General features: G+C 67.9%; 55 protein-coding genes, 3 tRNA genes and 1 pseudogene (2 of these 59 only partly in view). 30 read left to right on the top strand and 29 right to left on the bottom strand.

All coding sequences use genetic code 11. The features are described 5' to 3' along the window. The 4 genes and pseudogenes from AADH62_RS03765 to AADH62_RS03780 all read left to right on the top strand — a co-directional run. A pseudogene (locus AADH62_RS03765) lies at window positions 1–292 on the top strand (glycoside hydrolase family 3 N-terminal domain-containing protein); its annotated part reaches 1075 nt to the left of the window's first position; the annotation flags it as partial. A gap of 4 nt (window positions 293–296) precedes the next feature. Further along, window positions 297–848 carry a gluconokinase gene (locus AADH62_RS03770; protein WP_331790865.1) on the top strand — a complete coding sequence of 184 codons (552 nt, stop codon included), beginning with the start codon at window positions 297–299 and terminating at the stop codon, window positions 846–848. A 169-nt stretch (window positions 849–1017) separates the two neighbouring features. After that, window positions 1018–3069 (top strand): acyl-CoA dehydrogenase, encoded by a 2052-nt coding sequence (locus AADH62_RS03775; RefSeq protein WP_331790864.1) that lies wholly within the window; start codon window positions 1018–1020, stop codon window positions 3067–3069. A gap of 54 nt (window positions 3070–3123) precedes the next feature. Continuing rightward, window positions 3124–3717: a DNA-3-methyladenine glycosylase I gene (locus AADH62_RS03780; RefSeq protein ID WP_331790863.1), complete on the top strand. Its 594-nt coding sequence runs from the start codon at window positions 3124–3126 to the stop codon at window positions 3715–3717. Between the two features lie 25 nt (window positions 3718–3742). Here the strand turns inward: AADH62_RS03780 and AADH62_RS03785 are convergent, their stop codons facing one another. The 6 genes from AADH62_RS03785 to AADH62_RS03810 all read right to left on the bottom strand — a co-directional run bounded on the left by AADH62_RS03785 (window position 3743) and on the right by AADH62_RS03810 (window position 10889). After that, window positions 3743–4231 (bottom strand): recombinase family protein, encoded by a 489-nt coding sequence (locus tag AADH62_RS03785; protein WP_331790862.1) that lies wholly within the window; start codon window positions 4229–4231, stop codon window positions 3743–3745. Between the two features lie 58 nt (window positions 4232–4289). After that, entirely contained in the window at window positions 4290–6044 is a 1755-nt protein-coding gene (locus AADH62_RS03790; RefSeq protein WP_331790861.1) for a sodium:proton antiporter, read from the bottom strand. Next, window positions 6041–7051 (bottom strand): malate dehydrogenase, encoded by a 1011-nt coding sequence (locus AADH62_RS03795; RefSeq protein WP_331790860.1) that lies wholly within the window; start codon window positions 7049–7051, stop codon window positions 6041–6043. Before AADH62_RS03795 ends, AADH62_RS03790 begins: the two co-directional genes overlap by 4 nt. Before the next feature lie 52 nt (window positions 7052–7103). Beyond that, window positions 7104–8789 carry a GMC family oxidoreductase gene (locus AADH62_RS03800; RefSeq protein ID WP_341578336.1) on the bottom strand — a complete coding sequence of 562 codons (1686 nt, stop codon included), beginning with the start codon at window positions 8787–8789 and terminating at the stop codon, window positions 7104–7106. Continuing rightward, complete coding sequence (locus AADH62_RS03805; protein ID WP_341578337.1) at window positions 8786–10531, bottom strand: aldehyde dehydrogenase family protein; 1746 nt, start codon at window positions 10529–10531, stop codon at window positions 8786–8788. The genes AADH62_RS03800 and AADH62_RS03805 overlap by 4 nt, the downstream gene beginning before the upstream one ends. Window positions 10532–10622: 91 nt before the next feature. Beyond that, a complete protein-coding gene (locus AADH62_RS03810; protein WP_341578338.1) occupies window positions 10623–10889 on the bottom strand; it encodes a glutaredoxin family protein in 267 nt (88 codons plus the stop codon). Window positions 10890–10999: 110 nt separating this feature from the next. Between AADH62_RS03810 and AADH62_RS03815 the strand changes: the two genes are divergently transcribed. Continuing rightward, complete coding sequence (locus AADH62_RS03815) at window positions 11000–12151, top strand: glycosyltransferase (RefSeq protein ID WP_341578339.1); 1152 nt, start codon at window positions 11000–11002, stop codon at window positions 12149–12151. A 24-nt stretch (window positions 12152–12175) separates the two neighbouring features. Here the strand turns inward: AADH62_RS03815 and AADH62_RS03820 are convergent, their stop codons facing one another. After that, a complete protein-coding gene (locus AADH62_RS03820; protein ID WP_341578340.1) occupies window positions 12176–13240 on the bottom strand; it encodes a xylanase in 1065 nt (354 codons plus the stop codon). 183 nt (window positions 13241–13423) lie between these two features. Between AADH62_RS03820 and AADH62_RS03825 the strand changes: the two genes are divergently transcribed. Next, window positions 13424–13822: a (deoxy)nucleoside triphosphate pyrophosphohydrolase gene (locus AADH62_RS03825; protein WP_341578341.1), complete on the top strand. Its 399-nt coding sequence runs from the start codon at window positions 13424–13426 to the stop codon at window positions 13820–13822. A 9-nt stretch (window positions 13823–13831) separates the two neighbouring features. Next, a complete protein-coding gene (locus tag AADH62_RS03830) occupies window positions 13832–14344 on the top strand; it encodes a glycine cleavage system protein R (protein ID WP_341578342.1) in 513 nt (170 codons plus the stop codon). A gap of 20 nt (window positions 14345–14364) precedes the next feature. On the opposite strand, the gene AADH62_RS03835 is transcribed toward AADH62_RS03830, so the two are convergent. The 3 genes from AADH62_RS03835 to nrdI form a co-directional block, all read right to left on the bottom strand. After that, on the bottom strand, window positions 14365–14673 hold the full coding sequence (locus AADH62_RS03835) for a hypothetical protein (RefSeq protein ID WP_341578343.1): 309 nt from the start codon (window positions 14671–14673) through the stop codon (window positions 14365–14367). A 48-nt stretch (window positions 14674–14721) separates the two neighbouring features. Next, window positions 14722–15573 (bottom strand): oxygenase MpaB family protein, encoded by an 852-nt coding sequence (locus AADH62_RS03840; RefSeq protein WP_425355644.1) that lies wholly within the window; start codon window positions 15571–15573, stop codon window positions 14722–14724. Window positions 15574–15675: 102 nt separating this feature from the next. After that, complete coding sequence (nrdI, locus tag AADH62_RS03845) at window positions 15676–16119, bottom strand: class Ib ribonucleoside-diphosphate reductase assembly flavoprotein NrdI (protein ID WP_341578345.1); 444 nt, start codon at window positions 16117–16119, stop codon at window positions 15676–15678. A gap of 131 nt (window positions 16120–16250) precedes the next feature. Between nrdI and AADH62_RS03850 the strand changes: the two genes are divergently transcribed. Then, a complete protein-coding gene (locus tag AADH62_RS03850; protein ID WP_341578346.1) occupies window positions 16251–16910 on the top strand; it encodes an alpha/beta hydrolase in 660 nt (219 codons plus the stop codon). Here AADH62_RS03850 and AADH62_RS03855 read toward each other — a convergent pair. The 5 genes from AADH62_RS03855 to AADH62_RS03875 form a co-directional block, all read right to left on the bottom strand. Next, window positions 16881–17420, bottom strand: a complete 540-nt coding sequence (locus AADH62_RS03855; protein WP_341578347.1) for a YaeQ family protein — start codon at window positions 17418–17420, stop codon at window positions 16881–16883. The genes AADH62_RS03850 and AADH62_RS03855 overlap by 30 nt on opposite strands. Before the next feature lie 20 nt (window positions 17421–17440). After that, window positions 17441–18613: a Fic family protein gene (locus AADH62_RS03860; protein WP_341578348.1), complete on the bottom strand. Its 1173-nt coding sequence runs from the start codon at window positions 18611–18613 to the stop codon at window positions 17441–17443. Between the two features lie 202 nt (window positions 18614–18815). Then, window positions 18816–18888: transfer RNA gene (locus tag AADH62_RS03865), tRNA-Phe, on the bottom strand. Window positions 18889–18959: 71 nt separating this feature from the next. After that, window positions 18960–19033: transfer RNA gene (locus tag AADH62_RS03870), tRNA-Asp, on the bottom strand. A gap of 20 nt (window positions 19034–19053) precedes the next feature. Next, window positions 19054–19126, bottom strand: a tRNA-Glu gene (locus tag AADH62_RS03875). A gap of 175 nt (window positions 19127–19301) precedes the next feature. On the opposite strand from AADH62_RS03875, the gene AADH62_RS03880 reads away from it, so the two are divergent. Then, window positions 19302–21053 carry a CocE/NonD family hydrolase gene (locus AADH62_RS03880; RefSeq protein ID WP_341578349.1) on the top strand — a complete coding sequence of 584 codons (1752 nt, stop codon included), beginning with the start codon at window positions 19302–19304 and terminating at the stop codon, window positions 21051–21053. Between the two features lie 93 nt (window positions 21054–21146). After that, window positions 21147–22481: a peptidoglycan DD-metalloendopeptidase family protein gene (locus AADH62_RS03885; RefSeq protein ID WP_425355639.1), complete on the top strand. Its 1335-nt coding sequence runs from the start codon at window positions 21147–21149 to the stop codon at window positions 22479–22481. A gap of 69 nt (window positions 22482–22550) precedes the next feature. On the opposite strand, the gene ppa is transcribed toward AADH62_RS03885, so the two are convergent. Further along, window positions 22551–23369, bottom strand: a complete 819-nt coding sequence (ppa, locus tag AADH62_RS03890; RefSeq protein ID WP_341578350.1) for an inorganic diphosphatase — start codon at window positions 23367–23369, stop codon at window positions 22551–22553. Here ppa and tilS point away from each other — a divergent pair. The 12 genes from tilS (at window position 23275) to lysS (ending at window position 34550) form a co-directional block, all read left to right on the top strand. After that, complete coding sequence (gene tilS / locus AADH62_RS03895; protein WP_341578351.1) at window positions 23275–24270, top strand: tRNA lysidine(34) synthetase TilS; 996 nt, start codon at window positions 23275–23277, stop codon at window positions 24268–24270. The genes ppa and tilS overlap by 95 nt on opposite strands. 22 nt (window positions 24271–24292) lie before the next feature. After that, window positions 24293–24844 (top strand): hypoxanthine phosphoribosyltransferase, encoded by a 552-nt coding sequence (gene hpt, locus AADH62_RS03900; protein WP_292713024.1) that lies wholly within the window; start codon window positions 24293–24295, stop codon window positions 24842–24844. A 337-nt stretch (window positions 24845–25181) separates the two neighbouring features. Next, a complete protein-coding gene (gene ftsH / locus AADH62_RS03905; protein WP_341578352.1) occupies window positions 25182–27188 on the top strand; it encodes an ATP-dependent zinc metalloprotease FtsH in 2007 nt (668 codons plus the stop codon). A gap of 9 nt (window positions 27189–27197) precedes the next feature. Further along, entirely contained in the window at window positions 27198–27782 is a 585-nt protein-coding gene (folE, locus tag AADH62_RS03910) for a GTP cyclohydrolase I (RefSeq protein WP_195692798.1), read from the top strand. 1 nt (window position 27783) lies between these two features. Beyond that, window positions 27784–28689 carry a dihydropteroate synthase gene (gene folP / locus AADH62_RS03915; protein ID WP_341578353.1) on the top strand — a complete coding sequence of 302 codons (906 nt, stop codon included), beginning with the start codon at window positions 27784–27786 and terminating at the stop codon, window positions 28687–28689. Continuing rightward, window positions 28673–29053 (top strand): dihydroneopterin aldolase, encoded by a 381-nt coding sequence (folB, locus tag AADH62_RS03920; protein WP_341578354.1) that lies wholly within the window; start codon window positions 28673–28675, stop codon window positions 29051–29053. Before folP ends, folB begins: the two co-directional genes overlap by 17 nt. After that, window positions 29050–29583 (top strand): 2-amino-4-hydroxy-6-hydroxymethyldihydropteridine diphosphokinase, encoded by a 534-nt coding sequence (gene folK / locus AADH62_RS03925; protein WP_341578355.1) that lies wholly within the window; start codon window positions 29050–29052, stop codon window positions 29581–29583. The genes folB and folK overlap by 4 nt, the downstream gene beginning before the upstream one ends. Beyond that, the gene (locus AADH62_RS03930) at window positions 29580–30071 is read left to right on the top strand and encodes a DUF3180 domain-containing protein (protein WP_341578356.1); all 492 of its coding nucleotides are present in this window, start codon (window positions 29580–29582) and stop codon (window positions 30069–30071) included. Before folK ends, AADH62_RS03930 begins: the two co-directional genes overlap by 4 nt. After that, window positions 30019–30660: a PH domain-containing protein gene (locus AADH62_RS03935; RefSeq protein ID WP_425355640.1), complete on the top strand. Its 642-nt coding sequence runs from the start codon at window positions 30019–30021 to the stop codon at window positions 30658–30660. The genes AADH62_RS03930 and AADH62_RS03935 overlap by 53 nt, the downstream gene beginning before the upstream one ends. Beyond that, window positions 30657–32225 (top strand): PH domain-containing protein, encoded by a 1569-nt coding sequence (locus tag AADH62_RS03940; protein WP_341578357.1) that lies wholly within the window; start codon window positions 30657–30659, stop codon window positions 32223–32225. Before AADH62_RS03935 ends, AADH62_RS03940 begins: the two co-directional genes overlap by 4 nt. Further along, a complete protein-coding gene (locus AADH62_RS03945; RefSeq protein WP_425355641.1) occupies window positions 32222–32917 on the top strand; it encodes a DUF2520 domain-containing protein in 696 nt (231 codons plus the stop codon). Before AADH62_RS03940 ends, AADH62_RS03945 begins: the two co-directional genes overlap by 4 nt. A 73-nt stretch (window positions 32918–32990) precedes the next feature. Further along, on the top strand, window positions 32991–34550 hold the full coding sequence (lysS, locus tag AADH62_RS03950; protein WP_341578358.1) for a lysine--tRNA ligase: 1560 nt from the start codon (window positions 32991–32993) through the stop codon (window positions 34548–34550). 12 nt (window positions 34551–34562) lie between these two features. Here the strand turns inward: lysS and AADH62_RS03955 are convergent, their stop codons facing one another. After that, entirely contained in the window at window positions 34563–35672 is a 1110-nt protein-coding gene (locus tag AADH62_RS03955; protein ID WP_341578359.1) for a DUF4192 domain-containing protein, read from the bottom strand. Window positions 35673–35781: 109 nt separating this feature from the next. Between AADH62_RS03955 and AADH62_RS03960 the strand changes: the two genes are divergently transcribed. The 4 genes from AADH62_RS03960 to AADH62_RS03975 all read left to right on the top strand — a co-directional run bounded on the left by AADH62_RS03960 (window position 35782) and on the right by AADH62_RS03975 (window position 39656). After that, on the top strand, window positions 35782–35970 hold the full coding sequence (locus AADH62_RS03960; RefSeq protein ID WP_300591526.1) for a hypothetical protein: 189 nt from the start codon (window positions 35782–35784) through the stop codon (window positions 35968–35970). Between the two features lie 61 nt (window positions 35971–36031). Then, entirely contained in the window at window positions 36032–37549 is a 1518-nt protein-coding gene (gene cls, locus AADH62_RS03965; RefSeq protein WP_341578360.1) for a cardiolipin synthase, read from the top strand. Window positions 37550–37571: 22 nt separating this feature from the next. Further along, window positions 37572–38267, top strand: a complete 696-nt coding sequence (locus tag AADH62_RS03970) for a hypothetical protein (protein WP_341578361.1) — start codon at window positions 37572–37574, stop codon at window positions 38265–38267. Between the two features lie 426 nt (window positions 38268–38693). Continuing rightward, window positions 38694–39656, top strand: coding sequence for a hypothetical protein (locus AADH62_RS03975; protein ID WP_341578362.1), 963 nt, complete (start codon window positions 38694–38696; stop codon window positions 39654–39656). A 130-nt stretch (window positions 39657–39786) separates the two neighbouring features. Here the strand turns inward: AADH62_RS03975 and AADH62_RS03980 are convergent, their stop codons facing one another. From AADH62_RS03980 to AADH62_RS03990, 3 genes are read right to left on the bottom strand one after another with little or no spacing between them, the layout of a single operon-like run. After that, window positions 39787–40035: a helix-turn-helix transcriptional regulator gene (locus AADH62_RS03980; protein ID WP_341578363.1), complete on the bottom strand. Its 249-nt coding sequence runs from the start codon at window positions 40033–40035 to the stop codon at window positions 39787–39789. Further along, a complete protein-coding gene (locus tag AADH62_RS03985; RefSeq protein WP_341578364.1) occupies window positions 40032–40649 on the bottom strand; it encodes a hypothetical protein in 618 nt (205 codons plus the stop codon). Before AADH62_RS03985 ends, AADH62_RS03980 begins: the two co-directional genes overlap by 4 nt. Window positions 40650–40688: 39 nt before the next feature. Beyond that, window positions 40689–41312: a hypothetical protein gene (locus AADH62_RS03990; protein ID WP_341578365.1), complete on the bottom strand. Its 624-nt coding sequence runs from the start codon at window positions 41310–41312 to the stop codon at window positions 40689–40691. 399 nt (window positions 41313–41711) lie between these two features. Here AADH62_RS03990 and AADH62_RS03995 point away from each other — a divergent pair, with 399 nt between their 5' ends. Continuing rightward, on the top strand, window positions 41712–44240 hold the full coding sequence (locus AADH62_RS03995) for an ATP-dependent Clp protease ATP-binding subunit (protein WP_341578366.1): 2529 nt from the start codon (window positions 41712–41714) through the stop codon (window positions 44238–44240). A 59-nt stretch (window positions 44241–44299) separates the two neighbouring features. Here AADH62_RS03995 and AADH62_RS04000 read toward each other — a convergent pair whose 3' ends face one another. Continuing rightward, window positions 44300–44557, bottom strand: coding sequence for a hypothetical protein (locus AADH62_RS04000; protein ID WP_341578367.1), 258 nt, complete (start codon window positions 44555–44557; stop codon window positions 44300–44302). 182 nt (window positions 44558–44739) lie between these two features. On the opposite strand from AADH62_RS04000, the gene AADH62_RS04005 reads away from it, so the two are divergent. Genes AADH62_RS04005 through AADH62_RS04015 form a run of 3 tightly spaced genes read left to right on the top strand, consistent with a single transcriptional unit; the run spans window position 44740 to window position 46437 of the window. Beyond that, window positions 44740–45246, top strand: coding sequence for an amino-acid N-acetyltransferase (locus tag AADH62_RS04005; RefSeq protein WP_341578368.1), 507 nt, complete (start codon window positions 44740–44742; stop codon window positions 45244–45246). A 46-nt stretch (window positions 45247–45292) separates the two neighbouring features. Beyond that, on the top strand, window positions 45293–45976 hold the full coding sequence (locus tag AADH62_RS04010; RefSeq protein WP_341578369.1) for a hypothetical protein: 684 nt from the start codon (window positions 45293–45295) through the stop codon (window positions 45974–45976). A 50-nt stretch (window positions 45977–46026) separates the two neighbouring features. After that, complete coding sequence (locus AADH62_RS04015; RefSeq protein WP_341578370.1) at window positions 46027–46437, top strand: dehydrogenase; 411 nt, start codon at window positions 46027–46029, stop codon at window positions 46435–46437. Window positions 46438–46449: 12 nt separating this feature from the next. Here AADH62_RS04015 and radA read toward each other — a convergent pair whose 3' ends face one another. The 8 genes from radA to AADH62_RS04055 all read right to left on the bottom strand — a co-directional run. Continuing rightward, on the bottom strand, window positions 46450–47835 hold the full coding sequence (radA, locus tag AADH62_RS04020; protein ID WP_341578371.1) for a DNA repair protein RadA: 1386 nt from the start codon (window positions 47833–47835) through the stop codon (window positions 46450–46452). 164 nt (window positions 47836–47999) lie between these two features. Then, on the bottom strand, window positions 48000–49118 hold the full coding sequence (locus AADH62_RS04025) for an acyl-CoA dehydrogenase family protein (RefSeq protein ID WP_341578372.1): 1119 nt from the start codon (window positions 49116–49118) through the stop codon (window positions 48000–48002). A gap of 24 nt (window positions 49119–49142) precedes the next feature. Then, window positions 49143–50090: an ABC transporter permease gene (locus AADH62_RS04030; protein WP_292713127.1), complete on the bottom strand. Its 948-nt coding sequence runs from the start codon at window positions 50088–50090 to the stop codon at window positions 49143–49145. Continuing rightward, window positions 50087–51232 (bottom strand): ABC transporter permease, encoded by a 1146-nt coding sequence (locus tag AADH62_RS04035; protein WP_331790826.1) that lies wholly within the window; start codon window positions 51230–51232, stop codon window positions 50087–50089. Before AADH62_RS04035 ends, AADH62_RS04030 begins: the two co-directional genes overlap by 4 nt. Then, window positions 51229–53049, bottom strand: a complete 1821-nt coding sequence (locus AADH62_RS04040) for an adenine deaminase C-terminal domain-containing protein (protein ID WP_341578373.1) — start codon at window positions 53047–53049, stop codon at window positions 51229–51231. Before AADH62_RS04040 ends, AADH62_RS04035 begins: the two co-directional genes overlap by 4 nt. Continuing rightward, complete coding sequence (locus tag AADH62_RS04045; RefSeq protein WP_341578374.1) at window positions 53046–54587, bottom strand: ABC transporter ATP-binding protein; 1542 nt, start codon at window positions 54585–54587, stop codon at window positions 53046–53048. The genes AADH62_RS04040 and AADH62_RS04045 overlap by 4 nt, the downstream gene beginning before the upstream one ends. Further along, window positions 54584–55597 (bottom strand): BMP family lipoprotein, encoded by a 1014-nt coding sequence (locus AADH62_RS04050; RefSeq protein WP_341578375.1) that lies wholly within the window; start codon window positions 55595–55597, stop codon window positions 54584–54586. The genes AADH62_RS04045 and AADH62_RS04050 overlap by 4 nt, the downstream gene beginning before the upstream one ends. Window positions 55598–55617: 20 nt before the next feature. Then, a protein-coding gene (locus AADH62_RS04055; protein WP_341578376.1) for a hypothetical protein crosses the window boundary here: on the bottom strand, window positions 55618–56190 show its 3' portion. It continues 39 nt past the right edge of the window; 573 of the gene's 612 nt are visible here — the last part of the coding sequence; the start codon falls outside the window, past its right edge — the gene reads right to left on this strand; it ends in the stop codon at window positions 55618–55620.

A 56190-nucleotide genomic window follows, 5' to 3' on the forward strand; every position in this document is an offset into this window, starting at 1 on the left:
ACCCGCAATCCTCGCGCCGATCGTCGAGGCCGCGCACGCGGTCGTCGTCACCTGGGGCGCGAGCGCCGACGCGCTGCTGTCGGTCCTCTCGGGGAAGGTTGCTGCCCGCGGAAAGTTGCCGTTCGACGTCCCGCGCAGCATGGCCGCGGTTGAGGCATCGAGGCCCGATGTGCCATTCGACACCGCCGATCCGATGTTCCGGTTCGGTCACGGTCTCACGGTCTCACGCTCTGAGCGGCGATCCGGGTGCCACGTTGCTCGACGAGCTCGAACGAGGCGCCCCGTAGGCTGACACCATGACCCGACCCGGCCCCGCGATCGTCGTCATGGGGGTCAGCGCGAGCGGCAAGTCGGTGGTCGGGATCGAGATCGCCCGGCGCCTTCACTTCCCCTTCGTCGACGCAGATGACCTGCATCCGGCTGAGAACGTCGCGAAGATGTCGCAGGGCATTCCGCTGACGGATGCCGACAGGATGCCGTGGCTCGACCTCGTCGGCGAGCGCTTGGCGCTGCGCTCTGCAGACGGAGCGGTGCCAGACAGCGCGGCAGCAGCGGCATCCGGTGTCGTTGTCGCGTGCTCCGCGCTGAAGCGGTCGTATCGTGATCGCCTGCGTGCACGCGCTCCGCACACGGTTTTCGTGCACCTCACCGGCGATCCGGAGCTCCTCAGCAACCGGGCGCTCGCCCGCACCGGACACTTCATGCCCCCCGCGCTGCTTGCCTCGCAGCTGGCCACGCTCGAACCCCTCGGCGACGACGAGCCGGGTCTGGTGATCGATGTCGCCGAGGACGTGGCCACCGTCGCCGAGCGCGCAGTGGAGTGGGCGCAGCGCACTGACGAGGGCTGAGGCGGCCTCCGCGCTGAAGGCTCCCTGAGTGCCCTGTCGCAACGCCACAACCGGCCCGACCGGCGGGGTCGACCCTCGTTGTAGGCATCGTGAAGCGATTTGAGCCGTCTTTGTGGGATGCCTACCGTGGGTCCTGACGTTCCCTTCCCCCTCATCGAGAGGTGATCCCATGGTCGACGCTGCCGTCCGTCCGTCCGAAACGCCCACCGCCGAACCGCACATCGACACCGAACTAGTCACACGGATGCTGCTTGGTACATGGGCAGATACGCGCCGCGAAGCCCGCGAGATGATCAAGGACCCCGCGTTCTGGCAGATCAACGGACTGCCCATGGATGAGCACCGCGAGCGTGTCCTCGGCCAGCTGCATCTGCTGGTCGACGCCGGGGGCTCCCGCCGCGCGTTCCCGAAGAAGTACGGCGGCCTCGAAGACAACGGCGCGAACCTCGCCGGCTTCGAGGAGATCGTGCTCGCCGACCCGAGCCTGCAGATCAAGTCGGGCGTCCAGTGGGGCCTGTTCGGCTCGGCGATCTACCAGCTCGGCACCGAGAAGCACCACGACCGCTGGCTTCCCGACGTGATCTCCCTCGCCCTGCCGGGCGCCTTCGCGATGACCGAAACGGGGCACGGGTCGGACGTCTCGGCGATCGGCACGACGGCGACCTACGACCCCGACACCGAAGAGTTCGTCATCCACACGCCCTTCCGGGGAGCGTGGAAGGACTACCTCGGCAACGCCGCGCTGCACGGCAAGGCCGCGACGGTGTTCGCTCAGCTCATCACCGGCGGCGTGAACTACGGCGTGCACTGCTTCTTCGTGCCCATCCGTGATGACGAGGGCGCCTTCCTGCCCGGCGTCGGCGGTGAGGATGACGGCGTCAAGGGCGGCCTCAACGGCATCGACAACGGTCGCCTGCACTTCGACCAGGTTCGTATTCCGCTTGAGAACCTGCTGAACCGCTACGGCGATGTCGCGCCCGACGGCACCTACTCGAGCCCGATCGACAGCCCCGGCCGGCGCTTCTTCACGATGCTCGGCGCTCTCGTGCAGGGCCGCGTCTCGCTCGACGGCGCCTCGACGTGGGCATCCGCGCTCGCCCTCACGATCGCGGTGACCTACGGCAACCAGCGCCGCCAGTTCGACAGCGGCGCAGGAACTCCCGAGGTGACCCTGCTCGACTACGGCAAGCACCAGCGTCGGCTGCTTCCCCGGCTCGCACAGGTCTACGCGCAGGCCTTCGCGCACGACGAGCTGCTGCAGATGTTCGACGGTGTCTTCAGTGGTCGCACCGACACCCCCGAGGAGCGCGAGGACCTCGAGACCCTCGCTGCCGCGCTGAAGGCGCTGTCGACGTGGAACGCGCTCGACACGATCCAGGAGGCCCGCGAAGCGTGCGGCGGTCAGGGCTTCCTCGCCGAGAATCGCCTCACGGCCTTGCGCGCCGACCTCGACATCTACGTCACCTTCGAGGGTGACAACAACGTCTTGCTGCAGCTGGTCGGCAAGCGGTTGCTCTCGGACTACGCCAAGCAGTTCAAGGGCAAGGATGCAGCATCCCTCGCCCGTTTCGCCGTCGGGCAGACTGCCGGCAACGTGGTGCACGGCGCGGGGCTTCGCCAGTTCGGACAGGTCGTCACCGACTTCGGCTCCACCGCTCGCGCCGTCGAGCGCGGACTTCGCGGTGACCAGCAGCATGAGCTGCTCGGCGACCGCGTGCAGCAGATGGTGGCCGACATCGCCGGGCGGCTGCGTCCGGCATCCAAGATGTCGAAGACGGATGCCGCAGCACTGTTCAACGAAAATCAGGCAGAGCTCATCGAAGCTGGTCGCGCCCACGGCGAGCTGCTGCAGTGGGAGGCATTCACGGATGCCGTGAACCGCATCGAGGATGCCGACACCAAGCAGGTCCTGACCTGGCTGCGCGACCTGTTCGGCCTGACCCTCATCGAGAAGCACCTCTCGTGGTACCTCATCAACGGGCGTCTCTCGACCCAGCGGGCCGCTGCGGTAACGCGCTACATCGACCGGCTGCTGCGCAGACTGCGCCCGCACGCACAGGACCTCGTCGACGCGTTCGGCTACGAGCCCGAGCACGTGCGTGCCCCCATCGCTTCCGGCGCAGAGCAGGCCCGTCAGGAGGAGGCCGCCGACTACTACGCGGGCCAGGCGGCCGACGGTTCCGCGCCGATTCCCGAGAAGGTAGCCAAGTCCGGTCGGTGAGGCCGCTCACACCGGCGCACTGTCGATGTCGGCGGCGGGGCCTAGCGTGTGAGCATGAGTCCTGAGGTGGTTCGCTCCGATCTGGTCGTCGAGGCTGACGGTCTCGCCCGCTGCGGCTGGGTCGGCGCCGATCCGGATTACATCCGCTATCACGACGAGGAGTGGGGACAGCCGCTGCACGGTGACCGTGCCCTGTTCGAGAAGATGAGTCTCGAAGGGTTTCAGGCTGGGTTGTCGTGGATCACGATTCTGCGCAAGCGTCCGCGCTTCCGCGAGGTGTTCGAGGGCTTCGAGCCCGAGGTCGTCGCAACGTTCGGCGGCGACGATATCGAGCGCCTCATGGCGGATGCCGGAATCGTGCGCAACCGGGCCAAGATCGAGGCGACGATCTCCAACGCGAGGCTCGTGGCCGACATGGCAGCCGGGGAGCTCGACGCGCTGCTGTGGTCGTTCGCCGTGTCGGGCGGGGAACGGCCCCGTCCCAGGGCGCTGAGTGAGCTGCCGGCGACCACGGCGGCATCCGATGCCCTGAGCCGTGACCTCCGTCGCCGCGGGTTCCGATTCGTCGGGCCGACCACGATGTACGCCCTCATGCAGTCGGCCGGGATGGTCGACGATCACCTCGAAGGGTGCTGGCGAGCCGCCTGAATCGAGTCCTCGCGCGCTCGGATGCCTACCGCGACGCGTCGGTGTCCGGATCTGTCAGCTCGGGTGCGGCAAGCGCGACCCCGGTCTCGATCAGATGCGGGGCGTCATGGTCGACGACCTTCACGATCACCCCGCGGCGACGCAGTTCAGCGACGGTGCGGAGTTCTTCCCTGACGTCGCGCCCGAGAGCATGCACCGTCGCGACGACGACGACATCGCCGTGGCGCAGGCGCCCGAACAGGCGCGCGAGCCTGTCTTCCCAGGACTCGAGGGTCTCGGGAGACGGATGCCGAAAGCCATCGATCGGCACCCCGAACCGTGTCAGGGCGTCGCGCTGAGTCGCCACCGGCGGCATCCCCTCGCGGGACACGACGACACCGACCAGCCGAGCGTCCGAGGGGCGCGCCCGCCACCAGGCGCTGTCGGCGCGTTGCGGCGCGAAGCACGTCGGGCACTCCGCCGCCTGGTGCGCGCCGGGGGATGCCTCGACGGGCCCGCCGTGATCGTCAGTCATGGAGGCCTCCACGGCTATTGTGCCTGACGGTGTCGACACCGGCGTCGCGGCGACCGAATCAGTCTGCGCTCTCCAGTCGCAGTTCGACGTTGAGCTGCGAGGCGTCGAGTTCGGCGAGGGCCCGTCGCAGCGCCGCGCTGCCGAACTGGCCGCCGCCGCTGAGTTCGATCAGCCGCTCCCGGCGCACCCTGATGAGGGCGAGCCGCAGCTCGAGGATGTCGCGCGCCTCGTCGTCTTCTGCTTCACCGGCCTGGAGGAACAGGGGGCCGACGCGCTCGGTGAACTCCGGTGCGAAGGACGAGCCGTCGCGTCGGGTGAGCGAGCCGTCCTCCGCAGCCAGGAGGGCGGCCTGGTGCATTTCGCGCACGATCCGTTGCTGCTCGGATCGCACCAGGTTCTCGTCGTCGTCGTTCGAGACGCGCAGGAGGCGAACCAGAGCGGGGAGCGTGAAGCCCTGCAGCATGAGGCTCGTCAGGGCCACGGTGAAGGCGACGAAGATGAGGAAGTGCCGTGAGGGGGCATCCGCCGGCAGGGTTTGGGCTGCGGCGAGCGTGACGACGCCGCGCATACCCGACCAGACGATGATCGTCCCGTGCTTCCAGCCGAGGGGGGCGGTGCGGTAGTAGTTCAGGTCCGACATCGCGCGAGAGATCCGACGACGGAAGATCGCGAGGCGACGGTTCCAGCCGGCCTCGGTGATACGGCGACCGCGGTCACCGAGCTGTTGTGGGCCGCCCGCTTCGATCTCATCGATCCGGTCGGAAATGGCGTTCAGCCGCTCGGCGCGCCGGGGGTGCAGACGCCGGCCCTGACCCCACACCAGCAGCGTGACGTACCCGGCTCGGACCGCGAGCAGGATGCCGAAGGCTGCCCCCGCGATCCATAGGCCATGGGCGATGCCGTGGATGCCGTTGGCGGTGCCCGTGACGATCTCGCTCATCTCGAGGCCCATGATGAGGAAGACCCCGCCCTCCAGGATGAGCTCGACCGTGCGCCACGTGACGTGGTCGGACATGCGCTGTTCGGGCGTGAACCAGCGCGCAGCGCCCTGGCCCGTGACGATTCCCGCGACGACAGCGGCTACGAGGCCCGATCCGCCCAGCTCCTCGGTGGGCAGGTAAGCGACGAACGGCACGATGAATCCGGCGGCCGTCGTGGCTGCCGAGCTGCGCAACCACGACCTCAGGCGGAGGTTGGCGTAGCCCACGATCGCACCGATGACGATCGCGATGAACACCGCCCAGAAGAAGCCGCCGACAGCGTCGATGAGGGGCGGTGGCTGTCCCGTCGACGCGATCAACACGAAGGCGGCGACCGCCGAGTTCAGGATCACGAGCGCGCTCGCGTCGTTGAGGAGGCTCTCGCCCTCGAGCATCGTCACGACCCGTCGAGACACGCCGAGTCGTTTGGCGACCGCCGTCGCGACGGCATCCGTAGGGCTCAGGATCGCGCCGAGCGCGAGCGCGAGCGGGTAACCGAGGTCGGGGATCGCGACGTAGAAGAACGTGCCCAGCACGAACGAGCTCACGAACACGAGCACGACAGCGAGCCCCGCGATCGGGAGGAGGTCGCGACGGAACTCGACGGCGGGTAGTGACACCGCGGCCGAGTAGAGCAGTGGGGGCAGCACCCCCACCAGGATCCATTCCGGGTTGACGGTGATGTCGGGGAGGAACGGAAGGTAGCTCGCGACGATCCCGATGAGAACGAGAAGCAGCGGACCCGCGACTCTGATGCGCGGAGCCACTCTCGCCGTCATCGCGACGACGAGGACGCCGCCGATGACGAAGAGGAAGGCTTCCGTTGTGGTCACAGCAGTCCTCGTGCGGCCACCGCGTCCCGCTCGGCGACGAGCTCTGCCACCGACGCGTCGATGCGCGCCCGCGCGCGGGCGTCGACTTCGAGTCCCTCGATCACCCGGTAGCCGGTACCGTCCGAAGAGACCGGGAACGAGCAGATGAGTCCCTCCGGAACTCCGTACTCGCCGTGGGAGACGACTGCCGCGGAGGTCCACGCGACCCCTGCGGTCTCATCGCGGACGTGGTCGATCGCCGCCGCGGCAGCCGAGCCCACCGATGAGGATCCGCGGACCTCGATGATCTCGGCCCCGCGTTTGGCCACCCGGGGGATGAAGGTCTCATCGAGCCACGTCAGCGCCGCTTGCTTGCCGCCGAGTCGTGCCGCCAGCGCCGCGCGCGCCGGCATCCCGTCGACGACGGCATGGTCGACGTCGGGGAACTGCGTCGCCGAGTGGTTACCCCAGATCGTCATCCGGGCGATGCTCGCCGCCGGTCGCTCCAGGGCGCCCGCCACCTGTGCGAGCGCACGGTTGTGGTCCAGGCGCGTGAGCGCGGCGAACCGCTCGGCAGGCACGTCGGGAGCTGACGCCGACGCGATGAGGGCGTTCGTGTTGGCGGGGTTTCCGACCACCAGCACACGCACGTCAGGTGCTGCCGCGTGCGCGATGGCTGCCCCCTGCGGGCCGAAGATCCCGGCGTTGGCCTCGAGCAGATCGGCGCGTTCCATGCCTGCCGTGCGGGGTCGGGCTCCGACCAGAAGCGCGACGTTGCACCCGTCGAAGCCGGTGCGGGCGTCGTCGGTGACCTCGACGTCTGACAGCAGGGGAAACGCGCCGTCCATGAGTTCGAGTGCGGCGCCCTCAGCCGCTCGCATGCCCTGCGGTATCTCCAGCAACCTCAGCCGCACGGGCCGGTCGGGTCCGAGCATGTCGCCTGCCGCGATGCGGAACAGCAGCGCGTAGCCGATCTGCCCGCCTGCGCCGGTGATGGTGACTGTCGTGGGCGTCGCGTCGGGGGCCATGATCCAGAGCGTAGCCTTCGACCGCGTTGCGGGGTGGCCCGATGGTCCTGCCTCAGCGGCTGCCCGTGGGCGCACCAGGGTCGCCGGCGCGCAGGAGGTCCGCTGCGATCTCCCCGATCACGATCGCCGGAGCGTGGGTGTGCCCGCGGATGATCGTCGGCATGACCGATGCATCGGCCACGCGCAGGCCCGAAACGCCGCGGACACGCAGTTCGGGATCCACCACGGATGCGGCGTCTGTCCCCATGCGAGCCGTGCCGACGGGGTGGTAGAGCGTGTGTGAGTACCGGCGCAGCGACAGCTCGATGCGCTCGGCGCTTCTCATCTGCTCCCCGCCCTCTGGCTGAACCCACCCGCCGGTCGTCATGGCGCTCAGGGACGATGTTGCGATGAGCTTCTCGCACACCTCGAGACCGGCGCGCAGGGTCGCGGCATCCGTGCCCTCGGGGTCGCTGAGATAGGCGGGGTCGATGAGGGGGTGGACGTGGGGATCGGTGGAGGCAAGACGGATGCTGCCGCGACTGCGCGGGCGCAACAGGATCGCGCCGACAGTGATGCCCTCGCCCGGGAGAGGAACGAGGCCCTCGCCGACATAGGGGGCTGCAGCGAAGATGATCTCGATGTCGGGGAGGCCTTCGGGCATACCGACACGGTCGGCCAGTTCGGTGCGGACGAAGCCGTGAGCCTCGGCGACGTTCGAGGTGAGCATTCCGCGCCGCGCGGTGAGGTAGCGAAGCAGCTCGGCCGGCCGTTCGGCGCCGTACAGCGTGCCACCCGACGCGGCAGGGGCAAGCCCCGCGACGAGGTGGTCCTGCAGGTTCTTGCCAACCTCGGGGGAGTCCACGAGTGGACGGATGCCGACCTCGGCGAGCTCGTCTGCCGGCCCGATGCCCGAGAGCATCAGGATCTGGGGCGTGTTGATCGCGCCGCCGCACAGGATCACCTCGCGCCGGGCGCGAGCGTGTCGCGTCGTGCCAGCGATGTCGACGTAGACCCCGGTGGCCCGCGGCTCGCTGTCGCCGTTAGCGGTGACCGTCACGCGGCGCACATGGGCATTGGTCACCACGCGGAGGTTCGGCCGTGAGGCGGCGGGCCGCAGGTACGTGTCGGCGGTCGACGCGCGGGCGCCGCGCCGCTGCGTCACCATCGTCTGCGAGAAACCCTGACCGGCAGGGAGGTTCGCTTCGGTGATGGCGTATCCGAGCTCCCGTGCTGCACCGAGAAACGCCGTGGTGTGGGGCCGCGGGTCGCGCTGCCGTTCGACATCCTGTGGGCCCGACCGTCCAAGCGATGGGTCCACGGCATCCTGCACGTTCTCGATTCGGCGCAGCACGGGCAGTACGCCATCCCACGACCAGCGCGCGCCCGCAGCCGCACCCCACTCGTCATAGTCGGCCGCAAACCCGCGTACCCACATCATGGCGTTCAGTGACGACGAGCCGCCAAGCGTCTTGCCGCGCGGCCAGTAGACCTGGCGACCCTCGAGCTCGGGCTGGGGCACGGTGTCGTATCCCCAGTCGTATGGACTGCGGAACAGCTTCTTGAAGGCGGCCGGGACGTGCAGTTCCAGGGCGCGGTCGGGGCCTCCCGCTTCCAGCAGCAGCACCGTGACGCTCGGATCCTCGCTCAATCGTGCGGCCAGCGTTGCACCGGACGATCCCGCACCGACGATGACGTAGTCGGCCTCGAGCTCCCCGCGACGTCGCCGCGTGCTTCGGGGGCGTCCGCTGTTGGTCACGACCGGAACGCCGATTCGAGAATGCCGAGCAGCGTCGTCAGGCGCGGGCGAATGCGGAACCGTGTGAGCAGTCGCCCGCCGTCGGCGGCGCCGGGACTGGTGACGAACCAGGGTGGGCGCGGAAGGGCCGAGAACGTGCCCGCGCCGACCAGAGAGCCGGCCGAGCGGGGGAAGGGACGGAAGGGACCGCGCATGACCCCCCGCTCGATGTCATCGAGCAGCAGCGCATTGTGGACCACACCGATGCCGCTCTGGACGTCATCGAGCGTCCCGCCGGGGTAGGCACCCCACGGCATCGTCGGGATGCCGAACGCGACACCGGTCCAGGTGTTGATCGCCACCGTGCCATAGCGCAGCTCCGCGATCGCGTTCTCGAAACCGTCGCCGAGTGCTGCCTCAGTGACGGGATCGATAAGGAGGTTGGCGCCGAGGGTTCCGGTGAGTCGGTCGTTCGCGTACTCGACAGCCGCGTCGAGGAACTCCTGGCCATTGCCGGGGAGTGTCACCACGCCCAGCGCCGGCGCGAAATACTCCGTGGTCTCGATCGGCGTCGGGTCGGCATCCGTGCCAACCGCGATGACCGCGCGGGTGTGGCCCGACGACCAGTGTGCGCTCGGGTAGGTGTCGGCAACCTCGGCCAGACGCACCTGGGCCCCCGGATACCAGACCGGCCGTTGCGGTGCGCGGGCCATCGCCGATTCCACCTCCGCGAGGAACTGCTCGCGCTGGGCCCACTCGGCACTCAGGATCACGACCTGTCCGGCTACGCAGTTGTGGCCGCTGTTGTGCAGGCGCATCGTTGCGACGTGTTCGGCCTGGAAGCGCAGGTCGGCATCGGACCAGGGGCCCGGAACGACGATGATCGGCGATACACCGCCGAGTTCGGCGGTGATCGGCACCGACAAGCGCGGGCGGGCGCGGCGCTTGCCCGTCGTGGTGCGGCCGAACACGATCGTCTCGAACGTGCGGGCGGCTCCCGTGATGTGCACGTGGTCGATGCCGGCGTGCTCGGTGAGGGCGGCGCCCACCTCACCGCCGCCCTGCACGATGCGCAGAAGGCCGAGTGAAATCAGGGGCGCCAGGGCGCGGCCGAACACCGGAGCAAGCGGGTCCTGCGTCGGGTTGATCTTGAGGATGCTGACCCGGTTGTGCGCGATGAGTTCGTACAGCACATCGAGGACGGGGATCGAGGTGATGTTGCCCGCACCCAGAACGAGCCCGACCCCACCGGACTCTTCTGCCGAGAGCTGACCGAGACCGGCCTTGCGTTGTGCCTCGGCGAGAGTGACTCCTGGACGCAGCCACACCTCGCCGGTGTAGCCCGAGACGAGGAGGCTATCGACCGCGCGCGTCGGGAACGCGTGCACCCGGACCCGGCCGCCGGGCGCCTGATCGACTCGCACATGATCGAGCGGGCTGGCGCCGACCCGCAGGCTCAAGAGAGTCTCGAGGTACGCGTCGATCGCGACAACCGTCGCGTAGGGCCCCGTGAGCCACTCCTCGCCGACGAGGGGGCTCCTCGGATCAAGGCCCTTCGACCGGGCTGCGGTGAGCGCCCATTCCTCTGCTTCAACGGCCACGGTGGCGCGGATGCTGCGAAGCAGACGGATCCGCTGCGTGAGGGTCAGTGCGCTCCAGGTGCGAGTCCCCGCACGCAGCTCCTCGATCTCTGCGTCGAGCGACTCGGTGACCGAGGCGTTATCGGCCACGGTGCTCGCGGCGGGACGAACGGATGACGGCATGGGCGCGCTCCTTCGGACGTGCCTCCAGCATATGTCCGCGGCACGGCGTCTCACCTGCTGTGAAGCGCCGTCTCACTACCCGATCAGGGAGTCAGGAGATCAGTGCGAGCTCGCGCAGCTTCGCCTCGACATCCGCGTTACTGGGCTCGACATGGTGCGTCGCATCGGGATAGACCACGACGGGAATGTTGGTGCGACCAGAGATGTCGCGCGCGACATCCGCCGCCGCCGGGTCGGTCTCGAGGTCGACGTACTCGTAGGAGACGCCGAGTTCATCGAGCTGCGCCTTGGTGCGTCGGCAGTCGCGGCACCAGTCAGCGCCGAACATCGTCAGGGTGCCAGAGGTTTCCGAAGTCATGAATCCAGCGTACGACTGCCGCGCACCCGTCGGCCGGTCAGTCTGTGGATGCGCTATGGATCGGTGGACAGCGTTTCAGTGAACTCGCCACGGCATGACAGCATTGATCCATGGATCTTTCCATCGTGGTGCCGACATACAACGAGGCACCCAACATCGCGGAACTCGTGACTCGGGTTGCATCGGCGACGAGCGGCATCCGTGCGGAGATCGTCTTCGTCGATGACAGCACCGACACTACCGCTGATGAGATCCGCCGGGTAGCCCGTGAAGCGGCGATTCCGGTGCGCCTCATTCACCGCGACATTCCCACGGGCGGCCTCGGCGGAGCGGTGATGGTGGGGTTCGATGCGGCGACCTCCGACATCTGCGTGGTCATGGATGGCGACCTGCAGCATCCGCCCGAGGATATTCCTCGCCTGTGGCGTCGCTACGGAGTTGGCGACGTCGATGTCGTCGTCGCTTCGCGATACAGCGGCGAGGGCACCAATGACGGACTCGCCGGAGCATCCCGTGTTGCCGTATCGAAGTCGGCGACGCTTCTGACCAAGGCGATGTTCCCGGGCCGCCTCAAGGGCGTCACCGATCCGATGACGGGCTTCTTCCTCATCAATCGACGCCGCCTCGACCTGCGCACGCTCAAGCCGCGCGGCTTCAAGATCCTCCTCGAGATCCTCGCCCGCACCAACCTGCGGGTCGCTGAGGTGCCGTTCGATTTCGCCGACCGCAACGCCGGCGAATCCAAGGCCTCGTTCCGACAGGGCGTGCATTTCCTTGCACAGCTGACGATGCTGCGCTTCGGCAAGATGTCGATGTTCGCCGTCATCGGCGGCCTGGGTGCCGTCGCCAACATCGTGATCGTCTGGCTGTTGACCCGATGGGGAGTCCATGACATTCCCGCGATGATCGTCGCGGCCGAGACCACGATCATCGCCAACTTCCTGCTGCAGGAACGGTTCGTCTTCCAGGACATGAAGGCCGAGGCATCCGGTGTCTGGGCGCGCTTTGCGAAGTCGTTCGGCTTCAACAATGCCGAGGCGATCGTGCGGATCCCGCTGACGGCGCTCCTGGTCTCGACGTGGCATATCTCGGTGGTCATCGCGACAGCGATCACGCTCGCGCTCGCCTTCGTTGCACGGTTCCTGTTCCACGCGCTCGTGGTCTACGCACCCTCGCGCAGCCGGCGTACGGGCGCCAAGACCCGCACCCGCGAGGTTCTCGAAGAACTCGACGAGCAGGTGATGGCTCCCGGCGAGCTCTGAGCCGCCGGATCCGGTAACGCGGGGTCAGCCGATCTGCCGCGCGAGGTCCCCGACCGACATCCCGTAGTTCATGCGGATGACGGGGAGCGCGAGCTTGTCGGTGCCGATGTGCACGTAGCCGTAGTCGATCGTTCGCGCCATCTCGAACCCGGCAGCTGCGACGCCCGCCTTGGCGGTGTCGTTGTAGTGGCCGAACGGATAGGCGATGACTTCCTTCGCGCCGATGTACGCGGCGGAGGCCTCAAGATCGGCGGCGATGACGTCGGCGGACTCGTTGACCATCCGTCCCTTACCATCCGCGCCGGCTCGGTGCATGTCCTCGGTGTGCGACCGGACGATGACGTACGGAGACGGATGCAGGTCCCGCCGATCTCGCGTGATCATGAACGAGGTCGTGAGCACGTGGTGCGCGTCGACTACGGGGACTGCCAGCTGGTACCAGGTGTCGTCGGCGTCGTCATCCGTCACGATGACCGAGTGGTTCGGCAGGAACAGCCGACCATCGATGAAGGCGCTCAGCTCATCCCACGTCGGAAGGTAGAAGCCTTGGTCGGCGATGTAGGCCATCTGCTGCTCGAAGTCGCCGATATAGGCGAAGTTCAGGCGCAGCCAGCCTGACTCCCCCTCGGGCTTCGAGGTGAACTGGTGGTACATGAGGATCGGGATCTGCGCGTCCTCGGCGGCGTTAGCCTCGGGAGTCGTCCACGCACCATAGAGAGTGCGCTCTCGCTCGTCGCACGTGACGAGCTCCGACCCGTTGACGCGGTCGGCGATGCTGAGATCCTCGGCGCCGGCGGGCGTGGCGTACCATCCGGCGAAAACCGCCCCCTCGCGGGACGGGATCGGAAGCCCGGTGTAGAGCTGACCCTCGTGCTGCAGCATCGGCGGCACGTCGAGGTCGGCGGCCTCGAACGACACCGCGCAGGTCGTCGTATCGCCGCTGTCAACGAGCATCTGCTGCGTTGCGCTCAAGGGTGGAGGAGTAGCGGGCTGCGTGGGTGTTGTGGCGGGTGCTGCCGATGTCCCCGGATCTGTCAGGCTGATGGTTGCTACCGCGCCGACGATCAGTGCCACCAGCGCCACGGCCACCAGGGCAGCCCACAGAACCATGCCATGGCGCGGGTGCGCGTGTGCTGGTGCACGATGCACCGGACCCGCAGTCCCCTGCCCGCTCATTGGCTACCCCAGTCAGACACCGCGGCCCCGAGCCGCGCACCGCGTACGGCGCGGCGTCCGACGCGCACCATCACGCGCGATAGGAGGATTGTATTCGTGAATGATGTCCCAACCATCGATGTTGTGGCCGCTGTCGTCACAGACGGTGACGAGATCCTGGTGTGCCGGCGTGCGGCTCACATCGGTCAGTCGGGCCGCTGGGAGTTCCCCGGGGGCAAGGTCGAGCCAGGGGAAGACCCGATCGATGCTCTCGTGCGTGAAGTGCAGGAGGAGCTCGGTGTCGGCATCCGTGTCACGGGACATCTGTCGACCGACGACACTCACGTCGGCGACCGCATCATTCGCCTCGCCTGCTATCGCGCGGAACTGGAGGGCGAGCGACCGACGGAAAGTACCGATCACGACGAGCTGCGGTGGGTCGGTGTCGGCGACCTCGACCAGTTCTGGTGGGCTGAGCCCGACCTGCCAGCTGTGCGGATTCTGACCGCGGAGTAGCATGCGAGCGTGCCTCGCTACGTGATCACGCTCGTCGGAGAGGACCGCTCGGGACTGGTCTCGGCGGTTGCGGATGCTGTCAGCGCCCACGGGGGCAACTGGGAGGGAAGCCAGCTCGCCGAGCGCGCCGGCGTGTTCGCCGGAGTGATCGAGATCTCGGTTCCCGAGGAGTCGGCGGCGGTGCTGCTGGATGCGCTGCTAGCGCTCGATGAGACCCTCACAGTCACGGCGCTCTCGGGGGCCGATGCCGCAGCGGCGAACCGCGCGGCCAGTTCCCTCGTGATCTCGCTGATCGCCAACGACCGCCCCGGGATCATCCGCGACGTTTCGGCCGTGCTCGCGGCGCACGAGCTCAGCATCGACGACCTGTCGACCGAGGTGCGGGATGCCGCAATGTCCGGAGGGCGCATCTTCGAGGCATCCGTGCTGGCCCACGCTGCCGCAGGCACAGACCTTTCCCGCGTGAAGGAAGACCTCGAGAAGCTTGCTGCAGAGCTGCAGGTCGAGATCGCCATCGGCTGACGCCGGGCGTCACGTTCAGGTCACTGACGCGCGAGGGCGTCCCAGTTGATCTCGATGTGCGTCGGGTCGCTCGGTGAGATCAGTGCCGGGAGGGTCGAGCCGACGCGCGGCCAGTACTTCGCGCTCGTCACGACCTCGGTGCTGATCCGTGTCTCCGGGATGCCTGCAGTGGTTGTGACGACCTCGAGCTGACACGCCTGGTAACGAGCGCGACCCTCACGGTCGGATACCGAAACCACCCGCACCGTGCCGCGCACCGCATCGGCGAGCGGATCGCGGGTGTACTTCTCGAGCATGTGCGCGGCCTCTTCGACCCAGGGCTCCTCCATGCCCGCAGCCTACGGGACGCGCCGTTACGCCCGTGTCACCGGGTGAGCTCAGCTTGCCCGGGCGGGCGCGGTGCCGGATGCCTCGAGCCGACGCAGTCGCCGCCGCGCCATGTCATGCGCTCGCGGACCGCTACCGAGGCTCTTGCCGGCGACGAACAGCACGAACCGGGTCATCGTGACCACCGGCAGCCATGAGCGGCGAAGCCCCAGCATCCGTCGGTACTCGCGGGGGATCGTCGCCACAGCGCCCGCGAACAGCAGACGGTAGGCCCACCGGAGCGACCCATCGAGCGGGACTCGGCGGAGGAACCGCACGACATCCTGCACGCGCTCGTCGCCGCGCAGGATGCCGCGGTCGAGGCATCCGTGCATGCGGGCGTGCAGCTCTGCGGCGGTCTCGGGCGGATCAGTCACGCCCATGAGTCGGCCAGCGGTAGCCCACTCGCGAACGTAGGCGTCAGGCCCGCCGGGGATCGGACCGCCCCAGGTTTCGTGGCAGGTGAGGAAGGCGTCAGTGAACGCGAGGTGCACCCACTCGACGAGGTCGGCGTCGGCTGCCGAGTATGCCCGAGTCGCGCCGGTGCTGTCGCGATACTCGCCTGCCACCTCGCTGTGAAATCGCGCGACGCGGCCGAGTTCGGCATCCACCTGCTCCTGCGACCCGAACGTGACGCAGATCACCCAGCGGACGGTTCCGGCCAGGCGCCCCAGAGGGTCTTCGCGGTAGCGCGACCAGTCGTGCACCCCTGCCATCGCACCCGGATGCAGAGCCTGCATCAGCAGGGCACGGATGCCCGCGACGAGCGTTGGCATGCCCGCGTGCACTGTCCATGCTGCGCCGTCTTCGGCGAACAGGCCGGGATCGTCGCCGCGCTCGAGGCGCTGAACCCACGGCGGCATCCCGTTCGGATCCCCCGACAGCGGCACGAGCAAGCGGGCTCGAAGTCCGGGTCGGCGGGTCACTCTTTCAGGATGCCATCGCCGTGGAGCGGTGGCTCCGGATCAGGCTTCCACGGGATGGGATGCAGCAAGTGCGGCATCCAGGTCGTCGAGAATCTGTGCACAGTGGGTGACGTCTTCGGGGGTGCCCGCCAGTTCGAACTCGAACAGCACGGGTCTGCCCGACTTGGTGGCGAGTTCGCGGGCCGCGGCCTGGTAGTAGACGCCGAAGTTGCGGTTGCCCGACCCGATGATCCCGACCATGCGGCGCCGGTTTGCGGGAGAGCGCAGGAAGCTACGGACGCCTGCGGGCAGAGTCACCTCGTCGGCGTTGCCTGCCTTGTACGACGGGGTCAGCAACACCCAGGGGCCGGATGCCTCGGTGCGTCGGACGTTCGCGTCGGCGAGGTTGTGCACGGCCCGGCCGGTCGCCTCGGCCAGGTGCTGCGCGAAGCGCCCCGTGAGGTTCGAGGTCGACGAGTAGAAGTAGACAGGCGTCTTGTCCACGCATTCAGTGTCTCGCGTGAGGGGCACGTCGGGGGTGGTGCAGGGCCGGGGATAAGGATCCGCGGTGCGAGCAACCGTCATCTCCTTCCGAGGCCTGTTCGGTGTCCGCGGCGAGGTCTACGCTCGGCCGCATGGACACGACCATCTCGGCCGACGGTACGCGCATCGCCTACGAGACCTTCGGGTCGGGACGGCCCGTCGTCATCGTCGGCGGAGCCTTCTCAACCGCGAGCGACGGAGTACCGCTTGCGGATGCTCTCGCCGCTCCTGGTCTTCACGGGGTGACTGGCGATCGTAGTGCCCGAGGTAGCAGCGGAGATACCGCGCCATACGCACCCGAGCGCGAAGCGGAGGATGTGGCAGCAGTCGTGGATGCCGTCGGCGGCCGCGCGGCACTTCTTGGGCATTCCTCGGGTGCGGTGCTCGCGCTGCTGGCGGCATCCCGCGGCGCTCAGGTGTCGCATCTCTTCCTGTCGGAGCCGCCGCTGGGCTTCGGGAAGTCGCACCTCCCTGCCGACCTGCCCGAGACGCTGCAGAGTCTGCTCGACGAGGGACGGCCCGAAGAGGTCGTCACGATCTTCCGACCACGGTGCTCTGCGGCGCCGAGACGTTCCCCTTCCTTGAGGTCTCATCTCGCGCGCTCGCCGAGGCGATGCCAGCTGCACAACTCGTCATCGTGCCCGAGTCCCGCGGGCATCGCCCCGATCCTGCCGCGACGGCTCGCGTGGTCGCGGAGTGGCTCGGCGCGGTCTGAGAACGACTCAGTCAGCGAACACGGAGTGGATGTCTGACGAGAACGTCTGTCCGTTGATCTCGAGGTACAGGTGCTTCTCGGTGACCGAGACGGTCAGTGCCGTTCGCCGCTCGATACCCGACGCGGCCGACTCGAGGAAGCCGCGGTCGAAGCTGATGACGGGAATGTCTTCGCCACGGTGGATGCGTTTGCCAGCCCAGCTCGCAACGAGCTTGGCCGGATCCCGGTGCGTGTACACAGCCACACGCTCGGCCTTCATGCTGCCCTCGTGAAGTCGCGCGGCATCCGGGGCCCCGACCTCGATCCAGGCCGTCAGGGCGCCGGTAGCGTCGCGGACCACAATCGCCGGCTCATCCGTCGAGGAGAGGCCCTCGGTGAAGGCGATGCCCTCTTCGTACTCGAAGGTGTAGGCGAGCACGCGCGTGAGCATGAAAACGTCGGTCTCAGATGGATGCCGCGCCACCCGGAGCGACAGGTCGTCGTAGACGCCACGGTCGACATCCGCCAGTGTCACCGTGAACGTGTAGATCGTCGCGCCCGCAGCCATCTCGCCAGCCTAGGGTTCGATTACTCGTCGGCGTAGCTCATCGGCATCTCGATGACCTCGAAGATCGCGGGTGAGTACCAACGTTCGCGGCCCCCGCGTCCAAATGTGCCAAGCGATCGAAGCCAGCCGCGAGTCTCTGCGTTCTTGATGAGGTTCCGAGTCCCCTGGTTTGTGAGTTCGAGTTCGTCTTGCACGGACTTCACGGTCACGAAAGGGTTGCGCACGATGATGTCCACGAGTCTGGGCAAGCTCGAGCGTTCTTTGATCGCGTCGGAGTGGTAGCTCTCGCGAATGGAGATGAGGCGTCGCGAGCGAGTCACGGCGTCGTCAGCTTGGGCGCGGACTGCTGTGAGAAAAAAGACGAGCCACCCCTCGATGTCAGCGCTCTCACGAACTGATTGAAGCCGTTCGTAGTACTCGTCGCGGTGGGTTTCAAAGTAGTTCGAGAGGTAGAGCAGAGGCAGCGGCAGACGCTTGCGCTCCATGAGCAGAAGGTTGATGAGTAGTCGACCGATTCGGCCATTTCCATCGAGAAACGGGTGGATGGTCTCGAACTGGTAGTGCATCAAGGCCGCCTGGATGAGTGCGGGTAGTGCGCGCCCGTCATCGTTGACGAAGCGTTCCCAGTCCGCGAGCAGGTCACCGAGGTGTTGGGGCAACGGTGGCACGAACGTCGCGTTACTCGGGGTGGCGCCCGCCCGGCCGACCCACACGGGGGAACGCCGAAACTCACCGGGCGACTTCTCCTCGCCGCGCACCCCCGTCAATAGGGTCTCGTGAACCCGAAGAATGAGCCGCTGAGTTATGGGAAGGGTCGCGGCCAACTCGTAGGCCTGTCGGGTCGCTTCGAGGTAGCGCTGCACCTCGGCCGTGTCATCGTTGCGCGCGTCGGCATCCACCTCCGCTTGGAAGACATCCGACAGTGAGGCTTGGGTTCCTTCGATCCGAGAGCTGGCAAGTGCCTCGCGGCGAAGGTACGGGCCGATGAGCAGGCTGGGGTCGGTGATGAGCATCCCCAGACCCTGCAGGTGCCCGAGGGCGGCGTCCGCTTCCGAAAGGGATGCGACGACGGGACTCGTCAGTTCGAGATTGCGAGGGATCGGCTTCGGCAAGTAGTAGACGAAGGCGTCCTTCCTGCCGGGCTCGCGCGTTGCGCTACCGAACACGGAATCCACGAATTGAGTTGCATCCACAGGGTTACGCTACAACAGATACAGCCTTTCAGTTGGAGCGTAAGTGACGTGGGGCAACTGCAGTTGGAGCGTCACCTGGAGCCTTCTACTCGCACCTGTTCGTAGTTGGAGCGTGGGCTCCGGCGGCTCGTGAAAAAAGCAAAACCCCCGCCATGTAGAAGCTAGGCGAGGGTTTCTGGGACCGTTGTAACGACGGTCCTTGTGGCTCCGACGGGCGTCGATCCCGTGACCTCACGATTTTCAGTCGTGCGCTCTACCAACTGAGCTACAGAGCCGCACGGCAGCCGAAGTTGCCGCGTCCTATACGCGAAGAGCCCTCTCGAAAAAGGGCCCGTCGCTTTCGGAGCGACCCTGACGGGACTTGAACCCGCGACCTCCGCCGTGACAGGGCGGCACGCTAACCAACTGCGCTACAGGGCCATGCTTATTCAATTGTAGGGTGACCCCAACGGGATTCGAACCCGTGCTACCGCCGTGAAAGGGCGGCGTCCTAGGCCGCTAAACGATGGGGCCGGATGAACTCCAGCATCCTTCGAAAAGGACCCCGGGGGCTCACGCTTACCGACGGTCAAGCATACGCAATACCCGAGGGATCCGCCAATCGACGGTGCGACACACGGATGCCGACCTGCAGCCTCCCACGCGGGTCTACCCGCGACGCAGCTGAGCCGGCGGTAGCGTCGGGCTCGTGCCGGTGCCGCCTCCGCAGAGATTCCGCCGCTCTCCCGCGTGGTTTCTCGGTCGCATCGTGCGCCGCATCCGTCTGTTCGCGAAGCCCCGTGTGGATGTCGCTACCGATGAGCCGGACTGGATTCTCGAGCGCGATGTGCCGGTCGCGATGCGCGACGGGACGGTTCTGCGCGTCAATGTGTTCCGGCCCCGTGGCGAGGAGCCGGTGCCGGTCATCATGTCGGCACATCCTTATGGCAAGGATGCCGTGCCGGCGCGCTCGCGCAGCCGCCGCGCACTGAACCCGCAGTACCGGATCATGCCGCAGCCCGACCGGGTCGGGATCTCGGCGTGGACGGGATGGGAGGCGCCCGACCCGGCGTTCTGGGTGCCGCGAGGCTACGCGGTCGTGAACGCGGATGCCCGGGGCGGCGGCACGTCGGAGGGACAGGCGCACCTGTTCGAGGCGCAGGAGGCAGACGACTACGAAGACCTCATCGCGTGGGCGGGAACCCAGCCCTGGTCGACCGGAAAAGTCGGGCTCGACGGGGTCTCGTACCTTGCCCTCTCGCAGTACGCGGTAGCGGCCCGAGCGCCCGAGCACCTTGCGGCGATCTGTCCGTGGGAGGGATTCAGCGACCTCTACCGCGACTTCGTCTGGCCCGGCGGCATCCATGAGAACGGATTCTCGGTGCTGTGGTCGACCCTGACCTCGCGCGCTGCCCGGGTTGCGCCACCCTCGCTGCGCCGGGAGTTCGCGCGGCACACCACGCGCGACCAGTGGTACCGCGACCGCACCCCCGACATCGACAACATCGGCGTCCCAACGCTCATCTGCGGCAGCTTCTCGGACCACAACCTCCACACCCGCGGATCGTTCGAAGTCTTCGGCCGTGCGGGCCAGGCGCTTCCGGAGCGTCCCCGCCGCTGGCTTTACACCCACCGCGGCGGCAAATGGGCCACGTACTACAGCACGGATGCCGCCAGCATCCGTGCCCGCTTCTTCGATCACACTCTTCGTGGACTCGAGAACGGCTGGGATGCGCTTCCGCCAGTGCGCCTGGCCGTCTACGAAAGCGGGCCCACACCGGTCGCCGTCACCGCGGAGTCCGCGTGGCCACCGGCGGACCTGAGGATGCGCCGGCTGTTCCTCGACGGGATGGACGGTTCACTCCACGACGATCCATCTCCCGCGACCGTGCAGACCGGCTTCGCGATGAACGGTCCGGGACTCGAGTGGACGTGGCGCATCCCTGAAGGCCTGGACGTCATTGGACCGATGTCGCTGCGGCTGCACGTATCGGCACGGGCTGCCGACGACCTCACGCTGTTCGTCGGCGTCCGCAAGGTCGCGGATGGCGCCGTCGTGCCGTTCGAGGGGTCGTACGGATTCGACCGGGCGTGGATGTCGTACGGATGGCAACGTGTGGGTTACCGCGACCTCGATCCAGACCTCGCAACCGACCTGCGCCCCGTCCACACCTTCGAGCACCGAGCACCGATCCGCCCCGGCGAGATCATCCCGGTCGACATCGAGGTGCGCGAGCACGCAACCCGGTTCCGGGCGGGTGAGCAGCTGAGACTCGTCATCCGCGGCCGTTGGGTCCACAGCCGCAACCCCGTCACGGGGAGCTTCCCCGCTGGGTACGTGCGCCGTCGGGGCGGGACCGCGATCATCCACACCGGTCCGGAGCATCCGTCGTCGCTGCTGCTGGGGCACCGGCCACCAGCCGGATCGCCCGGCGAGCCCTGGCTCGAGAGCGCTTCGTGACCGGATGCCGAAGTCCGACGTCCCTCGCGAAACCTGTTGTTTGTGTGACTGATGTTGTTAGTGTGAAGACGTTCTGTGTGACAGGAGGAACTGGTGGAGCTCGAATCGAGCGCTGAGGAGTGCGGCTGCGCGCCCACACCCCGAGAGCGTCGTGCGCTCTCGCGCCGCTCCGCACTGGGCATCGGAATCACCGGAGGACTTCTCCTGTTCGGCGGCGCATCGGCGTTCAGCCTCGCTCCCGCCTTCGCTGAGTCGTACCCCAGCTGGGATGACGTGCAGAACGCGAAGGCGAACGAAGCCGCCAAGTCTCGCGAGGTTACGCGCATCGAGGGACTGATCCGCGACTTGACCGCCGAGGTCGAGCGCACACAGGCCGAAGCGCAGCGACTCTCGGATGAGTTCTACGTCGCGCAGCAGGCGTACTTCGACGCCGCCAAGCGTGCCGATGACCTGCAGGCGCAGGCTGACGAGCAAGCCGCGGCAGCCGATGAGGCTGCGCAGAAGGCCGGTCGCGTCGCCGCGCAGCTCTACCGCGACGGCGGCGATGACACCGCCATGCAGTTGTTCTTCTCGGGATCCGCGGTCGGGGCAGACGAACTGCTCGCGCGCCTCGGGACGATGGACAAGCTGCTCGAGCGCAACCAGACCGTGTACGACGACGCGGTCAGGGCACGGGATGCCGCCCAAAGCTACAGCGACCAGGCAGTCCAGGCCCGCAACGAGCGTGACCGGCTACAGCAAGAGGCCGAGCAGAAGATGATCGCAGCCCAAGAGGCTGCCGCGGCAGCGCAGGTGGCCCTTGACAATCAGACGACCCACCTCGGCAACCTGCAAGCCCAGCTTGCTGCGCTGAAGGACGAAACGGCCAAGACCGTCGCCGGCTACCAGGCCGGCGTGGAAGCAGAACGCAAGGCTCGCGAGGAGCGGGAGCGCAAGGCACGGGAAGAGGCTGCGCGCATCGCACGCGAACAGGCCGCGAACGGCGGTGGCAACGGTGGTGCCGTCACGGGCGGAGGATGGGCGCGTCCGTCATCCGGGTACGTGTCTTCGGGTTACGGCGCCCGCTCGAGCGTGTGCAACGCGAACTACTGCTCTTCGAGCTTCCACTACGGCTACGACTTCGCTCCCGGCTGCGGCGCTGCGATCTACGCGGCGGGCGCTGGCCGAGTCGTCTACGTCGGACGAAACGGCGGATACGGGAACTACATCAAGATCGACCACGGCGGCGGCATCGGCACCGGCTACGCGCACATCGTCGACGGTGGGTTCTGGGTGAGCTACGGCCAGCAGGTATCCGCCGGGCAGGCCATCGCGGCGACCGGAAACACCGGCAACTCCTTCGGCTGCCACCTTCACTTCGAGACGTACGTCAACGGAGCAGCGGTCAACCCGTCCGGGTTCATGGCAGCCCGCGGCGTCTACTTCTAGGCCGCCCGCGGCCCCGAGAAACACGAAGCCGCGGCATCCGTCTCAGACACCGCGGCTCGCGTGATGGGTTCAGAGCGTGTTGGGCGCTTCGCCCTCACCCTGCGTGCGGGTCTCGCCCTCGTGCTCATCGAAGCGCTCGGCGGCTTCGATGATCAGGCGCTCAGCCTCGGCGGCATCCGCCCAGTCGTCGACCTTGACCCACTTGCCCGGCTCGAGGTCTTTGTAGTGCTCGAAGAAGTGCGCGATCTCCTTCTTCGTGTACTCGGGGATGTCGGCGACATCCTGGATGTGGTCCCACCGCGGGTCCTTCGCGAGGACCGCCACGACCTTGTCGTCGCCGCCTGCCTCGTCGCTCATCTTCAGCACGCCGACAGGGCGAACCTTGGCCAGGATGCCGGGGTAGAGGTCGCGGTCGAGCAGGATCAGAACGTCGAGCGGGTCGCCGTCCTCGCCCAGCGTGTTCTCGAAGAAGCCGTAGTTGGCGGGGTAGCCGAAGACGGTGTAGAGGATGCGGTCGAGGAAGACGCGGCCGGTGCCGTGGTCGACCTCGTACTTCACGCGGCTGCCACGCGGGATCTCGATGACGGCGTCGTACGCGCCCATGCTCTGTGCTCCTTTGTCGATGACGGATGCCGCCGACCAGCCTAGTGCGCCGGGTTGACCCGCCCGAGCCCTCGCACTTGTCGCTAACTCCGCAAGATCGGCGCTGATTCGCGCCTGACCCGCCCGCCGAGCCTGCCCGGCGGGCGGATATGAGGAGTTAACGACGGCGTGCGGCCGGTAGCGTGGCGGCGTGGACGTTCGGCCTGGCCTCGATCCGGCCGTCGCGGAGGTGCGGCGGGCGGTGCGGCGCGCCCTCGAGGCCCTTCCCGAGGACTCGACGGTCATCGTGGCCTTGTCGGGTGGGCCGGATTCCCTGGCTCTCGCGGCTGCGACGGCCTTCGAGGCGCCCAAGCGCGGGATTACCGGAGTCGCCGTCACCGTCGACCACGGACTGCAGAAAGGGTCGGCCGACGTCGCAGCGGCCGCCGCCCGCGCGGCCGAGGGCTTCGGACTCGTCGCCCGCGTCACCCGGGTCGACGTGCGGGAGGGCGGCGGACCTGAAGCAGCGGCGCGGGACGCGCGCTACGAGGCGCTCGACGCCGTCGCGCGCGAGGTGGGCGCCGAAGCCATCCTCGTCGGCCATACCCTCGACGATCAGGCCGAGACGGTGCTGCTGGGGCTTGCCCGCGGGTCGGGGGCGTCGAGCCTGCAGGGCATGGCCCCGGCCGCCGAGCGGCGCGACGGATGCCGCATCCTGCGCCCCTTGCTCGAGGTGCGCCGCGAAACGACGCGGGCCGCGTGCGCCGCGCAGGACCTGGAGCCGTGGCTCGATCCCCACAACGCCGACCCGCGGTACACCCGGGTCCGGGTTCGCGAAACGGTGCTGCCGACACTCGAGCGCGAGCTCGGCCCGGGCGTTGCGGAGGCGCTTGCGCGCACGGCGGCGCAACTGCGCGAGGACGCTGAAGCCTTCGACGAGATGATCGACGAGATCATCGAGGACGTCGTCGAGCACGCCGAAGCCGGCATCTCGCTCTCGATCGGGGCGCTGGCCGCCAACCCGGCGGCGCTGCGGCACCGGCTCATCCGCCACGTCGTCGCCGCCGAGTTCGGGCAGAGCCTCACGCGCTCGCAGACCCTCGACGTGGCGCGACTCGTGACCGACTGGCGCGGGCAGGGGCCGATCGATCTGCCCGGATGCCGTGCCGCCCGGATCAATGGTCGAATCGAGTTCACGGCGCGTTAGCGGTCCGCCTATGCTCGGAGGCATGCGTGCCGAGGAGGTCCAGTCCGACATCACCCGAGTGCTCGTGACGGAGGAGCAGATCCGCGCGAAGCTCGACGAGGTCGCGGCGCAGGTGACAGCTGATTACGAGGGCAAAGAACTCCTGCTCGTGGGGGTACTCAAGGGCGCGGTCATGGTCATGGCCGACTTCGCTCGCGCGCTGCCGACGCACGTGACGATGGACTGGATGGCAGTTTCCTCCTACGGCACCGGTACGCGCTCGAGCGGCGTGGTCCAGATCCGCAAAGACCTCGACACCGACCTCCACGGCAAGCACGTGCTGATCGTCGAAGACATCATCGACTCGGGCCTCACCCTCAGCTGGCTTCTGACCAACTTCGCCTCGCGGGGCGCGGCATCCGTCGAGGTCTTCGCCCTGTTCCGCAAGCCGGATGCCGCCAAGGTCGAGGTGGATTGCCGGTACATCGGCTTCGACATCCCGAACGAGTTCGTCGTCGGCTACGGACTCGACTACGCCGAGAAGTATCGGAACCTGCGCGACGTCGCCGTGCTTGCTCCCCACGTCTACAGCTGAGACACCTGCGATCGCGCCCGCTCCGGCGTGCCAGGCGGTCGGTCGCGCCGTCTTGCGGGTGTGCGCTTCAGCGGGTGACGTCTCGGCGCGACTGAGTGATGTCGTCCAGCGGGCACACTGATTCGGTCGCGTCATGCTGCGGGTGCGCGCTCCCGGAGGCCGCAGGAAGGCGCGACCGAACGAGGGTCACAGTGCCGATACGCACGGCATTCGGGGTACGCCGTGGGCGAATGCTCAGACGTGGCATAGCAAGCCCGCGATAGCCTGTCTGCACCGTTTCCGCGTTCCCGCGCGGATCGGCGCCTGATCGACGGAGGGACCGGGTTCGCCCCGAACCATGGATTTCAAGAAGCTCACACGCAACCCGCTGCTGTATGTCGCGCTCATCGCGGTGTTCCTCATCATCGGATTCACGCTGATGTCGAGCCTGGGCGGTGCCAAGCAGATCACCACCCAGCAGGGTCTTGACCTGCTCGCAGGCAACACGGTCACCGAGGTTGTGAACACCGACGGCGATCAGCGGGTCGACATGACGCTGTCGACGCCGTTTGAGGGCGCCACCGACGTCCAGTTCTATTACGTGACCGCGCGCGCCGAAGAGGTCGTGAACGCGATCGATGCGGCAAACCCCGCCGACGGATACAACGACGTCGTGCCCCGGGCTACCTGGTTCGACGGCTTCCTCTCGCTCTTCCTCCCGATCCTGCTGCTGGGTGTGCTCTTCTGGTTCCTGCTCTCCTCTGCCCAGGGCGGCGGCAGCAAGGTCATGCAGTTCGGTCGCTCCCGCGCAAAGCTCGTCACGAAAGAGAGCCCGACCGTCACCTTCGACGATGTCGCCGGGTCGGATGAGGCGATCGAAGAACTGCAGGAGATCAAGGACTTCCTGAAGGAGCCGGCGAAGTTCCAGGCCGTCGGCGCGCGCATTCCCAAGGGCGTCCTGCTCTACGGTCCTCCCGGAACCGGTAAGACTCTGCTTGCGCGCGCTGTCGCTGGCGAGGCGGGAGTGCCGTTCTACTCGATCTCGGGTTCGGACTTCGTCGAGATGTTCGTCGGCGTCGGCGCGAGCCGCGTCCGCGACCTGTTCAACCAGGCCAAGGAGAGCGCGCCAGCGATCATCTTCATCGACGAGATCGACGCCGTCGGTCGTCACCGCGGCGCCGGTATGGGCGGTGGCCACGACGAGCGCGAGCAGACGCTGAACCAGATGCTCGTCGAGATGGACGGGTTCGACCCCAAGGCCAACGTCATCGTCATCGCGGCCACGAACCGTCCCGACATCCTCGACCCGGCGCTGCTGCGCCCCGGCCGTTTCGACCGCCAGATCGGTGTGGACGCCCCCGACCTGCAGGGACGCAAGCGCATCCTCGAGGTGCACGGGCGTGGCAAGCCGCTCGCCGACGGTGTCGACCTCGAGGTCGTCGCTCGCAAGACCCCCGGCTTCACGGGTGCCGACCTCGCGAACGTCCTCAACGAGGCAGCCCTGCTGACGGCACGCTCGAACGCGCAGCTGATCGACAACCGCGCCCTCGATGAGGCGATCGACCGTGTGCTCGCGGGTCCCCAGCGCCGCACGCGCATCATGAAGGACAAAGAGAAGCTCATCACGGCTTACCACGAGGGTGGGCACGCCCTTGCTGCGGCAGCGATGAACTACACCGACCCGGTCACCAAGATCACGATCCTGCCGCGCGGCCGCGCTCTCGGCTACACGATGGTCATGCCGCTGGATGACAAGTACTCGGTGACCCGCAACGAGCTGCAGGATCAGCTTGCGTACTCGATGGGCGGCCGCGTGGCCGAAGAGATCGTGTTCCACGACCCCACCACGGGTGCCTCCAACGACATCGAGAAGGCGACAGGCATCGCCCGCAAGATGGTCACCGAGTACGGCATGACCACCGATGTCGGGCCGGTCAAGCTCGGGCAAGGCTCGGGTGAGGTGTTCATGGGTCGCGACATGGGTCACGGTCGTGACTACAGCGAGCGCATCGCCGAGCGAGTGGACGCCGAGGTGCGGGCCCTCATCGAGCAAGCCCACAACGAGGCCTACCAAGTCATCAACGACAACCGCGACATCCTCGACAAGCTCGCTCTCGAACTCCTCGAGAAGGAGACGCTCGACCACCTCGAGATCGAAGAGATCTTCAAGGATGTCAAGAAGCTGCCCGAGCGCCCGCAGTGGCTCTCGAGCGAGCAGCGTCCGGTGTCGGTGTTGCCTCCGGTCGAGGTTCCGCGTCGCCCCGCGCCGGCAGGTGTCGCCGCCTCGACCGAGGCCGACACGGGCTCTGCCGAGAAGGCGCCGCGTCGCCGGCCGACCGGGCAGGCGCGTCCCGCAACCGCGTAGGCTCGCCTGGTGGCCGTTGATCGTGAACGCGTCGCCGCACTGGTGCGCGAACTGCTCGAGGCGATCGGGGAAGACCCTGATCGCCCCGGTTTGAAGCTGACCCCTGAGCGGGTCGCGGATGCCTACTCCGAGTTCTTCGGAGGCATCGGCGAAGATCCGGCTGCCCCGCTTGCCCACACGATTTCGATCTCGCGGGGACCGGCCCCCGAGACGCTGCCCTCGGGGGCGGTGATGCTGCGCGACATCCTGTTCCGCTCCGTGTGCGAACACCACCTGCTGCCGTTCCGCGGCCACGCCCACATCGCGTACCTGCCGGGCGAAAAGGTGGTGGGTCTTGGCGCACTGCCGAAGGTCGTTGACGTGCTCGCCGCGCGGCCGCAGGTGCAGGAGCGCCTTGCCGAACAGATCGCCGACACCATCTCGGAAGCACTCGATGCTCGCGGGGTGCTCGTCGTGCTGGATGCCACCCACGAGTGCGTCACGATGCGCGGAGGCCGCCAGACCGACGCATCCACCGTCACGATTGCCGCTCGCGGAGCCTACGAAGAGCCAGTCGCGCGCGCCGAGCTGATCGCGCTCATCGGGGCGAGCTGACATGTCCACGCTCGTCATGGGGGTCGTCAACGTCACGACCGATTCGTTCAGCGACGGCGGCCGCTATCTCGACACGGGAGCGGCGATCTCGCACGGTCTGGCATTGTGGGCTGCCGGGGCCGACATTCTCGATGTCGGCGGTGAGTCGACCCGCCCCGGTGCCGAGCGTGTCGACCCCTCGGTCGAACGCGACAGGGTGGTGCCCGTCATCCGTGCCCTCGCCCAGCGCGGCGCCTGGATCAGCATCGACACGATGAACGCGTCGACCGCCGTCGCTGCTGTCGAATCGGGCGCGAGGATCGTCAACGACGTCTCGGGGGGACTCGCGGATGCCGCGATGCTGCCCGCCGTCGCTGAGACTGACGCCGAGATCATCCTCGGGCATTGGCGTGGGCACTCGCGGGAGATGTACGCACCGGCGCAGTACGCACACGTCGCCGCCGAGGTCGCAGCTGAGCTCGCCGAGCGGGTTGCGGCTGCCCGCGCGGCGGGCATCGCTCCCGACCGGATCATCGTCGACCCCGGCATCGGCTTCGGCAAGCGTCCCGAGCAGAACTGGGAGGTGCTGCGCGCCCTGCCAGAGCTCGTCGCGGCGGGGCAGCGTGTGCTGCTGGGCACGAGTCGCAAGCGGTTCCTCGCCGAGGCGCTGGCCGCGGCATCCGTTGACGCCGAGCGCCGGTTCACCGAGCACACGGGAGCCGCGGCTACCCGCGCTGGCGGCGAAGACTCGTCAGGCGACACGATCGGCACGGTCACCGAAGCTCGGCGCGATGGCGCGACGGCCATCACGAGCGCTCTTGCCGCGCGCGCCGGGGTGTGGGGTGTGCGGGTCCACGACGTCGCCGGTACGCGCGACGCCCTGCGGATCGCGGAGCTGTGGGGAGGTTCGGATGCCACAGCTCGATGAGATCCGGCTCGAGGGGCTTCGCGTCTTCGGCCACCACGGCGTCTTCGATCATGAGCGCGAGAACGGTCAGGACTTCGTCATCGACCTCGCCCTGACCGTGCGCGCCGAGCGCGCCGCCCAGACAGATGACGTTGCCGACACCGTCCACTACGGCGAGGTCGCCGACGCTGTCGCGGACATCGTCGCCGGTGACCCGGTCAACCTCATCGAGACGCTCGCTGAGCGGATCGCCGCTCGTGTGCTCGCGTTCCCCGGTGTTCTCGCGGTGCGGGTCACGGTGCACAAGCCGCAGGCTCCCATCCAGCAGCAGTTCACGGATGTCTCGGTGACGATCACGCGCAACCGTGCGGAGGGCGGAGCGTGAGCCGCCGCCTGGCCGAAGGCTTCGACGGGGCCGCCCACCCGGATGCCGCTCCCGCCGTAGACGCGGTCATCGCGCTCGGGGCGAACCTCGGCAATCGGCGCGAGACGCTGGCTGCCGCTGCCACCGCGATCGAGCGGCTTCCGTTGGTGTCGGCGGTGAGGATGTCTGAACCCATGGAGTCGGTCGCGGTCACCCTCGACGGCCCCGATCCGGACGTACCCGGCTACCTGAACGCCGTGGCCGTCGTCACGACGCGCCTCGCGCCTACCGTGCTGCTGAGCTACCTGCACGCCATTGAGGACCAGCACGGACGCGTGCGGCGCGAACGGTGGGGCGATCGCACCCTGGATCTGGATCTCATCGCCTACGGCGACCTCGTCTGCGACACCCCGACGCTGACGCTTCCCCACCCGCGCGCAGCCGAGCGCGATTTCGTGCTCGCGCCGTGGCTGAGCCTCGACCCTGATGCATCCCTCGTCGGCGCCGGGCGGGTAGCCGACCTCCTCGAGCGCCTCGGGGATGCCTCGTGAAACGCACCGGCGCCGGCATCCTGATCGCGACCGCCGCTATTGCGCTGGCAGGCGGCTTCCTCGTGAACCAGCTGCTCACCGCGACAGGACGCGCAACCTTCACGCCGCTGATCACGCTTCCGGTTCTGCTCATTGCGTTGGGGGCCATCGTTGTCGCGCTCGCGATCCCGGTGTGGCGAGCATCCCGGGGGCACACCCGCGCGCCGATCAACCCGTTCCGGGCCCTGCGCATCGCCATGCTCGCGAAGGCGTCGAGCCTGCTCGGCGCAGCATCCGTCGGCTTCTCGGGAGGATTGGTGGTTTTCCTCCTGACCCGACCCGTGGTCCCGCCGTTAGGCTCGATGGCGACCCAGTTGGCAACGCTCGTCGCCGGGCTTCTGCTGGTCGCGGCGGGGCTCGTGGCCGAGTATCTGTGCACGATCCGGAAGGATGACGATGACGAACAGCCCGGAGGCGTCGACCCCGGCTTCGGAGCCCACAGCCACTGAGCCCCCAACCGCTGAGCCCCCAGCCACTGAGCCGCAAGCGGCGGAGGGCGCCGAGACTTCCGCGCTCGACGAGGGCACGTTCTCACGGATCCTCGAGCCGCGATCTGCCAACCGGCTTCCGATCGGCGACGGCACCTGGCATCAGCTCGCCCGGCAGTACGTCTGGGTGCAACTCATCTCGTCGGGCATCCTTTTCCTTCTCGTGCTCGCGGCCGCACTCGCGATCTGGTTGATCGTGGGGGTGGGGTGGGTCTGGATCCCCGCGGGGATCGTGCTGGTGATCCTCGCGATCACGCTTGCTGTCACGCCGCGCCAGGCCCGTGCCTACGGCTATCAGCTGCGCGAGGACGACTTGGTCTTTCGTAAGGGGATCCTCTGGCAACGAGTCGTCGCTGTGCCCTACGGGCGCATGCAGCTCGTCGACATCACGCACGGTCCGCTGGATCGCGGGTTCGGAATCGCGCAGCTCAAGCTCGTGACCGCGGCAGCCACGACCGGGGTCGCGATTCCCGGCATCCGGCAGGACGCCGCCGAGCAGCTGCGTGACACGCTCATCGCGGTAGCCGAGACCCGCCGGACCGGCCTGTGACCGACGCCACCCCCGCCCCGCCTCCCACCCCGCCGCCCGCCGCGGAGGTGCGCTCGCCGCTCAGTGACGGCGAATGGCATCGGATGCATCCCCTGACGCCACTGTTTCGCGGTGGGCTGGTGCTGGTGATCGTCGCCGGCGTCATCATCGCGAACCTGCGTGACCGGCTCATCGCGATCTTCCTGCCCTGGCTGGCTCCCGGTTTCGAGGGAGAGTCGATCCCCGGCGACCCCGTCGACTACGTCGTCTCGCACAACCTGATCCTGGTCGCGACGCTCGTCGTGCTTGCCGTCGTGATCGTGCTGATCGGCCTCTTCTATCTCGCCTGGCGCTTCCACAGTTTCCGCATCACGGATGACGATGTCGAGGTGCGCTCGGGCGTCGTCTTCCGGTCGCATCGCCGCGCGCCGCTTGACCGGGTGCAGGGAGTGAACCTGACACGCCCCACCGTTGCGCGCCTGTTCGGCCTGGCCAAGCTCGAGGTCGTGGGCGCGGGCCTGGACGCGAACGTCAAGCTCGAATACCTGTCGACGGCGAACGCGGAGGCGATTCGCGGCGACATCCTGCGGCTCGCATCGGGCCGTCAGCTCGGCGAGCGGGGCCAGGCGCAGCGGCGTGCCAAGGCATCCGAGACCGTTTCTGCTGGGATCACCGGCCTGATCGCGGGGGCAGAGGCGCCCGTTGCTGAGCCCGAGTCGGTTGTGTCGATTCCGGTCGGCCGGCTGGTCGCTTCCCAAACCCTGTCGGGCACCACGATCTTTCTGGTCGCGGCGATCGCTGCGATCGTGACCGGGGCGGTCACGACGACCGGGTGGGTGCTGTTCGCCGTCGTTCCGGCGGTGCTCGGTTTCGGTGCCTACTGGATCCGCTCGATCACCCGGTCGCTGCGCTACTCGATAGCCCCTACCCCGAGCGGTGTGCGAATCACGTATGGCCTCCTCACGACGATCACCGAGATCATCCCGCCGGGTCGCATCCACGCCGTCGAGGTGACCCAGCCGCTGATGTGGCGCCCGTTCGGTTGGTGGGCGATTCGTATCAACCGGCTCTCGGGTCGCAGCTTGAGCGACGGCGCCAACGACCAGTTCGGCACCGTCCTGCCGGTGGGCAACCGCGCCGATGTCGAGCGGGTGCTGCGGCTCATCCTGCCGACGATCGACCAGGATGACTGGCCCATGATCGTCGACAACGGCGCCCTCGGTCCCGTCGCCGACGACCCATACACAACCACGCCGAGACGGGCCCGGCTGCTTCGACCGCTCTCCTGGCGCCGCAACGGATACTGGCTCGGAACTGACGCGTTGTTCCTGCGTCGGGGCCGGATCTGGCGCACTCTCGCCGTCGTACCGCTGGCACGGATGCAGAGCCTCGAGGTGAGCCAGGGTCCTGTGGATCGCGCGCTTCGCGTTGCGAACATCCGCGCGCACACGGTCATCGGTCGCGTGTCGGGCAGCCTCGGCATCCTCGATCGTGACGACGCGCTGCGCCTGTTCGATGAGGGTGAGCGTGCTGCTATCGGCGCTGTTGCGTCCGACCGCTCGCACCGCTGGGCGGGGGCGGAGTGAGCGACAGGCTGCGCGTCGGGATCGTCGGCGCAGGAAAGGTCGGTCCTGTCATCGGTGCGGCACTGGCGGGAGCGGGGCACGCCATCGTCTCGATCACGAGCGGATCCGACGACGACCGCGTCGCCGCGATCCTTCCGGGCGTCCCCATCCGGGACCCGCAGGATGTCGTGCGGGAGAGCCAGCTCGTCGTGATCGCCGTTCCGCACGATCAGCTCGAGGGACTCGTCACCGGCCTCGCCGAACTCGACGCCTGGCAGCCGGGTCAACTCGTCGTGCACACCGATCCGGCGTTCGGGACCGGCGTCCTCGCTCCGGCGCTGGCGCGCGGCGTGATTCCGCTGGCGATTCATCCGGCGATCGCGTTCACCGGCACCTCCATCGACCTGCGCACCCTTGTCGGTGCGTACGCGGCTGTCACTGCGCCGGCGCCCGTCCTGCCGATCGCGCAGGCGCTCGCGGTCGAACTGGGGTGCGAGCCTGTGATCATCGCCGAGAGCGACCGAGCCGCCTACGCCGAGGGAGTGACGACCGCCACCGACTTCTCGCGCTCCATCATCCGTCAGGCCACCGACCTGCTGCGTTCGGCCGGCGTTGCCGAGCCGGGGCGCTATCTCGCGGCGCTCATGCATACGACGGTCGACCACGCGCTCGTCGAGGCGGGAACCGACGACATACGCCCGCCCGTGGATTGAGCCGGAGTGACCGCCAACGGAGTCCCGACGGCCCGCCGATAGACTGGGCGACGATTTTCAAGGAGCCCCCCTCATGACCGACACGCCTGCCGCCGTGCCCGCGGACGCCGCCCCCGAAGCATCCGACGAGGACGTCTTCGAGCAAAAGGCGGTGCGGCTGGCCAAGCGCGAGCGGCTGCTGGCAGAGCGCACGGACGCCGCGGGCGGCGCCTATCCGGTGAGTGTGCCCGTGACCGCCTCGATCGCGGAAGTCCGCGAACGTTTCGCCCATCTCGAGGCAGGAGACGAGACGGGCGAGGCCGTGTCTGTCGCGGGTCGGGTCGTCTTCAGCCGCAACACCGGGAAGCTGTGCTTCGCCGCGCTGCAGGCAGGCGATGGCAGCCGCATCCAGGCGATGGTCTCGCTTGCCGCCGTGGGCGAGGAATCGCTGCAGCGATGGAAGGAACTCGTCGACCTCGGCGACCACGTCGCCGTCACCGGCGAGGTGATCTCGAGCCGCCGCGGCGAGCTCTCGATCATGGTGGCCGAGTGGGCGATCGCCGCGAAGGCCCTACTCCCTCTTCCGAACCTCTACGCAGAACTGAGCGAAGAGAGCCGCGTCCGCAGCCGCTACCTCGACCTCATCGCGCGCGATCAGGCGCGCCAGACTGTGCTTGCCCGCGCGGGCGTCAACCGGAGCCTGCGCGACACGTTCGCCGCTCACGGATTCGTCGAAGTCGAGACCCCGATGCTGCAGGTGCAGCACGGTGGGGCGTCAGCTCGGCCCTTCATCACCCACTCGAACGCGTTCGACACCGAGCTGTACCTGCGGATCGCTCCTGAGTTGTTCCTCAAGCGCGCCGTGGTCGGCGGCATCGACCGCGTCTTCGAGATCAACCGCAACTTCCGCAACGAGGGAGCGGACTCGACCCATAGCCCCGAGTTCGCGATGCTCGAGGCTTACCAGGCCTACAGCGACTACAACGGCATCGCCGACCTCACGCAGGAGCTCATCCAGAACGCCGCGATCGCCGTGACCGGCTCGACCGAGGTGACCTGGGCCGACGGCACGGTCTATGACCTCGGCGGGGAGTGGGAGCGGATGTCGATGTATGACTCCCTCAACGAGGCGCTGGCTGCTGCCTGGCAGGGCACGGATGCCGCCCCCCGCGTCGACGCCGCAACACCGCTCGCCGACCTGACAGCCATCGCCGAGCGCTTCGGCGTCGACGTTCCCGCGCACCCGATTCCCGGCAAGCTCGTCGAGGAGCTCTGGGAGCACTTCGTCAAGCCGACGCTCGTGCGCCCGACGTTCGTCATGGACTTTCCCCTCGACACGAGCCCGCTCGTGCGCGAACACCGATCAATCCCCGGCGTCGTCGAGAAGTGGGACCTCTACGTGCGCGGCTTCGAGTTGGCGACCGGATACTCCGAGCTGGTCGATCCCGTCATCCAGCGTCAGCGCTTCGAAGCGCAGGCCAAGCTTGCCGCGCGCGGGGACGACGAGGCGATGCGGATCGACGAGGAGTTCCTGCGTGCCCTCGAGCACGGGATGCCGCCTACCGGTGGCATGGGGATGGGGATCGATCGGCTGCTCATGGCGATCACGGGTCTCGGCATCCGTGAAACCATCCTCTTCCCCCTTGTGAAATAGGCGGGCGCGCGGTCACCGCCCCGGTTCATCCAGCCGGAACGCCCAGTCGGGCAGGTGGCCGGCGCCCACGAACGAGCGCACGATCTCGGCGAGGCCATGCTCCGGCTCGATCGCCGTCGCCTGCTGGGCGAAGAGGTCGGCGTGCGTCGACCTGCCCAGGGCCCACGAGAACCATGCCGCCGCCGCGAGCGGCCCTGGGCGTCGGGATGCAGGAACGGCGCTGGCGACCTGGCGTGCGAGCAGCAGGGCGCGGCCCAGCCGCTCGGGCGAGGGTCTCGCGCCCTCACCCCACAGTCGCATCGCGATCTCGCTCGGGTACTCGTCCCCGTCTTCCCAGCGCGCCTGCGCGTGGGCCGCCTCATCACCGGCATCGATCCCGTCGATCCAGCAGATGAGGGCGATGTCGCGCAACGACGGCCTTCCGAGCGCCCACGCGGCGGCGGCGATCTCAAACGGGTCGAGGGTCGCAGCATCCTCGCTCAACAGCCGCTCAACGAACGCCGGAAGGTCATCGAGAAGGCATGCCGCCGCGAACGCTCGGGGGTCGATCCGCGCGGCATCGGCCGGTGGATGTTCCGCGTCGGTGAGCACCAATGCACGAATCGCCGCATCGAGCGCCGTGCACGCATTCTCGACTGCGTCCGATCGGGCGGCATCGAGGGGGAGCAGATCGGCGCCGGCGAACTGGTTCGCTTCGGGCGTCGCGACATCGCCGAGCCCCGGGGGCAGATCATCCGCTGACGGAACCGAGCCCGCGTCCGACCCCGCATACGAACCCCACCGTCGGCCGGCCACCCACAGCGCCTCGACGATCACCACTCCGCACGCCTCGGCTCGACGCTCGATCCCCTCGACAAGGGCGCGAGCCGGGGCATCCGTCTCGCTGTAGACGACGATCGCGCAGCCGTCGGCCTCGGGCACCCGGCACACGAGCCCCATCATGGTCGCGGCGATCTCATCGGCGCGGTCGTCGTCGGGTGGGAGGTCCAGGCGTAGGGCCCCACGACTGCGTCCGCGGCGGAACGGCACCAGAACGACGCTGCGCTGCGGAACGAACCCGAGGAGGCGAGGAACGACGGTCAGGAACTCGGCGGGTGAGGTCGCATGGATGATCGGAGTCATGGGATTGAGCATGCGAGCGGCGCTCAGATGGACGGCAGGATCACCGGCATGCCGGGGATAGGTGAGGCTCGGGGCGACCTGGGGAGAGGGGGCCGCGTATCCTGGAGGCGTGGACAACTTCTGGGTGGCAGCGCTGTGGGCGATCCTGCCGACCATCGTTGTAGTGACGCTCTTCTTCTGGGTCCTGCGCAGCATCATCCGTGCCGATCGCAACGAGCGCCGCGAGTATGCGCGCATCGAAGCCGAGGAACGCGCGGCGCGGGGGCTTCCGCCGGCGCCCGCTGCAACCGAGCAATAGCCCGAGTTCCCACTACGCTGGCGTCAGACCGTCAGACCGTCACAGCGGAGGGAGCTGACGCATGGTGCTTGCAGGACTTGTGCCGTTGACGTCCGGCGGAGATGTCGATGTGACAGTCGACCTCCCCGACATCGCGTTCTGGTGGCTCCTCGCGCTCTTCCTGTTCGACCTCAGCATCCGTATCGCGGCGATCATCGTGATCCCGCGCAATCGCCGCCCCACCTCGGCGATGGCGTGGTTGCTTGCCATCTACTTCATCCCGATCGTCGGTGTGTTGCTGTTCCTGCTCATCGGGAACCCGCGACTGCCTCGAAAGAAGCGCCAGCAGCAGGAGCAGATCAATACCGCATTGCGGGAGAACGGTGAGAGCATCGCGGTCGGAACGCTCCGACCCGGTGCGCCGGCCTGGTTCACGGGGCTTGTCGATCTGAACACGAACCTCGGAGCGATGCCGCTCACCGGTGACAACCAAGCCACCCTTATCTCGGAGTATCAGGCGAGCCTGGATGCTATGGCCGATGCCATTCGCGGCGCCCGGAGCTACGTGCACGTCGAGTTCTACATCCTGCAAACCGACGCATCGACCGACAACTTTTTCGCAGCCCTCGAGGAGGTCGCTGCGCGCGGCGTCACCGTCCGTGTGTTGCTGGACCACTGGGCCAACCGCGGCAAGCCGTTCTACAAGAAGACGCTGCAACGGCTCGATCGCATGGGTGCGGCCTGGCACCTGATGCTGCCCGTGCAGCCGCTGAAGGGTAAGTGGCAGCGACCCGATCTGCGCAACCACCGTAAGCTGCTGGTCGTCGACGGCGAGGTAGCCTTCGTCGGTTCGCAGAACGTTACTGACTCGACCTACAACCTGAAGAAGAACATCAAGCGAGGCCTGCACTGGGTCGACCTCATGGCCCGCGTCGAAGGGCCGGTGGTCTCGTCGATCGACGTCGTGTTCCTCTCCGACTGGTACAGCGAGACCGGCGAAATCCTCACCGACCAGGTCAACCTGTCATCCGCCTCAGACTCGGGTGGCAATCTCGACTGCCAGATCGTGCCCTCCGGTCCCGGGTTCGAATACCAGAACAACCTCAAGCTGTTCATGGGACTCCTGTTCGCGGCGCGCGAGAAGATCATCGTCGTCAGCCCCTACTTCGTGCCCGAAGAGTCGCTGCTGCTCTCGCTCGTCACCGCCTGCCAGCGCGGCATCCACGTCGAGCTTTTTGTCTCTGAAGAGGGCGATCAGGCGATGGTCTACCACGCCCAGCGCAGCTACTACGAGGCCCTCCTTCGTGCCGGCGTCAAGATCTGGATGTACAAGAAGCCCTTCATCCTGCATTCGAAGAGCCTCACGATCGACGACGATGTTGCCGTCATCGGCTCGAGCAACATGGACATGCGTTCCTTCGGCCTCAACATGGAGATCTCGATGATGGTGCGCGGCGAGGAGTTCGTCGCCGACATGCGTCGCGTTGAGGCCGAGTACCGGTCGCTCAGCCGCGAGCTCACGCTCGAGGAGTGGATGAAGCAACCACTCAGGTCCACGGTGTTGGATAATCTCGCCCGACTCACCTCTGCGCTCCAGTAGCAGCGCCGCATCAAGGAGCCTCATGAAACGCCGTGTCCTTGCATCCCTCGTCCTCGGCGCGGTAGCCGCGCTCAGCCTCACCGGCTGCCTCAGCAGTTCCGACGCCCCCGCCGGCCAGGAGACCGACGTGAACGCCGCCTGGCTTGACGACGGTCGAATCATCGCGCTCGTGACCACCGGATCCAGCAGCTGCGTGCCCGTTGCCGAGAGCGCCGAGATCAATCAGGACGGCGCGCTCGCTGTCGAACTCTCTCTGCCCGATGCCGACCAGCCCTGCACCGCGGACCTCGCACCGCGCGCGACGCTCGTGCAGGTGCCCGAGGGCGTCGACCCGTCCCAGGACCTCGTGATCTGGGCTACCGGCGAGGGCTACTACGGCGATGTGACACTTCCTGGAGTCTCAGGCCTCGCCGGCCCGGGTGGTTCGACGGACTACGAGCCGACAGCGGGATGGACTCAGGAGCAGGGCCAGTTCGTCATCCTCACCTGGGGATCGTCGAGCTGTGTGCCGGTGGTTGAGACGAGCGAGGTCACCGCGGAAGCCGAGGTGACGGTCACGTTCCAAGAGCCGCCGGCAAACCAGGCGTGCACGATGGACATGGCACCGCGCACGAACTTCGGTTTTGCCGACGGTCTGTCGGGCGTTTCGGACGTTCAGCTCGTGTTGAGCGGCGACTCCCTCGACAGCACGATCCCGATCTACGGCACCAGCGACTGACGCATCCGGCCGCGAGCCCGGGGGTGGCGGCGGTGGCGGCGTCCGTTCGTTTGCCGCAACACGCCGCGTACGGCTGACCGCCACCGCCGTATACGGCAACTGAATCCGGTTTCGCGGCTTGCTGCCCCGTTCGTTTGCCGCAACACGCCGTGCAAAGGTGCGTCACGATACGGTTTGGGGCAACCGAACGGACGTTGACGCCTACAGCATCCGGCCGACCTCGCCGCCGGGGGCTCCTCGTCGCTCGTCAGTCCCTCTTCGTTTGCCGCAACACGCCGCGTCGCGATGCTTCAGCATGCGGTTTGGGGCATGCCAGGCCTGACGCGTCGTCGATCCCTTCCTCCCCGCACGGCGGTTCGGCGCGAGTTATCCCCGGACCCGCTCCTGGCGCACCGTCCCATGAAAGACGCGGGTGATCCTGAACGGATGCCGCAGCCGACGCCGCTTCCCCCTGGACTCGCGCCGCCGTTTGCCGTGGCGACCGCTCGCCGTCTCGGTGTGCCGGAGGCGCGCTTGCGGCGAAAGGACCTCGCCCGCCCGTTCCACGGCGTGCGCTCAATCGACCTGGACGCGCCGGATAACGGCGAAGAGTCAATTGTGCGACGGGCCATCGAGTACTCACGGCGGATGCGGGAGGAGGAGTTCTTCAGCCACGTGACCGCCGCCATCCTGTGGGGGCTGCCACTGCCGCCACAGAGGATGCTCACGCGAAGCCGTGGCGATGCGACAATGCCGCGTCCGCTGGACGTCGCGGTCAGGCTCCCGGCACGGGCGGGGCGGGCTCGCGGCATCCGGGGCCGGTCGATCTCACCGCACCTCGCGGAGGTGTGCACCCACCCCGCAACCGGCCTGCGGGTATCGACGCCCGCCGCGGTATGGGCAGAACTCGCCACTGAACTCGCGCTGGAGGACCTCATTGCTGTTGGCGACGCGACGGTGCGCGAGCCCATGTGGGAGACGGATGCCGCAGCTCTGGCATCCGTTGCGGATCTGGACCGCGCTCTGGGGGCGGGCCGCCGGCTCGGGGTGGACCGGTTGCGAGCAGCGCGCCCGCTGGTTCGTACGCGCTCGAGATCTCGGCCCGAGACACACCTCAGGCTCGCGTTTGTTGAGGCGGGGTTGCCGGAGCCTGAGTGCAACTGGCCCGTCGCGGAGGGGGATCGACTACTCGCTCTGCTCGACCTCGCTTACCCCGGCGCAGGTGCGTGCTTCGAGTACGAGGGAGAGCATCACCTCCGCGACCCGGAGCAGTGGGCGCGGGACATTCGGCGCCACGAGATGCTCGTCGAGCGTGGCTGGCGGATCGTGAGGGTCACGAAGGACGATCTCTATCGCCACCGCGAGGAGCTGTTCACCCGCATCCGTCTCGCCGTCGCTGCCCGCTGCTGACGGGGTTGGCCCGCCGCCAACGGTGTTCACGCGCCCTGTTCAGTTGCCGCAACACGCCGTGGCATGCCGGGCGCGGGCGCAGTTTGCGGCAAACGAACGGCTGCTGGGGCGGAGTGCGGAGTTGAGGGGCTCAGTCAGCCGATCCGTCGGCGCGAACGAGGACGTCGCCGACTTCGCAATCCAGCGCCCGGCAGATCGCCGAGAGGGTGGAGTACCGGATGGCGCGGGCACGATCGTTCTTGAGGATCGAGAGGTTCACCACCGAGACCCCGACCATCTCCGACAGGCGAGTGAGGGTCATCCCGCGTTCGGCGAGCAGCTCGTCGAGGCGACAGTGGATGCCGCTGGGGCCGTCATCCTCGATCTCGGCGGGGCTCACACCAGTCCCTCGGTGTCGCGCTGGAGTCTGCGCATCGCCTGGAAGACGTAGCCCAGGGCCAGGACCGCGAACCCGACAAGGGGAACGGCGAGCCCCCAACCGTCGACGCCGAATCCGGCCAGCAGGATGCCGCCGAGGGCATCGTTGGTCGTATGGGCAGCCTCCATCGAACCGAAGCCCTGTGCGGTGGTCCCCAGCAGCGGCCCCAGTACGAGAGCGAATCCGGCCGCAAGCGTGAACCGGTACAGCGTGACCGGGAAGCGCATGCCCGAGGCGATGGCCCACAGCATCCACGCCGCCGCCGCGCCGACGACGAGCGCCGTCACGGCGAAGGCGAGGTTCCCCGCAGCGAACAGCAGCCGCGCCGACTGTGCGAAGTCTGCGGTGACGGATGCCGATTCCACCGACGCTGCCGTCACCCCGGCATCCGGCGCAACGGGTAGCGGGGTATCGGCGAGGAGGGTGAGAGTGACCTCCGGGGAGAAGAGGACGGTGAACGCCCGCGCGACCTGGCCGGCACACAGAACGAGCGCCATGAGGGCCGCCAGAACTGCGATCGTTCGGATGGCACCCCGGTCGGCGCGGCCGGGCCTAGTCCCGACATCCTGCGACATGCTTATCACGCTCCTTATTGCTGTTCGCTGCGTCACGACTCATACGAGACCTTCGGTGTCGCGCTGGAGTCGATCGCCGACCACGAATACCGTTGTGCCCAGGGCGCCGAGGAAGGCGATGCCGAAGAGCTGCACGAGATTCGCCGACACGATGACGTTGTCAAAGTCGCCACCTGAGATTGCGGCGAACGCGCCGTTCGCGCCCATGTTGCCGAAGAACGGGGCGAGCGCAACTCCTGCAAACCCGGCCGTCGCCGCAGTGCCGATGAGAGTTGTATTGCGGCGGCCGAAGACCCGGCCGCGCAGGATGCTCCACATCACCAGCAGGAGAGTCGTCACGACCGTTACCACAGCGGCAACGACCACGACCTGTTCCAGGACCAACGCCACCACGGACGCGAACGGGAGCCGGTCGGCAAGGAGGAATGCGGAATCGAGCTCGACTGTCACGCTTGCGCCATCCGGTCCGATCGGCGCTTGAGCCGGGGTTCCGGCGAACTCCGCGAACACCCGTGTCGTGGAGTCGGCGAAGAGCCCGATGACGTTCGACACCGCGCTGATCGCGGTGCCTACGACGAAAATGGCCCCGACGACGAAGAACACTGACATTGCGACGGTGTCCCCTCGGGACAGGGCTCGGTAGGGGCTGGTTGTAGATGCCATTCGGATCTCCGTGCATATCGATAAACGTTGTTATTGATAAACGATATGACGAGGACAGGAACGCGTCAACTGCGACTCCGGCGCCCACGTGCGGGATTCGATTGCCCCAATCTGTTCTCGGCGGCCTGAAGCCGCGGCGTGTTGCGGCAAGCGAGCGCGGGCGGCAAGCGAGCGCGGGCGGCAAGCGAGCGCGGGCGGCAAGCGGGCGGCAAGCGAGCGCGGGCGGCAAGCGAGCGCGGGCGGCAAGCGAGCGCGAGCCGCGCCGGATGCCGCAGGCGGCCGCAGGCGGTATGCCCCTGGCGAACACGGGCATAGCGTTCCCGCTCCGTCGTTACTCTCGATGTACGACGCCAGCAGTGGGTCAGCATCCAGCGACTCACCGGCCGAAGGAGTAAGCGGATGTTCGAGAGATTCACCGACCGTGCCCGTCGCGTGGTTGTGCTCGCCCAAGAAGAGGCGAAGATGCTCAACCACAACTACATCGGCACCGAGCACATCCTCCTGGGTCTGATCCACGAGGGTGAGGGCGTTGCTGCCAAGGCGCTCGAGTCGCTCGGGATTTCGCTCGATGCCGTGCGCGAGCAGGTGCAAGACATCATCGGCCAGGGCCAGCAGCAGCCGACGGGTCACATCCCGTTCACGCCGCGTGCCAAGAAGGTCCTCGAGCTGTCGCTGCGCGAAGCGCTGCAGCTCGGCCACAACTACATCGGCACCGAGCACATCCTCCTCGGCCTCATCCGCGAGGGCGAAGGTGTTGCCGCTCAGGTGCTCGTCAAGCTCGGCGCCGACCTCAACAAGGTGCGCCAGCAGGTCATCCAGTTGCTTTCGGGTTACCAGGGCAAGGAGCCCGCAGGTGTCGCATCCGGCGCCGGCGAGCAGGCCCAGGGAACCACGCAGGGCGGCTCGCAGGTGCTCGACCAGTTCGGTCGCAACCTCACGCAGGCAGCACGCGACAACAAGCTCGACCCCGTGATCGGGCGCGAGAAGGAGATCGAGCGGGTCATGCAGATCCTGTCGCGTCGCTCCAAGAACAACCCCGTGCTGATCGGTGAGCCCGGCGTCGGCAAGACCGCCGTTGTCGAGGGCCTCGCGCAGGCGATCGTCAAGGGCGATGTCCCCGAGACGCTGAAGGACAAGCAGCTCTATTCGCTCGACCTCGGCTCGCTCATCGCCGGATCCCGCTACCGCGGTGACTTCGAAGAGCGCCTCAAGAAGGTCACGAAGGAGATCCGCACGCGCGGCGACATCATCGTCTTCATCGATGAGATCCACACCCTCGTGGGTGCCGGTGCCGCAGAGGGCGCGATTGACGCGGCATCCATTCTGAAGCCGCTCCTCGCGCGTGGTGAGCTCCAGACCATCGGTGCCACGACGCTGGATGAGTACCGCAAGCACTTCGAGAAGGATGCTGCGCTCGAGCGCCGCTTCCAGCCGATTCAGGTCGCCGAGCCGAGCCTGCCCCACGCGATCAACATCCTCAAGGGGCTGCGCGACCGGTACGAGGCGCACCACAAGGTGCAGATCACGGATGGCGCGATCGTGGCGGCCGCGAACCTCGCCGACCGCTACATCAGCGACCGGTTCCTGCCCGACAAGGCCATCGACCTGATCGATGAGGCCGGTGCGCGCCTGCGGCTCAGCATCCTGTCGAGCCCGCCGGAGCTTCGCGAATTCGACGAGAAGATCGCGAAGGTCCGCGAGCAGAAGGAAGCTGCATCCGAGGACCAGGACTTCGAGAAGGCTGCGTCCCTGCGTGACGAGGAGAAGAGCCTGCTTGCCGAGCGCCTGCGCCTCGAGAAGCAGTGGCGTTCGGGCGAGGTCTCATCGCCCGCCGTCGTCGACGAAGGCCTGATCGCCGAGGTGCTCGCACAGGCCACCGGCATCCCGGTGTTCAAGCTCACCGAGGAGGAGTCGAGCCGCCTCGTCTTCATGGAGAAGGCGCTGCACCAGCGCGTCATCGGCCAGGAGGAGGCAATCGCGGCCCTGTCGAAGACGATCCGTCGTCAGCGGGCGGGACTGAAGGACCCGAAGCGTCCGAGCGGTTCGTTCATCTTCGCCGGACCCACCGGTGTCGGAAAGACGGAGCTTGCCAAGGCACTCGCCGAGTTCCTGTTCGATGACGAGGGTGCCCTGATCTCGCTCGACATGAGTGAGTTCGGCGAGAAGCACACCGTCTCGCGTCTGTTCGGTGCCCCTCCCGGATTCGTCGGCTTCGAAGAGGGCGGCCAGCTCACCGAGAAGGTGCGCCGCAAGCCGTTCTCGGTCGTGCTGTTCGACGAGATCGAGAAGGCCCACCCCGACATCTTCAACTCGCTCCTACAGATCCTCGAAGAGGGCCGGTTGACCGATGGTCAGGGTCGCGTCGTCGACTTCAAGAACACCGTCATCATCATGACCACGAACCTCGGTTCGCAGGCGATCGCCGGCGGCCCGGTCGGGTTCCAGGTCGAGGGTGACACCTCGACGTCGTACGAGCGGATGAAGGGCAAGGTGAACGAGGAGCTCAAGCGCCACTTCAAGCCCGAGTTCCTGAACCGCGTCGACGACATCATCGTGTTCCCGCAGCTCGACAAGGACGAACTGCGCCAGATCGTGGATCTGTTCACGAAGCGCCTCGGCGAGCGGCTCCTTGACCGCGACATGACGATCGAGCTGTCGCTTGCCGCGAAGGATCGCCTCATCGAGGTCGGGTTCGACCCGGCCCTCGGTGCTCGCCCGCTGCGTCGCGCGATGCAGCACGAGATTGAGGACCAGCTGAGCGAGAAGATCCTGCACGGCGAACTGAACCCCGGCGACCACGTGAAGGTGGATGCCGAGAACGGCCAGTTCCTGTTCGAGCACGGTCCGCGCGGTGAGAAGGTCGCGGTCGGCGTGATCTCGGGCGGCGACATCTCGATCACGCCTGACCTGGCGATCACCTCGGACTGATCCCGGCACAGGCTGAGAGGGGACGGATGCTTCGGCATCCGTCCCCTTCGTCGTTAGGCTCAGGCCGCAGCGGAAGGCGCGAGGAGCGCCGCGACCGCTGTGTCGAGGACGATCGACTGCCGCACCTCGACCGCATGGTCGTAGCGGGGGCCGGCGAGGGCGACATAGACGCCGCCGACGATGTCGATGTAACCCACGACCCGATCGGCTCGGTGCACTTCGTACGTGGTGGGACCGATGAGAACGACCGATTCAACCGGCGGCGCGGTGGCGCGGGGCGGGGCAGCGGGCGTGGGGGTGGATGTCGTGGGGACCATGGTGGCTCCTCCCGTTGAAGGGAACTGCTCCTGAAGGGTCCACCCGCACCGGGCGAAACGGTGGGGGCTTGACATCACCGCGCGATCGGTGGTGCTACCTCGATCATCCGCCGCGCCGGTCAGTCAGGGAAGGGGGTGCGCCTGGCAGATTCCATGGAGAGTTCGCGCTCTAGGCTGGGGGGATGACCGAATTCAGCGTCCGACCGGCACGAACGGCGGACGTTCGAGCCATCCAGGCCCTCCTCGAGCCCTGGGTGCAGCGGCGAGTGCTCCTGGGTAAGGACCTCGTGGTGCTGTTCGAGTCGGTGCAGCAGTTCACCGTTGCGGAGGATGCCGACGGCAACCTCATCGGCTGCGGTGCGCTGCACGTCATGTGGGACGACCTCGGCGAGATCCGCACTCTCATCGTCGCTGACGAGTGGCTGCATCACGGCGTCGGCCGAGCGATCGTCGACCGTCTGGAAGAGAACGCGCGTGCGCTCGGGCTGCGACGCCTGTTCTGCCTGACCTTCGAGGTGGAGTTCTTCTCGGCCCGTGGTTTCGAGGTGATCGGCGAGCAGGTCGTCGACCCGGATGTCTACTCCCAGCTCGTCCGTTCCCCTGACGAGGGCGTCGCCGAGTTCCTGGACCTCGCCCACGTGAAGCCCAACACCCTCGGCAACACCCGGATGCTGAAGACCTTCGACTGAGGCGCGCCGATCCGGCGTCGCGCGGCCCCGCGCCTACCCTGGAGGCATGAGCAGCCAACCACCGCGTCGCCGCCCATCCCCGGGCGTGTACCGGCGACGACGCCTCGTCGTGCTGCTCGCGCTGATCGCGATCATCGCCGCGATCGTCTGGTTGTTCGTCGCTCAACCGTGGTCGAGCGCCGCGCAGCCGGATGCCGGTCCCAAGCCGACCCGCACGTCATCCGTCAGCCCGACCCCGAGCGCGACAACTCCTGCTCCGACTGACTCGTCGGCGCCTGAGGCTGCGGCGACCACCGACCCCGGCCCCCTGGAGACCGCGCCTCCGACGTGCACGCGCGGAGACGTGATCGTTGAGGCACTCACCGACCAGGACGAGTACGCCTCGGGCCAGAACCCCCAGCTGTCGATCCGGCTCACGAACACCTCGGATGCCTCGTGCACGATCAATGTCGGAACCACGACGCAGTCGTTCACGATCACCAGTGGGAGCGACACGTGGTGGCGTTCGACAGACTGTCAGACCGAACCAAGTGACATGATCGTGACGCTCGAGGCGGGTCAGACCGTCGAGAGCTCGACCCCGCTGATGTGGGATCGGACCCGGTCATCCGTCAGCACCTGCGATTCCGAGTCGCGGCCAGCGGCAGGCGCTGGTGGTGCGTCGTACCACCTCGCCGTCGAGATCGGCGGCATCGCCTCGGACCAGACCAAGCAGTTCTTCCTCTACTGACGCCGACCGCACGTCGGGAGCCTGCCGGTGGGGTCATCTACCCTGGAAGGATGGCTGGAAAGAAGGGCGCGAAGCCGCTGGAGTTCCGCAACACGCAATTGGCTGATGCGCTTCAGACGCAGGACGTCGCAGCCGTTGCTTTTGCCCTGCGGCACGGTCCGACAGTGGTGCCGCTCATGAAGCCGGGGCAGCGCGACAATCCGCTCGACGTCGGTGAGGTTTGGACCTTTCGTGACCCGAACACCGGCCAGGTCGCTCTTCTCCTCTTCAGCGACGCGGCGAACAAGCCGGCGACCCTTCCCCCGGCGGTCGCGCTGATGCCGCCGGCAAGCCTGAAGACCTTTTTGCAGGCGCACCGCGACGAGATCACGACAGTCTTCTTCGACCTGGCGGGGCCCCATCCGATGCAGGCAAGCCCAGTCGACGTGCTTGCCGCTCTCGAGGTTCGGCTCGAGGACTGACCCAGCCGGCAGTTAGAAACCTGGTCCATCGTCGGAGCGCCCGGAGCCGGGTCGCCGGCCCGGCCGCACCGTGTGCAGACTCAGGTCCCCGAGGGCGCCGCGCAGATTCTTGGATGCGGCATCCACGACTGTGCGGTAGCCGAGACGCTCAGCCTCTGCCCGCCGCTGGGCTGCCTGCATCACAGGTCTGATCTCGCCGGCGAGGCTGAGCTCGCCGATGGCTGCTGTTCCCCTGGCGAGGGCAGTCTCACTGACGGCGTTGGCAACCGCGACCGCAATGGCGAGGTCCGCTGCGGGCTCGGCCAGGCGCACCCCGCCGACGGTTGACACGTACACATCGTGGTCGCTGACGATCACACCTGCACGGCGTTCGAGCACGGCGAGCACCATGGCAACGCGTGAAGCCTCGACGCCGTTGACGATGCGCCGCGGGTTCGGGGCCGAGGTCTTGATCGTGAGTGCCTGCACCTCGACCGGCAGCGCGCGGCGCCCCTCCATCGCGATCGTGACGCACGTCCCGGCGACCGGGTCGCCGTGGCCGAGGAACAGCGCGCTCGGGTCTGCCACTTCCTGGATGCCGTCGCCGGTCATGTCGAAGCATCCGACTTCGTCCGTCGGGCCGAATCGGTTCTTCAGAGCGCGCACGAAGCGCAGCGAACTTTGGCGATCGCCCTCGAAGTGGCAGACGACATCGACGAGGTGCTCGAGGATGCGGGGGCCGGCGATCGAGCCGTCCTTGGTCACGTGCCCCACGATGATGACCGGCAGGCCCCGTTCCTTGGCGACACGGATGAGGGTCGACGCCACCTCGCGCACCTGCGACGGATGGCCCGCCGCACCCTCATGCAGTGCCGACGACACAGTTTGCACCGAATCGACGATCAGAAGGCTTGGCTGCACATCGTCGACGTTGCCGAGAATCGTCGCGAGGTCTGTCTCGCTCGCGAGGTAGAGCTCGTCGTGCAGGGCACCGGTGCGCGATGCCCGCAGCCTGACCTGCGCGACCGACTCCTCAGCGCTCGCGTAAAGAACCCGGTGACCGGATGCCGCGGAGTGCGCCGCGACATCCAGCAGCAGTGTCGACTTGCCAACGCCGGGCTCGCCAGACAGGAGGATCGCGGCGCCGGGGACAAGCCCACCGCCGAGCACGCGGTCGAACTCGCCGATGCCGGTCGTGCGGCGGGGCGCGTCGGATGCCGAGACCCGCGTGATCGGTTGCGCAGCGCGATCGGCGCTCGGCGCCGTGGGGGCGAGCGTTCGCACGATCCCGGTCTGTTCGGCTGCCTCGACCACCGTGCCCCACTGCTGGCATTCGCCGCAGCGGCCGACCCATTTGACCGTCGTCCATCCGCACTCGGTGCACCGGTACGGGGCGGCGGTCGTTGGGCGTTTGGCCATGCGATCAGGCTAGCCGCGGCATCCGACACCGCCGCCCGGCGCGCCCTCGCCTGTGGCTAACTCCTCACATCGGGTGGTTGTGCGCACTGACGGGCGGCGTCGGGGGCCCGGGACACCGCAGATTTGAGGAGTTGGCCCCGGACACCAGCGACGGATGCCGCGGATCAGTCGGTCGCGAGGACTGCCTCGCCGACGACCTGTTGGGTCAGCGGCACCGAATATGCCATGAGGGCGCCGGCCTGGGCGTCACGGAAGATCCGCTGAATCGGCGAGCTCAGCAGGAAGCTCCCGCCGCCACCGACGCGGAGCGCCTCGGCCGCTGCCTGCTTTGCCACCTCGTTGGCGAGCATCTTCGACTCGGCGGCGGCGGGCATCGCTTCCTCGGACCGCTCGTCGGCAAGCCAGGCGACGCGCTCGGCGAACAGGCGTGCTGCCTGCAGCTGCGTCCACAGCATGCCGGTCTCCATCTGCACCCACTGGTTCTCGGCCTGGGAGGGCGCGCCGCCCTTGCTCTTGCGGGCGGCGGTGGCATAGGCATCCATCGCCGACTCGGCGATGCCGATCGAGAGCATTCCGAAGCCGACGGTGATGAGGTTGGCGTAGTCGGCAGGGGGGAAACCGCACCGGCGGGATGCCAGCAGCGGTGTGTTCTCGAACAGCACCGTGCGGCTGCGCGTGGCGCGCATCCCGACGGTCTCGTCGATGGGCGGGAAGCTGATGCTGTCGTCGACGGTCACTCCGAAGAAGGCCGGTACCCCGTCGATGCTCGTGTTGACGAGCATGTGGTCGGCGGCCTCGGAGCCCGAGACGAACACCTTGCGACCGGTGAGTGTCCAGTTCTCACCGGTGGGGGTCGCGTTCTGCTGGGGCGCGAGGAAGAACCTGCCCCCCGCGGGCTCGGAGAGGGCATTGACGAATCGCTTTCCCGCGCGCAGCTCGGCGGCAAAGAACGCCGCCTCGTCGGGACTCGACATCGTCACGAGCGCGTGGGCTGCGCCGATGTGCATGAGCCAGACGGTGGCGACGGCGGGATGGTGGGCGGCGAGGATCCGGACCGTGTGCGCCAGCGTCACATAAGACAGGCCCTGGCCGCCATGCTCCACGGGCAGGAACGCGGCATCCAGTCCCGAGGCCGACAGGGCGCGCAGGTGCTCGATCGGCAGCCGGGCGTCACGGTCGTCGTCGGCTACGGTTGCCGCGAACTCCTGAGCGAGCGTCGTGACTGTGTCGATCCAGATCTGCTCGGCAGCGGGGACGGCGAACGGGGAGCGTCGGGTCAGCATGGGTGTTCCCTTGGTCGAATGAGGTCAGGCGGGGGTGAGGCTCTGGGTACGGCCCGGCTTGCTGCGCACGTGCCGGCCCAGGTGACGTCGGAGCGCTGCGCGAGAGGTGAGCACGAGAACGATCAGTGTGATGGCGTAGGGGAAGGTCTGGTACAGCTCGCTCGGAAGCTGGATCGCGGTCGACTGCGCCAGCAGCGAGAAGCTCTGCAGGAAGCCGAACAGCAGCGCCCCGATCGCGATGCCGACGGGAGTCATCCTCCCCATGATCACGATTGCCAGCACGATGTAGCCCCGGCCTGCGGTGATGTCGGGGCTGAACGCGCCGATCGAGCCGAGGGTGATGACACTGCCCGCGAGCCCCGCGAGCGCCCCGCCGATCAGCAGCGTCTGGGCTCCGATCTGCCGCGGGCGGACACCCCGAAGCGCCGCCGAGGTCGGGTCGGCGCCGACGGCGCGCACCTGCAGGCCGAAGCGCGTGAAGCGGAACACCGCCCAGGCGGCGATCGCGAGCACGAGGGCACCGTAGACGAGGGGACTCTGCCCGAACAGGGCAGGCCCGATGAGCGGGATGTCGGTGAGGATGCCGAGATCGAGCTTGGGTGCCGTCGGTACTGAGACGTTGGTCTGACCGGCGGGCACCCACAGTTGATAGAGATAGGTGGACAGCCCGAGGCCGAGCATCGTGATCGCAAGCCCCACGACGATCTCGTTGGCGCCGAGTCGGTATACGACGAGGTTCATGAGGGCGGCCAGGACGAGTCCGGTGAGCATCGCTGCGACAAGGCCGGCGACGAGCCCCGCGAAGCTCGCGACGAATACGGCGACGAACGCGCCGAGGATCATCATCCCCTCGATGCCGAGGTTCAGCCGGCCCGCGCGCTCGACGAACCCCTCGCCGAGCCCGGCGATGACCAGCGGCGTCGCGAGCACGATCGCGCCGGCGAGGATGGAGGCCCACAGCTCGATGCTCATGATCGCTCCTCCGTCCCTGCCGACACCGACGCAGCCGTCGGGGTGGGTTCACCGTCGGGAGCGACTGATGCGACATCCGTCAACGGGGGCGCCGCGGCGGGCCTGGCCGCCCCCGACCGGGCCGTGACACCGGCGACCGCGGCGACCCCGAGCAGCAGGACCCCCTTGATGACGTCGGCGATCGAGGAGGGCACGGTGCCCGTCGCCGATTGGATGCCGAGTGCTCCCGCGGTCAGCGCCGAGAAGAAGAGAGCAGCGAGCAGGATGCCGCCGGGCAGGAGCGCTCCGAGAAGGGCGACAGCGAGGCCGGAGAACCCGACGCCTCCCGAGACCGAGTTGAAGAGGCGCTCATTCACGCCGGCAACCTGCAGCCACCCCACCACGCCAGCTCCGGCGCCGGAGACGAGCATCGTGCCGTAGAGAGTCCGCGCGCGGGTCGTTCCCAGCCGGAGGGCCAGGCGTGGACGCTCGGCGAACACGCCGATGCGGGTTGCCTGCGAGGTGCGCCGCCACCACTCGAACAGCACGGCGACCACGATGATCAGCAGCACGCCGATGTGCGCGCGCGTGCCGGGAATCAGATCGGGCAGGGCGGATGCCTCGGGCAGCTGGGGGCTCTGCGGGGTAGCTGTGTTCTCATCACTTGCGAGCCATGTGCGAAGCGTCCAGCCGAGAAAGCCCGCAGCGATGTAGTTGAGCAGGAGGGTCGACAAGATGATGTTCACGTGCCAGCGCTCGGCGAGCCACGCCGGCAGCAGCGCGAACGCGGCACCGCCGAGGGCGCCCGAGACCATGCCGATGACCCAGTACACCGGGGCGGGAACCCCCTCGCCGAACAGGCCGGCTGTGCCGAGGGTCGCGGCGGTTGCGAAGATCGCGCCGAAGATCACCTGGCCCTCGGCTCCAACGGAGAACACGCCGGCGCGCAGCGCGGGGATGAGCGTCAGCGCGACGATCGCGATCGGCACCGCCCCGACGAGCAACTCACCGACGCGATAGGGGGAACTCGAGACCCCGGCGATCAGGCCCTGCAGGCCGGTTAGTGGGTCGGCGCCGGCGAGGAGGATGAGCACTGTCGCGACGACCAGGACGGCGACGACGACGCTTCCCGCGAGCATCCACCCGCGCACCCTGCCGCTCATGTGTGCGCCTCATCGTGGGGGGGATGCGTGTGACCGCACGCGCCGGCGGGGCCGGGGAGAAGCACATCGACAAACGATTGCGTCGCGGCGTCGATCAGACCCCGCTCGGTCAGCCCGAGGTCGGGCACGACGTAGAGGCCGACGAACGACAGGATGATGTAGGGCGACGGGATGCGGCATCCCAGCGCCGCCGTCGCGGCGTGACCTTCCGCGAGGGCTGCGGCGGTCTGCTGCCAGGGCTCGGCGCTCATCATTCCGCCGACGGGAAGCGGAACCCGCCCGACGACCTCGCCGTCAGCGACAGTGACGAAACCGCCACCCATTCGCCCGAGCTCTTCGACGGCCATGAGCATTGACGCATCGTCTGCGCCAACCACCGCGATATTCATGTTGGGGCAGTTCATGGTGATCGCCACAGCCCCGCGAGTCAGGCCGAAGCCGCGCACGAATCCGATGCCGGTCTCGGCAGTCCCATGGTGACGGTCGACGACGGCGATCTTTAAGACATCGGTCTCGGCGTCCGAGACCACGCGCCCGTCGACGACCTCGAGGCTCGCTTCGAACTCCCGTTTGAAGTAGCCGTTGTACATCTCCATCGCCCGCACGCTCACCCGCTGCGCGCCCTCGGGAGCAGCCAGCGCGAAGATGTCAGCCGGGAGCTCGGCCGGCAGGTGCACCGTGTCCAGGGTCCACGCCGGAATGTCGTCGGTGTTGGTGAACAGCGGGGCGCCGTCGTGCCCCTGCAGTTGGCCGGCGACGATGACGTGCGAGGGGCGGACCTCGGCGAGATCCGGGATGATCTGCACGTCGGCCAGGCGCGAGGGGGCGAGGATGCCGAGCACCTGGTCGAGGCGGTAGTAATGGGCCGGCTGCGTCGTCGCCATTCGGTAGGCCAGCTGCGGATCCACACCGAAGCGGATGGCCTGACGGATGTGGTGATCGATGTGACCCTCTGCCGACAGATCGAGCGCGTGTTTGTCGTCGGCGCAGAAGCACAGGCTCCGAAGTGCCGGTGCGATGGCTTCGAGGTCGGCGAACAGCGGCAGCGTGTTGTCGGCGAGGGACGAAGCCATGATCGTGATCATCGCCCCGAGTCGCGTGCGCTCGAGCACCTCATCAACGGTGGACGCGTTGTGGTCATCGCTGATGCCGGCGGCGAGGTATCCCCAGAGCGACTCGTGCGTTTGAGCGGCGGTGTGGCCCGTCATCCGGCGTCGCGCCGCCAGCGCCTCGCGGAACCTTCCGGTCGAGCGCTCGCTGTAGTCGAACGGGTTCGTCTCGCCGAGGGTCGCGGTCACGTCATCCCACAGGCGTGCGCGTACCGTCTCCTCGGGGATGACGGCACCGCCGAGCTCGAGGTGTGGGGCGCCCGGCGTGGTCGGTGAGACCTGTTGGAAGATGTGCAGCGGCGTGCGGGTGGACAGCATGAAATCCATCCCGTCAGCCCCCCAGACGTTTGCGGCGCCGTTGGGATCGACGAGGACTGTTGTCGTGCCGCGCGGGACGGACAGGCGCGCGAGTTCGCCGGGGGTGAGGTTCGTGTACTCGATGTGCAGGTGCGCGTCGATGAAGCCCGGAACCACGTAGCTGCCGGATGCATCGATCTCGCGGTGCGCCTCGGGCATGTGGCCCCAGGGGGTGAGTGTGGCGATGTGTCGTCCGCTGATCACGACATCCCGCTCGAGCCACTCCTCGGTGCCCGGCGACTGCACCAGGCCACCGCGGATGATGAGGTCAGGGGTGTCGTTCCCCGACGCGACGGCGCGCAGGCGCACCAGTTCCTCGGTCGTGGGGACCAGACTGCTCAGCTCGGTCACGGGAGATCCTCAGTGGTAGGAGTGGTGGTGGTGGGGGATCCGGCAGGTGTCAGGCCCGCCATCGCCGCCCCGACCTTGTCGGTCGTGACCTCAGCGATCGGCCACTCGGCGGCGACGCGTCCCGAGAACATGACGAGGATGCGGTCCGCGAGCTGCATCAGCTCCTCGAGATCGTGCGATGCGACAAGAACTGCGGCGCCCGATTCGGCGGCAGCGACCAGCCGCTCCCGGATCGCCTGCGCTGCGCGCAGGTCCAAGCCCTGCGTCGGACCGTAGGCGAGCACGACCCGCGGGGACCCCGTGCCGAGCTCCCGCGAGACCAGGAGCTTCTGCTGGTTCCCGCCCGAGAGACCGCCGGCGGCGAGGGTGGGGTTCGCCGGGCGCACGTCGAAGTCCTGGAGTGTCGCTGCTGCATCGCGACGTTCTTTCGGGCGCCGGGATGCCGAGCCCACGGCGTTGTCGTAGAGCGAGAGGGTGTCTCCGAGGCTGAGGCTCGGCACAAGCCCGTCGCTGCGCTCCTCGGGGATCCAGGCGACGCCGCGTTCGAGCAGGTCCACGGCCCGCGGCCGGTCGAGGTCGTCGATCCGCACTGTCCCCTCGCGGGGGACAGTCAACCCCGCGAGGACATCCATGAGCGTGTTCTGGCCGCTCCCGGCCACCCCGGCAACCCCGACGATCTCGCCTGCGCGTACCTGGAGGCTGACGGCCTCGAGGTCGGCATCCGTGTCGGAGACCGCGGTGACGTCCCGGAGTTCGATGACGGTGTCCCCCGGGGTTCGCGGTGCTCGCTCGGCAGGAGGCGGTAGCTCGCCGACCATGAGGCGCGCGACGCGGTCTGGGCTGAGCTCCTCGGCGGGACCGTGGTGCACGAGGCGACCGTGGGAGAGTACCGAAACGTCGTCGGCGACGGCCCCGACCTCCTCGAGGCGGTGCGTGATGAGCACGATTGCCGTGCCGCCCTCGCACAGCGAGCGGAGGTGGTCGAACAGGCCGCCGACTTCGCGGGGGCCAAGGCTTGCCGTCGGTTCGTCGAGGATCAGGGTCGTCGCGCCCTCAGCCAGAGCGACGACGATCTCGCCGAGCTGGCGGTGCGCCTGCGTCAGGGTGCGCGTGGGAACGGTGAGATCGACATCGACCTCGGCGCGCTCGAGCGTGCGCGAAAGAAGGGTGTGGGCAGCGCGACGCCGCAGGAGGCGGTCGGGGCTCACGAGCAGGAAGTTCTCGAGCAGCGAGAGTTCGCCGACGAGGCTCAGCTGCTGCGGAACCATGTTCACGCCACGCGCCTTGGCCTCGGCGCGGTCCCGGGGAGCGTATGCGGCCCCTCCGATGGTCATCGTGCCGGCATCCGGGTCCTGAATACCCGCGAGGATCTTGGCGAGCGTGGACTTGCCCGCGCCGTTCTCGCCGACCAGGGCGTGCACCGTGCCGGGGCGTACGAGGATGTCCACGCCGTCAAGGGCGCGGGTGGTGCCGAAGGTCTTCGAGACCGACCGAGCCTCCAGGGCCCGGTCGGTCTCGAGTGCGGAGGTGATGGTCAAGAGATCGTGATGCTTCCGTCGGTGAGGCCTGCGATCAGCTCCTCGACCTTGGTCGCGACATCGGCGGGAATCGTGCCGTCGACGTCGTTGATCTCCTGGTAGGCGATACCGCCGTTCTGGAGCGTGGAGACCACGCTCTTGCCGCCGAAGTCACCGGCAGCGACCTCTTCGACCCACGCCTTCACGATGGGGTACATGTCGAGATCGACCGTGGACACGTTCACCGAGAGTGCCTCTTCGCCGGCAGCGGGCGAAACGCCGACGGTCGGGACGCCCGCGTCGGCTGCCGCAGCCCCGACACCGGCGGCGATCCCGTCGCCGGTCGTGTAGACAAGCTGGGCGCCCTGACCGATGAGGCCGGTGGTGGCGGATGCCGCCGCCTCGGCGTCGTCGAAGCTTCCGGCGTAGACGACCGGGAGCAACTCCGCAGCCGGGTTTGCTGCGGTCACACCCTGCTGGAAGAAGGCGTCAGTCGCCACGACGAAGTCGAGTTCCATGCTCTCGACGCGTCCGATCGGCGAGAGCTGCGTGAGCCCGGCGATGTAGCCCGACAGGTAGCCGACCTGCGCGACGTCGTACGTCCAGGTCTCGACGTTGTCGGTGTACTTCTCGAGGATGTCGGCACCGCCCGATGCCGTGAACGAGACGTCCGGGAAGTCCTCGGCGACCGAGAAGATCGCGTCGCCGAGTTCGATGCCGTGGCCGATGATGAGGTCTACGCCCTGGCTGGCGAAGTCGGCGATCACGGGCTCGCTCTCGGCCGGGTCGGCCATCTGCTCGCGCAGCTCGTACGTGATCAGACCCTCCTCCTCGAGTTGTGCGAGGGCGTCGGCGAGCGCCTGGTTGAAGGCGCCGTCGTTCGCATTGCCGGGGGTGAGGGCTCCGACGGTGATGACCTCGGAGGCGGGCTGGTCGGATGCTGCCGGCTCGGTGGAGCCCGAGCATCCGGCGAGAACGATCGCGGCTGTCGCGGCGGTTGCGAGGAACGCAAGGGAACGGGAGATACGCATGCTGTGTCCTTTCGGGAGGGTCAGGGAAGTGGTGGTGCAGGGGTGGTGATGCGGAATCCGTCGGCGAGGGTGGCGCCGACGAACGCGTGGGAATCGGGGGACCATTGCCCGAGGACAGCGCCGGAGGCGATGTCAAAGCAGGGGTGAAGGGAGACGACGGACGGCGCGGGGTACAGGGCGGCGTCGTCGATGCAGACGACATCCGTGCCGTGCAGATCGCGCACGACGCCGGATGCCGGGAGCGTGCCTGCATGCTCCGCAGCCACGACGAGCGCGGTCGTGAGGAAGCCGCGAAGAGCGGTGTCGTGCTCACACTGGGCGTCGGTCTTCGTGCACCCTTCGACCCAGCGAACAGTGCCGTCATCCACCGACACGGTGCTGGTCTGGGTCCCGAGCGCAACGTCGCCTTGCGAGAGAACCTCGATCGTGAGCGTGAAGTCGTCACCGGACCGCGCGAACGAAATGCGCTCGGTGTACAGCGGTTCCGCCTTCGTGCCGACGACCGCGAACTGGTCGGGCCAGTCGGCCACGATCGGTGCGAGCGGCGTGGTGCCGTCGGCAGCATGCGCGCTCGCCGCCCACGCCAGGGCGAG

The organism is Microbacterium schleiferi (assembly GCF_038150145.1).
Taxonomy (GTDB): domain Bacteria; phylum Actinomycetota; class Actinomycetes; order Actinomycetales; family Microbacteriaceae; genus Microbacterium; species Microbacterium schleiferi_B.

What these genes read in the sequence shown, in the direction of transcription:
- AADH62_RS03770 (WP_331790865.1), top strand. Translation starts at nt 297, where the DNA reads ATGACCCGACCCGGCCCCGCGATCGTCGTCATGGGGGTCAGCGCGAGC.
- AADH62_RS03775 (WP_331790864.1), top strand. Translation starts at nt 1,018, where the DNA reads ATGGTCGACGCTGCCGTCCGTCCGTCCGAAACGCCCACCGCCGAACCG.
- AADH62_RS03780 (WP_331790863.1), top strand. Translation starts at nt 3,124, where the DNA reads ATGAGTCCTGAGGTGGTTCGCTCCGATCTGGTCGTCGAGGCTGACGGT.
- AADH62_RS03785 (WP_331790862.1), bottom strand. Translation starts at nt 4,231, where the DNA reads ATGACTGACGATCACGGCGGGCCCGTCGAGGCATCCCCCGGCGCGCAC.
- AADH62_RS03795 (WP_331790860.1), bottom strand. Translation starts at nt 7,051, where the DNA reads ATGGCCCCCGACGCGACGCCCACGACAGTCACCATCACCGGCGCAGGC.
- AADH62_RS03805 (WP_341578337.1), bottom strand. Translation starts at nt 10,531, where the DNA reads ATGCCGTCATCCGTTCGTCCCGCCGCGAGCACCGTGGCCGATAACGCC.
- AADH62_RS03810 (WP_341578338.1), bottom strand. Translation starts at nt 10,889, where the DNA reads ATGACTTCGGAAACCTCTGGCACCCTGACGATGTTCGGCGCTGACTGG.
- AADH62_RS03815 (WP_341578339.1), top strand. Translation starts at nt 11,000, where the DNA reads ATGGATCTTTCCATCGTGGTGCCGACATACAACGAGGCACCCAACATC.
- AADH62_RS03835 (WP_341578343.1), bottom strand. Translation starts at nt 14,673, where the DNA reads ATGGAGGAGCCCTGGGTCGAAGAGGCCGCGCACATGCTCGAGAAGTAC.
- AADH62_RS03840 (WP_425355644.1), bottom strand. Translation starts at nt 15,573, where the DNA reads ATGCCGCCGTGGGTTCAGCGCCTCGAGCGCGGCGACGATCCCGGCCTG.
- AADH62_RS03850 (WP_341578346.1), top strand. Translation starts at nt 16,251, where the DNA reads ATGGACACGACCATCTCGGCCGACGGTACGCGCATCGCCTACGAGACC.
- AADH62_RS03855 (WP_341578347.1), bottom strand. Translation starts at nt 17,420, where the DNA reads ATGGCTGCGGGCGCGACGATCTACACGTTCACGGTGACACTGGCGGAT.
- ppa (WP_341578350.1), bottom strand. Translation starts at nt 23,369, where the DNA reads ATGACCGTCGAGTCCTCGGGAAGGGCCTCGAGGGCGCGCCGCACCGCC.
- hpt (WP_292713024.1), top strand. Translation starts at nt 24,293, where the DNA reads ATGCGTGCCGAGGAGGTCCAGTCCGACATCACCCGAGTGCTCGTGACG.
- ftsH (WP_341578352.1), top strand. Translation starts at nt 25,182, where the DNA reads ATGGATTTCAAGAAGCTCACACGCAACCCGCTGCTGTATGTCGCGCTC.
- folP (WP_341578353.1), top strand. Translation starts at nt 27,784, where the DNA reads ATGTCCACGCTCGTCATGGGGGTCGTCAACGTCACGACCGATTCGTTC.
- folB (WP_341578354.1), top strand. Translation starts at nt 28,673, where the DNA reads ATGCCACAGCTCGATGAGATCCGGCTCGAGGGGCTTCGCGTCTTCGGC.
- AADH62_RS03935 (WP_425355640.1), top strand. Translation starts at nt 30,019, where the DNA reads ATGACGAACAGCCCGGAGGCGTCGACCCCGGCTTCGGAGCCCACAGCC.
- lysS (WP_341578358.1), top strand. Translation starts at nt 32,991, where the DNA reads ATGACCGACACGCCTGCCGCCGTGCCCGCGGACGCCGCCCCCGAAGCA.
- AADH62_RS03955 (WP_341578359.1), bottom strand. Translation starts at nt 35,672, where the DNA reads ATGACTCCGATCATCCATGCGACCTCACCCGCCGAGTTCCTGACCGTC.
- cls (WP_341578360.1), top strand. Translation starts at nt 36,032, where the DNA reads ATGGTGCTTGCAGGACTTGTGCCGTTGACGTCCGGCGGAGATGTCGAT.
- AADH62_RS03970 (WP_341578361.1), top strand. Translation starts at nt 37,572, where the DNA reads ATGAAACGCCGTGTCCTTGCATCCCTCGTCCTCGGCGCGGTAGCCGCG.
- AADH62_RS03975 (WP_341578362.1), top strand. Translation starts at nt 38,694, where the DNA reads ATGCCGCAGCCGACGCCGCTTCCCCCTGGACTCGCGCCGCCGTTTGCC.
- AADH62_RS03985 (WP_341578364.1), bottom strand. Translation starts at nt 40,649, where the DNA reads ATGTCGCAGGATGTCGGGACTAGGCCCGGCCGCGCCGACCGGGGTGCC.
- AADH62_RS03990 (WP_341578365.1), bottom strand. Translation starts at nt 41,312, where the DNA reads ATGGCATCTACAACCAGCCCCTACCGAGCCCTGTCCCGAGGGGACACC.
- AADH62_RS03995 (WP_341578366.1), top strand. Translation starts at nt 41,712, where the DNA reads ATGTTCGAGAGATTCACCGACCGTGCCCGTCGCGTGGTTGTGCTCGCC.
- AADH62_RS04000 (WP_341578367.1), bottom strand. Translation starts at nt 44,557, where the DNA reads ATGGTCCCCACGACATCCACCCCCACGCCCGCTGCCCCGCCCCGCGCC.
- AADH62_RS04005 (WP_341578368.1), top strand. Translation starts at nt 44,740, where the DNA reads ATGACCGAATTCAGCGTCCGACCGGCACGAACGGCGGACGTTCGAGCC.
- AADH62_RS04010 (WP_341578369.1), top strand. Translation starts at nt 45,293, where the DNA reads ATGAGCAGCCAACCACCGCGTCGCCGCCCATCCCCGGGCGTGTACCGG.
- AADH62_RS04015 (WP_341578370.1), top strand. Translation starts at nt 46,027, where the DNA reads ATGGCTGGAAAGAAGGGCGCGAAGCCGCTGGAGTTCCGCAACACGCAA.
- radA (WP_341578371.1), bottom strand. Translation starts at nt 47,835, where the DNA reads ATGGCCAAACGCCCAACGACCGCCGCCCCGTACCGGTGCACCGAGTGC.
- AADH62_RS04025 (WP_341578372.1), bottom strand. Translation starts at nt 49,118, where the DNA reads ATGCTGACCCGACGCTCCCCGTTCGCCGTCCCCGCTGCCGAGCAGATC.
- AADH62_RS04030 (WP_292713127.1), bottom strand. Translation starts at nt 50,090, where the DNA reads ATGAGCATCGAGCTGTGGGCCTCCATCCTCGCCGGCGCGATCGTGCTC.
- AADH62_RS04035 (WP_331790826.1), bottom strand. Translation starts at nt 51,232, where the DNA reads ATGAGCGGCAGGGTGCGCGGGTGGATGCTCGCGGGAAGCGTCGTCGTC.
- AADH62_RS04050 (WP_341578375.1), bottom strand. Translation starts at nt 55,597, where the DNA reads ATGCGTATCTCCCGTTCCCTTGCGTTCCTCGCAACCGCCGCGACAGCC.